Source organism: Methylomonas subterranea (assembly GCF_024505185.1).
GTDB lineage: Bacteria > Pseudomonadota > Gammaproteobacteria > Methylococcales > Methylomonadaceae > Methylomonas > Methylomonas subterranea.
Map to the genome: position 1 here is coordinate 57,672 of NZ_JANIBJ010000015.1, position 47,972 is coordinate 105,643.

General features: G+C 55.3%; 48 protein-coding genes (1 of these 48 only partly in view). 31 read left to right on the forward strand and 17 right to left on the reverse strand.

What is annotated here, in order from left to right; all coding sequences use genetic code 11:
- The 4 genes from NP590_RS09655 to NP590_RS09670 all read right to left on the reverse strand — a co-directional run.
- On the reverse strand, window positions 1-1,135 hold the 5' portion of the coding sequence (locus NP590_RS09655; RefSeq protein ID WP_256602169.1) for a HupE/UreJ family protein. It extends 158 nt beyond the left edge of the window; 1,135 of the gene's 1,293 nt are visible here — the first part of the coding sequence; it begins with the start codon at window positions 1,133-1,135; the stop codon falls past the left edge of the window.
- Between the two features lie 212 nt (window positions 1,136-1,347).
- The gene (gene tadA / locus NP590_RS09660) at window positions 1,348-1,794 is read right to left on the reverse strand and encodes a tRNA adenosine(34) deaminase TadA (RefSeq protein ID WP_256602170.1); all 447 of its coding nucleotides are present in this window, start codon (window positions 1,792-1,794) and stop codon (window positions 1,348-1,350) included.
- Complete coding sequence (locus tag NP590_RS09665; RefSeq protein WP_256602171.1) at window positions 1,791-2,759, reverse strand: L-threonylcarbamoyladenylate synthase; 969 nt, start codon at window positions 2,757-2,759, stop codon at window positions 1,791-1,793. Before NP590_RS09665 ends, tadA begins: the two co-directional genes overlap by 4 nt.
- A 282-nt stretch (window positions 2,760-3,041) precedes the next feature.
- Window positions 3,042-4,532: a hypothetical protein gene (locus NP590_RS09670; protein WP_256602172.1), complete on the reverse strand. Its 1,491-nt coding sequence runs from the start codon at window positions 4,530-4,532 to the stop codon at window positions 3,042-3,044.
- A 152-nt stretch (window positions 4,533-4,684) separates the two neighbouring features.
- Here NP590_RS09670 and NP590_RS09675 point away from each other — a divergent pair, with 152 nt between their 5' ends.
- The 6 genes from NP590_RS09675 to NP590_RS09700 all read left to right on the forward strand — a co-directional run bounded on the left by NP590_RS09675 (window position 4,685) and on the right by NP590_RS09700 (window position 13,472).
- Window positions 4,685-5,134: a ribosomal protein L7/L12 gene (locus tag NP590_RS09675; protein WP_256602173.1), complete on the forward strand. Its 450-nt coding sequence runs from the start codon at window positions 4,685-4,687 to the stop codon at window positions 5,132-5,134.
- A 41-nt stretch (window positions 5,135-5,175) separates the two neighbouring features.
- Window positions 5,176-8,295 carry a bifunctional proline dehydrogenase/L-glutamate gamma-semialdehyde dehydrogenase PutA gene (gene putA / locus NP590_RS09680; RefSeq protein WP_256602174.1) on the forward strand — a complete coding sequence of 1,040 codons (3,120 nt, stop codon included), beginning with the start codon at window positions 5,176-5,178 and terminating at the stop codon, window positions 8,293-8,295.
- Between the two features lie 282 nt (window positions 8,296-8,577).
- Window positions 8,578-9,402 (forward strand): DNA adenine methylase, encoded by an 825-nt coding sequence (locus tag NP590_RS09685; protein ID WP_256602175.1) that lies wholly within the window; start codon window positions 8,578-8,580, stop codon window positions 9,400-9,402.
- Between the two features lie 4 nt (window positions 9,403-9,406).
- Complete coding sequence (locus NP590_RS09690; protein WP_256602176.1) at window positions 9,407-10,618, forward strand: metallophosphoesterase family protein; 1,212 nt, start codon at window positions 9,407-9,409, stop codon at window positions 10,616-10,618.
- Complete coding sequence (locus NP590_RS09695; protein WP_256602177.1) at window positions 10,615-12,525, forward strand: ORC-CDC6 family AAA ATPase; 1,911 nt, start codon at window positions 10,615-10,617, stop codon at window positions 12,523-12,525. Before NP590_RS09690 ends, NP590_RS09695 begins: the two co-directional genes overlap by 4 nt.
- A 17-nt stretch (window positions 12,526-12,542) precedes the next feature.
- Window positions 12,543-13,472, forward strand: a complete 930-nt coding sequence (locus NP590_RS09700; RefSeq protein WP_256602178.1) for a hypothetical protein — start codon at window positions 12,543-12,545, stop codon at window positions 13,470-13,472.
- Window positions 13,473-13,744: 272 nt separating this feature from the next.
- Here NP590_RS09700 and NP590_RS09705 read toward each other — a convergent pair whose 3' ends face one another.
- Genes NP590_RS09705 through NP590_RS09715 form a run of 4 tightly spaced genes read right to left on the reverse strand, consistent with a single transcriptional unit; the run spans window position 13,745 to window position 15,053 of the window.
- On the reverse strand, window positions 13,745-14,167 hold the full coding sequence (locus NP590_RS09705) for a hypothetical protein (protein ID WP_256602179.1): 423 nt from the start codon (window positions 14,165-14,167) through the stop codon (window positions 13,745-13,747).
- A complete protein-coding gene (locus NP590_RS20590) occupies window positions 14,152-14,436 on the reverse strand; it encodes an N-acetylmuramoyl-L-alanine amidase (RefSeq protein WP_371927288.1) in 285 nt (94 codons plus the stop codon). The genes NP590_RS09705 and NP590_RS20590 overlap by 16 nt, the downstream gene beginning before the upstream one ends.
- Window positions 14,412-14,777, reverse strand: a complete 366-nt coding sequence (locus NP590_RS09710; RefSeq protein WP_256602180.1) for a peptidoglycan recognition protein family protein — start codon at window positions 14,775-14,777, stop codon at window positions 14,412-14,414. Before NP590_RS09710 ends, NP590_RS20590 begins: the two co-directional genes overlap by 25 nt.
- Window positions 14,778-14,795: 18 nt before the next feature.
- Window positions 14,796-15,053, reverse strand: a complete 258-nt coding sequence (locus NP590_RS09715; RefSeq protein WP_256602181.1) for a hypothetical protein — start codon at window positions 15,051-15,053, stop codon at window positions 14,796-14,798.
- Between the two features lie 104 nt (window positions 15,054-15,157).
- On the opposite strand from NP590_RS09715, the gene NP590_RS09720 reads away from it, so the two are divergent.
- From NP590_RS09720 to NP590_RS09745, 6 genes are all read left to right on the forward strand, one after another.
- Entirely contained in the window at window positions 15,158-16,426 is a 1,269-nt protein-coding gene (locus NP590_RS09720) for an amidohydrolase family protein (protein WP_256602182.1), read from the forward strand.
- Between the two features lie 119 nt (window positions 16,427-16,545).
- Entirely contained in the window at window positions 16,546-17,154 is a 609-nt protein-coding gene (locus tag NP590_RS09725) for a VPLPA-CTERM sorting domain-containing protein (protein ID WP_256602183.1), read from the forward strand.
- Window positions 17,155-17,424: 270 nt separating this feature from the next.
- Window positions 17,425-18,897: a TrkH family potassium uptake protein gene (locus NP590_RS09730; RefSeq protein ID WP_256602184.1), complete on the forward strand. Its 1,473-nt coding sequence runs from the start codon at window positions 17,425-17,427 to the stop codon at window positions 18,895-18,897.
- Entirely contained in the window at window positions 18,894-19,553 is a 660-nt protein-coding gene (locus tag NP590_RS09735; protein ID WP_256602185.1) for a potassium channel family protein, read from the forward strand. The genes NP590_RS09730 and NP590_RS09735 overlap by 4 nt, the downstream gene beginning before the upstream one ends.
- Before the next feature lie 126 nt (window positions 19,554-19,679).
- Window positions 19,680-20,207, forward strand: coding sequence for an SRPBCC family protein (locus NP590_RS09740; protein ID WP_256602186.1), 528 nt, complete (start codon window positions 19,680-19,682; stop codon window positions 20,205-20,207).
- 43 nt (window positions 20,208-20,250) lie between these two features.
- Window positions 20,251-20,835: a hypothetical protein gene (locus tag NP590_RS09745; RefSeq protein ID WP_256602187.1), complete on the forward strand. Its 585-nt coding sequence runs from the start codon at window positions 20,251-20,253 to the stop codon at window positions 20,833-20,835.
- Window positions 20,836-20,903: 68 nt separating this feature from the next.
- Here the strand turns inward: NP590_RS09745 and NP590_RS09750 are convergent, their stop codons facing one another.
- Complete coding sequence (locus tag NP590_RS09750; protein WP_256602188.1) at window positions 20,904-21,554, reverse strand: response regulator; 651 nt, start codon at window positions 21,552-21,554, stop codon at window positions 20,904-20,906.
- A 399-nt stretch (window positions 21,555-21,953) separates the two neighbouring features.
- Here NP590_RS09750 and NP590_RS09755 point away from each other — a divergent pair, with 399 nt between their 5' ends.
- From NP590_RS09755 to NP590_RS09835, 17 genes are all read left to right on the forward strand, one after another.
- Window positions 21,954-23,717 (forward strand): methanol/ethanol family PQQ-dependent dehydrogenase, encoded by a 1,764-nt coding sequence (locus NP590_RS09755; protein ID WP_371927289.1) that lies wholly within the window; start codon window positions 21,954-21,956, stop codon window positions 23,715-23,717.
- A 182-nt stretch (window positions 23,718-23,899) separates the two neighbouring features.
- Entirely contained in the window at window positions 23,900-24,742 is an 843-nt protein-coding gene (gene moxJ / locus NP590_RS09760) for a methanol oxidation system protein MoxJ (RefSeq protein ID WP_256602190.1), read from the forward strand.
- A gap of 13 nt (window positions 24,743-24,755) precedes the next feature.
- Window positions 24,756-25,232, forward strand: coding sequence for a cytochrome c(L), periplasmic (gene moxG, locus NP590_RS09765; RefSeq protein WP_256602191.1), 477 nt, complete (start codon window positions 24,756-24,758; stop codon window positions 25,230-25,232).
- 100 nt (window positions 25,233-25,332) lie between these two features.
- Window positions 25,333-25,614, forward strand: coding sequence for a methanol dehydrogenase [cytochrome c] subunit (locus NP590_RS09770; RefSeq protein WP_256602192.1), 282 nt, complete (start codon window positions 25,333-25,335; stop codon window positions 25,612-25,614).
- Window positions 25,615-25,762: 148 nt separating this feature from the next.
- Window positions 25,763-26,782, forward strand: coding sequence for an AAA family ATPase (locus tag NP590_RS09775; RefSeq protein ID WP_256602193.1), 1,020 nt, complete (start codon window positions 25,763-25,765; stop codon window positions 26,780-26,782).
- A gap of 723 nt (window positions 26,783-27,505) precedes the next feature.
- Window positions 27,506-28,132 carry an MxaP protein gene (locus NP590_RS09780; protein ID WP_256602194.1) on the forward strand — a complete coding sequence of 209 codons (627 nt, stop codon included), beginning with the start codon at window positions 27,506-27,508 and terminating at the stop codon, window positions 28,130-28,132.
- Between the two features lie 4 nt (window positions 28,133-28,136).
- A complete protein-coding gene (locus NP590_RS09785; protein ID WP_256602195.1) occupies window positions 28,137-28,976 on the forward strand; it encodes a DUF58 domain-containing protein in 840 nt (279 codons plus the stop codon).
- Entirely contained in the window at window positions 28,973-29,932 is a 960-nt protein-coding gene (locus tag NP590_RS09790; protein ID WP_256602196.1) for a nonribosomal peptide synthetase MxaA, read from the forward strand. The genes NP590_RS09785 and NP590_RS09790 overlap by 4 nt, the downstream gene beginning before the upstream one ends.
- Entirely contained in the window at window positions 29,929-30,981 is a 1,053-nt protein-coding gene (locus NP590_RS09795; RefSeq protein WP_256602197.1) for a vWA domain-containing protein, read from the forward strand. Before NP590_RS09790 ends, NP590_RS09795 begins: the two co-directional genes overlap by 4 nt.
- Window positions 30,978-31,580, forward strand: a complete 603-nt coding sequence (locus NP590_RS09800; RefSeq protein WP_256602198.1) for an MxaK protein — start codon at window positions 30,978-30,980, stop codon at window positions 31,578-31,580. The genes NP590_RS09795 and NP590_RS09800 overlap by 4 nt, the downstream gene beginning before the upstream one ends.
- On the forward strand, window positions 31,577-32,500 hold the full coding sequence (locus tag NP590_RS09805; protein ID WP_256602199.1) for a vWA domain-containing protein: 924 nt from the start codon (window positions 31,577-31,579) through the stop codon (window positions 32,498-32,500). The genes NP590_RS09800 and NP590_RS09805 overlap by 4 nt, the downstream gene beginning before the upstream one ends.
- A gap of 127 nt (window positions 32,501-32,627) precedes the next feature.
- Entirely contained in the window at window positions 32,628-34,823 is a 2,196-nt protein-coding gene (rlmKL, locus tag NP590_RS09810; RefSeq protein ID WP_256602200.1) for a bifunctional 23S rRNA (guanine(2069)-N(7))-methyltransferase RlmK/23S rRNA (guanine(2445)-N(2))-methyltransferase RlmL, read from the forward strand.
- Complete coding sequence (locus tag NP590_RS09815; RefSeq protein WP_256602201.1) at window positions 34,820-35,092, forward strand: acylphosphatase; 273 nt, start codon at window positions 34,820-34,822, stop codon at window positions 35,090-35,092. Before rlmKL ends, NP590_RS09815 begins: the two co-directional genes overlap by 4 nt.
- Before the next feature lie 130 nt (window positions 35,093-35,222).
- On the forward strand, window positions 35,223-36,149 hold the full coding sequence (hemC, locus tag NP590_RS09820; protein WP_256602202.1) for a hydroxymethylbilane synthase: 927 nt from the start codon (window positions 35,223-35,225) through the stop codon (window positions 36,147-36,149).
- Window positions 36,146-36,928 (forward strand): uroporphyrinogen-III synthase, encoded by a 783-nt coding sequence (locus NP590_RS09825; RefSeq protein ID WP_256602203.1) that lies wholly within the window; start codon window positions 36,146-36,148, stop codon window positions 36,926-36,928. Before hemC ends, NP590_RS09825 begins: the two co-directional genes overlap by 4 nt.
- On the forward strand, window positions 36,912-38,090 hold the full coding sequence (locus tag NP590_RS09830; protein WP_256602204.1) for a uroporphyrinogen-III C-methyltransferase: 1,179 nt from the start codon (window positions 36,912-36,914) through the stop codon (window positions 38,088-38,090). The genes NP590_RS09825 and NP590_RS09830 overlap by 17 nt, the downstream gene beginning before the upstream one ends.
- A 12-nt stretch (window positions 38,091-38,102) precedes the next feature.
- Window positions 38,103-39,353 (forward strand): heme biosynthesis HemY N-terminal domain-containing protein, encoded by a 1,251-nt coding sequence (locus NP590_RS09835; RefSeq protein ID WP_256602205.1) that lies wholly within the window; start codon window positions 38,103-38,105, stop codon window positions 39,351-39,353.
- A gap of 103 nt (window positions 39,354-39,456) precedes the next feature.
- On the opposite strand, the gene NP590_RS09840 is transcribed toward NP590_RS09835, so the two are convergent.
- The 8 genes from NP590_RS09840 to NP590_RS09875 form a co-directional block, all read right to left on the reverse strand.
- Window positions 39,457-40,113: a hypothetical protein gene (locus tag NP590_RS09840; protein WP_256602206.1), complete on the reverse strand. Its 657-nt coding sequence runs from the start codon at window positions 40,111-40,113 to the stop codon at window positions 39,457-39,459.
- A gap of 86 nt (window positions 40,114-40,199) precedes the next feature.
- Window positions 40,200-41,663, reverse strand: a complete 1,464-nt coding sequence (gene ubiD, locus NP590_RS09845; RefSeq protein WP_256602207.1) for a 4-hydroxy-3-polyprenylbenzoate decarboxylase — start codon at window positions 41,661-41,663, stop codon at window positions 40,200-40,202.
- Window positions 41,664-41,789: 126 nt separating this feature from the next.
- Window positions 41,790-42,035, reverse strand: a complete 246-nt coding sequence (locus tag NP590_RS09850; protein ID WP_256602208.1) for a hypothetical protein — start codon at window positions 42,033-42,035, stop codon at window positions 41,790-41,792.
- 123 nt (window positions 42,036-42,158) lie between these two features.
- Window positions 42,159-42,404 (reverse strand): YfhL family 4Fe-4S dicluster ferredoxin, encoded by a 246-nt coding sequence (locus tag NP590_RS09855; RefSeq protein ID WP_256602209.1) that lies wholly within the window; start codon window positions 42,402-42,404, stop codon window positions 42,159-42,161.
- A 3-nt stretch (window positions 42,405-42,407) separates the two neighbouring features.
- Window positions 42,408-42,893, reverse strand: coding sequence for a pantetheine-phosphate adenylyltransferase (gene coaD, locus NP590_RS09860; protein ID WP_256602210.1), 486 nt, complete (start codon window positions 42,891-42,893; stop codon window positions 42,408-42,410).
- Window positions 42,894-42,980: 87 nt separating this feature from the next.
- Window positions 42,981-43,532, reverse strand: coding sequence for a 16S rRNA (guanine(966)-N(2))-methyltransferase RsmD (gene rsmD / locus NP590_RS09865; RefSeq protein WP_256602211.1), 552 nt, complete (start codon window positions 43,530-43,532; stop codon window positions 42,981-42,983).
- A gap of 2 nt (window positions 43,533-43,534) precedes the next feature.
- Complete coding sequence (locus tag NP590_RS09870; RefSeq protein ID WP_256602212.1) at window positions 43,535-44,893, reverse strand: M16 family metallopeptidase; 1,359 nt, start codon at window positions 44,891-44,893, stop codon at window positions 43,535-43,537.
- Window positions 44,883-46,268 carry a M16 family metallopeptidase gene (locus NP590_RS09875; protein ID WP_256602213.1) on the reverse strand — a complete coding sequence of 462 codons (1,386 nt, stop codon included), beginning with the start codon at window positions 46,266-46,268 and terminating at the stop codon, window positions 44,883-44,885. The genes NP590_RS09870 and NP590_RS09875 overlap by 11 nt, the downstream gene beginning before the upstream one ends.
- A gap of 104 nt (window positions 46,269-46,372) precedes the next feature.
- Here NP590_RS09875 and cyoE point away from each other — a divergent pair, with 104 nt between their 5' ends.
- Window positions 46,373-47,263, forward strand: a complete 891-nt coding sequence (gene cyoE / locus NP590_RS09880; RefSeq protein ID WP_256602214.1) for a heme o synthase — start codon at window positions 46,373-46,375, stop codon at window positions 47,261-47,263.
- Window positions 47,260-47,972: glycosyl transferase family protein (locus NP590_RS09885; protein ID WP_256602215.1), on the forward strand; the 713-nt coding region annotated here is incomplete at its 3' end. The genes cyoE and NP590_RS09885, both read left to right, overlap by 4 nt.

Consider the following 47,972-nt stretch of genomic DNA (forward strand, 5'->3'; position numbering starts at 1 on the left):
CTGGAGTCGGCTCATGCGTAAGGTTTAGCCGACCGGATTTGCAGTGGCTATGGACTTTAATGGAAACGGGGAGCGCCGGAAGAACAGGCTCTTCGATGCGGGAATGCGGAAAATGGCCGAGCGGGAAAATTTCGTGCGAGAGATGCATAATGGCAAGCGGCGGCGAAGTCAGACCGACACCGTTGCTGAGCGAACGCTTTCCGGGGGTCTGGTTAATGTCCGGAAAATGGCGTTTGAAGCCCAGGCTTAGCGGCGGATTACAGTCATGTCTCGATATGGCTGCGTCGCGCCGGAAGCAGACGGATGCGGGTTTTTCCATGGCCCAGACCGCCGCCCCGGCAAACATTTGGCTTTTCGCGGTTTGCTTTAATGGCGCGACCTGCGCAAACTCCGGCGAGACAAATCGGCCGGCCGTTGTCTCGATGAAGCCCAAAATACCGCCCGCGGGATCGGAGCGACTTTCCGCCGGCAATGCGTTATAAACTTTCACCAATCCCACTTGCGCGGCATCTCTAGTCTCTTCGCCATCGACGGCCTGGGCGATGGCCGCGCTGGAAAAGCAAACGGTCAACAAGCAGGTAAGGCTGAAAACCGCCAATTTTGCCACCAGGATACCGGCACCGTGCAACAACAAAGTGGACAGCACAAAACCGGCGGTATAAGACATTAAGCTGGCGGAAGTGGAAATTTCCTGTCCATGGGCGAATCCATGAAAAAAGGCGAAAAATGCCACAATCAAGACATTGATCTTGGCGCTGAAACGCACTTTATGGGCAATCAACAGGCTGAATACCGCGCAAGACAACAGAATGATGCCTTCCAGACTGGGAATGGACCAGCCGGCCGCCCCGGCCAAGCCGCCCAGGCTCATCACGCCGACAAAGGCCAACGGCAACACCCAGATCGCCTTGCCGCGCAACTGGGCCGCCCAGATTCCGACCGCCAGCATGGTCAACAAATGGTCCCAACCCATCAACGGATGGCTAAAGCCGTGACTCAAGCCGATGAAGTCGAAATTGAAGAATTGCTTGCTCAAAAAAGCCAGCAACAGCAGGGGCTGAATGCAAAAAGACAGCAGCAGCCTGCTCGGGCCAAAGCCTGAGTCGGGTGATATGCCGGTATGCTTCGCTTGCATGACTGATTAAAAAACTGGATTAAGCCGCGTTGAAATAAACATAGGTGTATTCGAAAAACGCCCATACAGATCGGCTTTAGGGTTCCGCTTATCGCTGGTCGATAAGCGGTCGCTAAAACGGGGGCAGATGATAACGCAAAATATCCACCGATAATAATTTTGTTGCCGCAAACCGTCCCCAGACGGCCGCGCGCGAAAGCCAAACCGCCCGTCTAGCGCCGCGCCTTGAAGAAATCCGTCAACAACTCGGCGCAGTTGCCTTGCAACACGCCACCCAGCCAGTCGATTTTATGATTCAAAAACGCCGCGTCACTAAGTTGCAAGGCATGGCATACCGCGCCGCGCTTGGGATCGTAAGCGCCGAACACCAGACGTTTGACCCTTGCGTGGGCGATGGCGCCCATGCACATCACACAGGGCTCCAGGGTCACATATAACGTGGTATCGACTAGCCGGTAGTTTTGCAGAGCCAACCCGGCTTTGCGCAAGGCTTGGAGTTCCGCGTGAGCACTGGGATCGTGCAGTTGTATCGGCTGGTTCCAGCCTTCCGCGATACTACGCCCGTCCCGCACCAGCACCGCGCCCACCGGCACTTCGCCCTGCTGTTCCGCCCGCTGCGCCAACCGTAGCGCATGCCACATCCAATCCTCGTCCGTCATAACGTGGCTTTGCCCAACCTGTCGTTCACCGCCGCCCATGCTTCCAGCGCCGGCGGCTGTTCCACCAAAATGCTGTCCAAACCAAAACTGTCCAGTTTGCGCAAGGCGCTATACAGTGCGGTTTCGTATTCTTCCGCCTTGTCGGGCAAATGCAGCAAATGTTCGCAAGGCAATGTCGACAATTCCGGGCTGAACGCCAACACCCCCACCTGCTTGCCCTGGCCGCATAGCCGGTCGAACTCACTCAACAACGCGCCTGACTCGCACAAATAAGCCGGCGTAACAGGCGCGTAATGCGCCGCCAGCATGCCGGGGGCGCGGATTTTGTGCTGGGATTTCAGCGAAACCGGTATTTGCAATATCTCTTCCAGCTGGCCGCGGGTAATCCGGCCGGGCCGCAAGATGGTCGGCCGGCTGTCGGTCAAATCGATAATGGTCGACTCCAGACCCACGCTGCACGGCCCGCCATCCAGGATGCAATCGACCGCGTCGCCCAACTCGTCCGCCACATGCCGCGCCAGCGTCGGGCTGATACGGCCGAAGCGATTGGCGGACGGCGCGGCAATACCGCCGCCGAACACTCGCAACAACCACAAGGCCACCGGATTGTTCGGTACCCGCAACGCCACGGTGTCCTGCCCACCGGTAACAGCCGACGGCACCGCGGCTTTTTTGCGTAGCACCATGGTCAACGGCCCGGGCCAAAATTCGCTGGCCAGTTTCCAGGCACTCTCCGGTATATCGATGGCCCAATCTTTTATCTGCGGCGCATACGCCAAATGCACGATCAAGGGATGATCCGCCGGCCGGCCCTTGGCGGCAAAGATTTTCGCCACCGCCTCCGGGTTTGAGGCATCCGCGCCGAGGCCGTAAACGGTTTCGGTGGGTATCGCCACCAATTTGCCTTGCCGCAGCAAAGCGGCAGCCTGTTCGATGGATTGCGGGTTAACGGACGTGGGGGTCAAAATGCGGGACTCGATGTAAAAGTAAAACCGTATTTTAACCGTTCGCTTTGATTCGAAGGGGGAATATTCAAACCGCGACGGGGATACACGGCCCCACAAATCGACACGAACTTCTTTACTCCTTCCGATTCCCACAGCCATGTAGGCCGGAATAAGCGATAGCAGTTACCAACGCTTGTAAATTCCCGGCGGCAGCCATTTTTACCGTGACTGCTTACCGCCACCAACCGATTTTTACCAAGAAGCAACGCCTCATTTCGTTTAGCCCGGCATATCGCCCGCTTATTCCCACAGCGGCCTCAGCAGGTTTTCCAACAACCGGGGATCGTCGAAATGGCGTTTACCGAGAAAGGCGACCGCATGCCTGCCCCATTGCCGCATGGCCCCGGCGCTGGGCACACCCATCGGCCACAACAAAAAGCGTTCGGGACGTTCGCTGCCGGGCAGCAAACCGTCTTGGTCGAATACACTTTTGTACCCGGTGCCGGATATGGGCAACGAGCGCAGCATATGGTAATCCAGCCAGTGGTATTGCTCCGCCCGCGTCAACGACTCCACTGATATGCCGTCGATAAAATGCTTGCCCGCCGAGACTTTCACCAACAAACGTTCGCCGGGCTGACGAGCCAAGATGGGCATCGGCGTCAAAACCGCTTCCGAACCGTCTTGCGCTTGCACCACTCTCAAACCCTCGCCCGGAAATAGCTGATAGTAACAGCCGCAGGCATGAATGCTGTCATAGGCCAGCGGCCGACCATCCATGCTTAAAGTAACCCGCCAGATCAAACCGTCGAAGCGTCCGGCGTAAATATCCAGCATGCCGCTGGAGGTGCGGGCCGGAAACCAGATCAGGTAATTCAATTGCAATAAAACCTGATTGCCGAATCGGGTGTGAGAAACCAGCCGATAAACGCTGGGCTTTCGCGGATCGAGGTAGGCTTTCCCATCGGCGTCGAGACCAAGCGTACCGATACGATCATCGTCGCTCAGGGTCTCGACGGCCCAGGCGGGCGCGTAGGCGGAGAACAGTCGTTCGAGCTGATCCGCCGGCGGCTCCGGAATAGCCAAGGGATTGGCCGCCGACCGGGCCAGGATAGCGGCAACTTGCTCCGCCCCGATGGCCGGGGCGGCGGGTGGGGCGTAGAAAATCCGCTTACCCCGGCCCGACTGCTCTGGCGATACATCAAGGAAGGGCGCGCGCATTTCCGCGTGCAATTGCCGGACGCCGTCGACGATGGCCCAGCGGCTCAGCGCATACAAACCCAACAGCCGCCGCCAAGTCGAATACTCGTCCGGCGCCCGCAATTCCCCCAACAAACGCCGGCGCCGACCGGGTGAATCCAACATTTGCCGGACCAACAAGCGCCCACAATCGCGGATTAGCGCATCGGCGTCGCCAGCCGCCGGCACCGGCGACTTGGCCTGATAGGGCAGATTACGCCATTCGATCCGCCGCCCGGTTTCGTCCAGTAGGCGCAAGCGCTCCAACCATGCGGCGTAGGCATCCGCCGTTAACTCCGCGCCGGCAAAAGAAGCCAGAAAACGATCGACGCGCAGGCCGGCAAAACCCGCTATGCGCGCCGCGGCGGCGTCCGTCGCATCATGTTCAGCCACCCGGACATCCATGTCGGCAAAAAACCGCTCGCAGGCAGCCGCATCGGGCTGGGCAGGCAAAATCAACGGCGGCGTGGCGCAAGCTTGCAAGCCCAGCGCCACCGCGATACTCAGCATAAACAATTTCAAATCACAACCGCAAAACCAGCGCATACTCATGACCCAGCTCCTTGACAGAATTTGCCGAGGCTTAACGATGAAGGCTCTATTGCAGACCATATCCCTAGCGTAGCGGCTAGCGCCATCATTATCCAGCCGATATACTCGGCACGCCAGCGGCGCTTTCATCCGCTACACACGAGGTAAACCGCATGCAACCATCCGAATTTTCCATCTCCAACCAAGCCGCGGCGGCGGCCGACGCCGGCAATTTGATTGAAGCCATTAAACTGGTGCGGGAAGACACCGGCTTGGGTCTCAAGGAGGCCAAGGACTGCGTGGATGCTTACCTGCGGCACGGCCGCGCGCCGGCGCCTTCCGGCGCATCCCAAACAGAAATGCCGCTGGCGGCCGTGCTGGCCTTGAGGAACGGCCTGTTGCCGGACGCCGTCAAACATTACCGCGCCCATACGCGTTGCGACCTAAAGGATGCCAAGGCGGCGGTGGAACGCTATCTTGCCGACAATCCGCTAGCCAAGCAACAATTCCAGGCCGCCGACAAGACTGACGGCCGCCCCTTCGTCAAGGCCTTGCTGGTGCTGGCTATACTGAGCTTAATCGCGCTCGGCTTTTGGCATGCCGCCGGCGCTGGGATACGCTAAGGATTCCGCCCTAAGTTGCCTGACCAGCTCACGGAGCAGCCATGAAGCAAGCCGATTTACCGACACTTCGCGAGCGGATAAACCGGGCATTTTTGCAGCCCGAAGCGCTGTTGATTCCCGAGCTGACTCGGCTGCTTGACGATTACGGCCAGCCGGCGGTCGAAGAGTTTGCCGCCGGCCTGCTTACCGCCATGCGCGGCCGGCAAACCGCGGATTCGGCTTTCGAGGCTTTTCTGCGGGAATACAGCCTCGACAGCGCCGAAGGTATCGTATTGATGCGCATGGCGGAAGCCTTGCTGCGTATCCCGGACCCAGCCACGCAAAACCGCTTCCTGAGGGAAAAACTGGCCGACGCAGACTGGCTCGGCCACGTGCTGCACAGCGATTCCTTGATGGTCAAACTGGCCAGCAGCGCGCTGCTGTTGAGCGGCAAACTTGAACAACAAATTCACCGGCATGCGGACGACAAGCAACAAACGCTATGGAGCGACCTGCTTAGCCGGCTGGGCGAGCCCGTGATACGCAATACCCTCATACAGGCCATGCACCAGCTGGCTCGGCATTTCGTGCTGGCCGAACGGATAGACGCCGCGCTGCGGCAAGCCGCCGGCCAACCCGGCTACCGTTATTCCTTCGACATGCTGGGCGAAGCCGCACTGAGCACGGCGGATGCGGAACGCTATTTTCAGGCCTATTCGCAAGCCATAGCCACGCTGGCCGGCGTGGCCGGGGCGGATATATGGGCCAACCCCGGCATATCCATCAAATTGTCCGCGCTGTATCCGCGCTACGAGGCCTTGCAAGCCGGCCGCGCCATTCCCGCCATAAGCGAAAAACTATTGCCGCTGGTCAAGCAGGCCCGAGCCGCCAACATCAGCGTTACCCTCGATGCCGAGGAAGCTGAACGGCTGGAGATGAGTCTGACCATTTTCGCCGAACTTGGCGAACACCCGGATCTGGCCGGTTGGCGGGGCTTTGGATTGGCCGTGCAGGCCTATCAAAAACGCGCGCTTGCGCTTATAAACTGGCTGGCGGAGCTGGCGAACCGGCAGCAACGCATGATTCCGCTACGGCTGGTAAAAGGCGCCTATTGGGACAGCGAGATCAAGCGCGCCCAGGAAAACGGCTGGGAGGATTATCCGCTGTTTACCCGCAAGGCGGCCACCGATGTGTCATATCTGGCTTGCGCGAAATTAATCTTGTCCAGACCGGAGGCTTTTTACCCGCAATTCGCTACCCACAACGCCCACACGGTGGCGGCGATTTGCCGGCTGGGCCAAGATCATCCCGGCTTCGAGTTTCAACGTTTGCACGGCATGGGACAGGCTTTATACGATCAGCTGCTGGAGCAGCAGCCTAGCCTGAACTGCCGGGTATACGCGCCGGTCGGCGGCTACCGGGATTTACTGCCCTATCTGGTACGTCGCCTGCTGGAAAACGGCGCCAACACCTCGTTCATCCATCAAGCGGAGAATCCGGCCGTCAGCCCGCAAAGCCTGTGCCGGGACCCGCTGCTGGTATTACAAAATACCGAACCGGCGCCGCTTGCCCCACCGAAGGATTTATTCGCTCCGCAACGCCAAAGTTCCCAAGGCTTGAATTTGAGCGACCTGGAATTGCTGCGGCAATGGCAAGCCGATCTGGCCAAGCATGGCGATAAAACTTGGCGCGCCGCGCCGCTGGTGGACGGCCAAATTTGTAGCGGCGAGACGTTTACCGTCTACAGCCCGTTCGACCGCACAACCATGGTCGGCCAAGTAAGCCGCAGTTCGCCCCAGACAGTCGAACAGGCTTTACAACAGGCCACTCACGCTTTTACCGCCTGGCGGCTCTGCCCGGTGCAAACCCGGGCGGCTTATTTAAACCAAGCCGCCGACTTGCTGGAGCAACAGCGCCTGGAGCTGGCCGGTCTGTGCATCCGCGAAGCCGGCCGCACCTTCGCCGACGCCTTGGCGGAAATTCGGGAAGCGGTGGATTTGTGCCGTTATTACGCCGCCGGCGCCGTCGAATTATTTGGGCGGCCGCAAGCGTTACCCGGCCCCACCGGCGAGGAAAACAAGCTCTACCAATACGGCCGCGGCGTCTTCGTCTGCATCAGCCCTTGGAATTTTCCGCTTGCCATTTTCATCGGCCAAATCGCCGCCGCGCTGGCGGCCGGCAACACAGTCATCGCCAAACCGGCCTTGCAAACCTCGCTGACCGGCATGGCCTGCGTGCGTCTGCTGCATCAAGCGGGTATTCCCGGCGATGTGTTGCATTTTTTGCCCGGGGAGGGAGCTATCCTGGGCAAGCAGTTGCTGAGCGACCAGCGGGTAGCCGGGGTGGCCTTTACCGGTTCCGGCGCCACCGCGCGCGGCATCAATTTACAACTGGCTCGGCGAGACGGCGCCATCGCAACGCTGATCGCCGAAACCGGCGGCCAAAACGCCATGCTGGCCGACAGTTCCGCACACGCCGAGCAACTGGTTATGGATGTGTTGAAATCGGCCTTTAACAGCGCCGGCCAGCGTTGCTCGGCCTGCCGGGTACTGTTTTTACCGGAAGAAACCGCCGACATCGTCATTGAACGACTGATCGGCGCCATGCAATGGTTGCGGCTGGGGTCGCCGCTGGATTTGAGCACGGATGTCGGCCCGGTCATCGATCAAACCGCCTTGGCTAAATTGCATACGCATATCGCTTATCTAAAACAACATGCCAAACTGCTGTATCAATTGCCCATGCCCGCCGGACTGGAAAAAGGCTGGTATTTTCCGCCCACCCTGGCCGAAATCGCCGAACTTTCGCTACTGAAACAGGAAGTCTTCGGACCAATCTTGCATATCGTCCGCTATGCCGGTTCGGACTTATCCGGGCCAATCGAAGCCATCAACGCCAGCGCTTACGGCCTGACGCTGGGCCTGCATAGCCGTATCGAAACGACCCTGCAAAGCGCGCGGCAACAAGCACGGATCGGTAATGTGTATTGCAACCGCAACATGATAGGCGCGGTAGTCGGTTCGCAACCCTTCGGCGGCATGGGCCTGTCCGGCACCGGCCCCAAGGCGGGCGGTCCAAATTATTTATTACGGTTTGCGGTTGAGCAGACGGTCACCAATAACTTGACAGCCATAGGCGGCAATCCGTGGTTGCTGGCGAAACAACGCTTTCGAGCTGAATAAACGATTTGCGACGTTTATTTATAAAACTTGGATTTGGTCTGATAGCGCATTCAACACTGACTAAGTCTGATCGTGATAGGCTCGGTTCGACCCTTCACCGTCGGTCGAACTCGGGATTCGAACGTCGGTTCTCCGCCCGATTTCAGCTATTCAATCTCTACAGCGTCATAGCAGTCAATACATCGCTAATTACAGCAGAACAGACCTTCGGAATCCTATAGGTTATAATCGGTTGACAGTATGAGAATGTTGAACAGGATTTGAGCGAATTACGGAAAAAGAATGAACCAACAATTAGCCAATCAAACTTCTCCAATTCTCCGCTGGGCAGGAAGCAAACGTAAACTATTGCCTCACATCCTCCCGTGCATACCAAAAAATATTGTTCGTTATATAGAACCGTTTGCCGGATCATGTTGTGTATTCTTGGCATTAAAACCCCGTCGTGCAATTCTTAGCGACTTAAATTCATCGTTAATTGACACTTACAAAACCATTCGCAAAAATCCTGACGAGGTTTTTGATGCGGTGTCTACAATGCCAGATACTGATTCGTTTTATTACCAACTTAGAGCCAACCCTGTAGAGCAATTGGATGATGTATCAAAAGCGGCTCGGTTTGTTTACTTGAATCGTCACTGCTTCAACGGAGTCTATCGGACAAATAAAAGCGGCGTATTTAATGTGCCTCGAGGAACTAAAGCAGGCGTTATTCCTACGAAAGAACATTTTCAAGAATTTGCAACAATTATGCGCAAGGCCAGTTTAAGGTCGGTTGATTTTGAAAAGACATTAAAACAGGCAGGTGTTGACGACTTTGTATACTTAGATCCACCCTACTCTAATCCTAATACCCGTTTTAGAGGTGAGTACGGTTATGGGAGCTTCTGTGACCAAGATCTACAACGATTAGTTACTGCCCTACAGGTCGCCGATAGTAGAGGAGCATTAATCTTACTGTCTTATAATCCATTCATCCAAGCGATGCTTCCAAACTGGTATAGCAAATGTTTATCAGTAAGGCGTAGCGTTGCTGGATTCAACCATCAACGATCAACGGTCACTGAAATGCTATTTTCTAATCGACCTTTTCCTGAAAAGAAATAGCCGCATGTGTAATTTGCATGACTCTTGCGTTCTTAAAATTGCTGTTGCTAGTGATTTACATGCATACCAGCACATTGATGGTAAGCCACTTGAATCATATTTAAATGTACTCGGCACAACTGACTCTGCGAGTAATGATCCGCTACAACACTTGAGTAATCTGATTACCCATGAACAACTTAAAGCTGATTTGTTTCTTTCGCCAGGCGATTTGGGCAATAAAGCTTCTGTCGAGGGTATTAGATATGCATGGAAATCGCTACATGAAATTGGAGACAAATTACAGGCCCATCTGGTTACTGCGGCGTCAGGTAATCATGACTTAGATTCACGATTTCAAAATTACAAATATGATCCAACAGAGATACTTCAACGATTGATTCCGCCTTACCCTCTTCCTAACCAGGTAAATAACGATCAATATTGGGCTAGAAAATTTGCTCTAATTCAGACAGAACATTACAGATTAATAGTTTTAAATAGTGCAGCCTACCATGGTGGTCAAGAAGATGAGATAAATCATGGCCGGATATCTAACTTAACAATTGAACGTATAGCTGAAGAGCTATCTAAATCAGATATTGCTCCAGTTAATATTATATTATGCCATCACCATCCACAGCAATTCCCAGAAATATTTGAAGACGATGACACTTACGACATCATGAAGAATGGTCAGCAATTGCTCAATCTTATTGGCAATGGCGAGCATGGTAACTGGATTGTTATTCATGGTCATAAACACCATGCTAGAGTCGCTTATTCTCAAGGGTATAACTCAGCTCCGCTTGTGATAGCGGCAGGAAGCTTTTCTGCTGTCATTCATCCTAAGCTTCAAACGCAAGCCCGCAATCAATTTTATTTATTGGAATTACCATTAGATCATCAAAATGGATTTGTAGGAACCATAAGGGCCTGGGATTGGAGTCCTGCTGGATGGTCGCCTGCAATGCCCAGTGGCTCTGGGTTGCCAGCAGTCTGCAAGTTCGGCTGCCGAGATGCCGCACAAAATTTAGCGGGAAAAATTAATAAAATATTAGGTAACGATCAGGTTGCAAATTGGAGCAGCATTCTTCAAGAAATTCCAGAATTGGACTTTTTACTACCTAGCGACTTTAAAGCATTAGTACACGCACTAAATAATAAGAAATTCAATATAAATGTAGAATTCGACAATGGGATTCCCAAAGAGATAGGGAGGCGTCAAACGATATGAATGAGAGGGAATCCATCTATAGTTTTGAGGCATATAACGCACGCTGGCTTACCTCTTCTCAAGTTGCGGCGACATTTGTTCCTCCTTCACAATTTTTTGATCTTGCCAAACATAGACATAGTGTATTAGTTGGTCCAAGAGGAAGTGGCAAGACAACACTATTGAAAATGCTCCAACCAGCTGCGCTTGAAAAATGGCATGGTGTCGATGCTGACTGGCATCGAAATAATATTGACTATACGGGGGTTTTTATACCGGCGGACATAAGTTGGCGTCAGCAATTGGATTCAACTAATTCTCGTATTCAAGACAAAGATCAGCGATTACTCCTCTCAAATGCAGCTTTTGCTACGCACATACTTCAAGCTATAGTAGAAACGATGTATTATCGGCTTTCGAAGGCCCCTGATGGAATTGTAGCTCCCTTTAAGAGATGCAATGTTGATAAAAATAATGAAGCAATAATTGTTAATGAGATATCGAAAGTATTTAAAACAACGCCATCCATACCTACATTGTTATCGCTCAAACACACAATCACCACACGCCTGTCTGATATAAAAACAATAATAAATAAAATATCCATTACCAAAGGTGAATTAGAGCTAAATAATTTATCTGAATATCAATTTCTATTTATAGATCCTTTATCAGCAGCTGGCTCAGCAGTTGAGATTTTCGATGATATTTGCGGCGAGCAAGATAGCAAATGGGCGCTTATGTTTGATGAGCTAGAAATTGCACCGGAAAGTATCCAAAGCGAACTGATTCAAGCTCTCAGGTCAACAAATCCGAAGTTCTTGTTTAAGTTGGCGCAAGCGCCATCAACCAGCTGCTCCAAGATAACATCCCCGGATAAATCACCATCGCCTGGTAATGATTATGATGCAATTCAACTCTGGTATGCTCACAAAGAACAAAATGAAGCTAGCCGGAAAAAAAAGACTTTCTGCATAAATTTATGGAATTCCATTCTTCAGAATCGGGGGCATTCTGCAATTTCAAGTCCGGATGATGTGTTTGGGAAAAGCTACTTTGAGCAAGATGGCGACCGGAAAGACAAGGTAAATCCTTACGGACCAACTGGTCATTGGGGGCGGCGCTTTATTCGTCTTTACCAAATTGACCAGACATTTAAAGAATTCTTAGACAAAAGAAATATAGAGCCAGAAAAGATACTAGAGCTTTCTCCCGAAATACGAGCCAGTGTAATTCGAAAGGTCCGCCCAATAGTTGCAGTTCGTGAATTCTATATTCGCCCAAATGAATCAGAAAACAAAACCATAAATCTAAGAAGCAGAAAAAGCATTGAGCTTTATGCTGGAGCAGACTCGATTTTCGACATTTCTGAAGGACATCCAAGATGGCTAAAAGTCGTGTTAGGGCGACTCCTTGATAAAGGAGTTATTACGGGTAATTCATTGAGGGTAAAATCTTCTGTACAAGGTGAAGAGCTTCTTGCATCTGCGAAGCGTTTTGCAGCATTACTACAAACTTATCCTGTTGAAGAAACAAGCCTTACTCAAAGGCATCAAGGATTATTTTCTATAATTGATTTGATTGCAAATTATTTTAAAAATCAAGTTGTCAAAGCTCCTTTTACGCCAGAGCCATATTTGTCTTTTGTCGTTGATTCACAGATTAGCAATGCCTTGCACAACTCATTAGCACAGGCATTGAATCTTGGGGCTATAGTTTATGCTCCTGATCGCGATGGTGAAGTATTACTCACCTCATTGCGTGGAAAGCGTTTCCGAATTTCATATTGGCTGGCTCCGCTATACGGCTTGCCTCTGATTCTTGGTAAGTCAATTTCACTAAGCACAATTTTATCTGAAAAACATTCGTTAAAAATTGAGCCCGATGCTCCAAGGACGTTGGATTTACCATTTGATATGGGGGACTAATAGTGTCGGATACTAGAGTGAAAACTATTCCTTCATATTTGGATGTAAATAATTTAGCAGAAGACTATTCATTTTTTATAGCTTCTCTTGGATTTGAGCGGAGAGCTAGATACATTGCAGAAACTCTTCGCCCAAAAGCAACGCATCATATCGCTTGGAATTTTAAAGATCGACAAACCTATAGTTATCTTGAAAATAAACACTGGTTTTCCTCGAATGAGTATTCGATCATAGACACCGATGAAAGTGATTGCATTCCTGAAGAATTGAAAGCGATACTGGAAAATGCATCAAACCATTCAAACGTTATTGGGTGCATAGACATTTCCAGCATGACGCGAAAAAGAATGGCCGCAATTGTAGAATTGCTTTGCGATGGTTGTATCAAAAGTGGATCGTCGATCGATTTCTTATATTCCTTAGGGGCATATTCACCACCGTCGACAGAAATAGCACCCAATACACATTTTGGCCCCATTTCCCCTTTTTTTGCGGGTTGGACAACAAATCCTAACAAGCCCCCAATTGCTATCGTTGGATTAGGCTATGAAGAGAGCAAGGCATTGGGTGCAACTGAATATATACAAGCAGATGAAGCTTGGGCTTTCATACCAGAATCTCCGATAGAAGCTTATTTGCCAGCTGTGTTGGAAGCTAATGCCACTTTCCTAAGCTTTTTGTCAACTAGACAAAAAATAAACTATAGACCTGACGACCCTGTTGGTTGCTACAGTTTATTAGAGTCACTTTTGTATGGAGTTGCACCATTTGGTCGCCCAATTATTTTGCCATTTGGTCCAAAGATTTTCACTTTAATGGCTCTGCTAGCCTGCACAAAATATAGTGAAGCTTCGGTTTGGCGTGTTAGCGCACAAGAGAACGAAATACCAGCTGATCGCTTGCCAAGCGATTACATAATTGGTGTGCGGGTTACTTTTCATAACTGAATTTTGTCCAGATAGATTCTGCGTGGCAGGGTGCGATAATCTGGGCGTATCGCATCAATTGCGATTGGCGCAATTCGCGACTCGCCACAATCGGCGTCTGCTTGTGGCTGGACATTTGCCATTGGCACTTTTGTTTCGTCTGGCAGCTTTTGGCCGGAGCTTGCCCGTCACGGTAGTGATTAAGCAAAAATCAGTATCAAAATGTCGGATTTGATCTCGATTTTTACAGTTTATTGGATAGTCTGAACGACGCTTAAAGGCTGCTATTACTATCATTGCGCAGAATTACCCGCGCCTGTCAGCACAGCATCACACTCGTCGCAACCAAACAATTCGGCCTTTCCTTCCGGAGAAACGACGCGAGCGGTTCCTCCCGCCCGAATCTCCCATTGCCATATGCCCCTATTTGAACGAGCCGCACCTCGCACCCAACAAGGCAGGTGGTCGAAACGCTCATACAGTTGCCGCGCGTCCATTAATTTCGCGCGCGAAAAAAACCACTCGGCCTGTTCCGAGGTCAGATTGAAGTCTCTGCAGAATTCGCCGCCCTCTTCATGGCCACTGGATAAGGTTTGAAAATTGGCTAAGTGGATCGAATCGGGATAGGCCAACTGTTCGCCACATCCGGTGACGCCCATGCATGCAACGGCAACCAAGTATGTTGGCAAGCGGCGTGGACTCATGGTTTCTTCCATTGCGCGCTACTGCCTTCGCTCGGCTGCTTATAGCCAATGATACCGTGGGCATACACGTCGTCATCCCCAATCGAAAGCTTGGCTTCCAACACTTCCACCAGCCAACTCAGTGAATTGTTCTGTTCCTTATTGACGTTGTCATAGGCTTGCGCCTTTGCATCGAACGCACCAACGATTTCAATGCCTATCGAATCCTCATTGGTGGGATACCGCTCGGGATAACTTTTACCTGCCTCCCGTTGGCTTACGTTGCAAATCGGGCACTGTATGACTCCCCCTTTTTAAACAGCAGCGCATTCAGTTCTTTTAACTCATCAGCCGTGCAAGACTTCATTTCCTGGCAACGGGAACGAATATTACCGACATGCCAACATTTTTGATCTATCCGCGCCGTTTGATAGATAGTGCCATCCTTGTCGATCAGAAAATGCGCACCGTTGTTACCTGAGTCGTAACTGCTGAAAGACGAACCCGCCGTAGCCGCCCCAGTCTGATGTACGACGATCGCATGCACTACGCTCAGCGCGCCTTTTTCAATCGCGCTGTTTACTTTGTCGGTAACATTCTTGTGCACCAACTTACCCCCAGACCAAATCACTTCTTCAGCCACTGTTAACCTCCATCCGACTCATGTTTCCACAATGACAAAGTGGTTATTAAACTCGATACCAGTCCGTTTGACTAGTAAACAAACCGGTGAAATCGCGCCTTTACCCCAGGGAATAATGGCTTGCCAAGAGCACTCTTGCTTATGCGCGGAAAAAACCCGTTTGAGGCAAAAAATACCTTTGGCATACAAAAGACTCCGTTTTGCATAAACCGTCGCCAGCGGATAAAACTTATGATAGCCGCCGGTTATCAAGAAAGATCTGCCTTTCCAGCCCATTGATTTAACTCGGCACGCTGTACGAATCGGATTCGATCGCTGCTTTTCATAACAAAAACAAAATCCATACCTATCGAGGAATGTTTATGCGACGTAGTAACGCAATGTTCAACTTAAAAACCCTGGCCGTTGCCGTGCTGGCATGCACTGGCTCCACTTACGACGTGGCGGCCGCGCCGCCGGCCTCCTGCAAATTGATAACGGCCGACAGGGTATTTGACGGCAACGACGTCCAATTCAATAAAAGCGTATTAGTGGTCGGTGACAAGGTGCGGGCGGTCGGCGACTTTGCGGCGCTGCGCTCGCGGTGCGCCACCCGCTATAACCTAGGCGATGCCACCATCATGCCCGGTTTTATTGAATCCCACGCCCATGTCACTTTTCAAAATGTCGGCAAGGACAAGGTGCTCGAGCATGGCATCACCACGGTACAGGATACCGGCGGGCCCTTGCTGCCGCCGCAAGGCGGCAACGGCACGCTGCGCCTGCTGAGTACCGGCCCGATTCTGCAAGCCCAGGGCGGTTATCCGCTGAATGTTTTTTCCCCCGATGATACGGTCGGCGGCCTGGACAAAGTGGGTCTGGCCATAGCACCCGGCGCCACGGAAAGCGAAGTCAGAGCCATTGTCCGGCAGCTGATTGCCAACGGCGCCTCCGCGATCAAAATTGCCTTGGAATCGGGCGGCGAAGCCGGCGCACCCTGGATGATGCCGCACGGTCACGGCGAAGTGCCGGCCGCGCCGTGGAATCTGCTATCGCAAAACCAAGTCAACTGGATAGTCAGCGAAACCCATATCCATGGCAAAAAAGTGCTCGCGCATGTGGGCGAAAGCGTCGGTTTTCAAATGGCTAAAAATGCCAATGTGGATGTCATGGCGCACATACCCTGCGCGGCGATTGACCACGAGTTGCTGCACGAAGCCGTGCGTGACGGCATGAAATTCATCACCACCATAGACACGCTGGCGTCTTGCGGCGAAGGTCTTTACGCAAATGCCCACGTACCCGGACATGTGTATCAGGAGCATGCCGCCGACGGCCTGGAGTTTCCCTACATTTATGGCTCTGAAATCGCCCACGATAATGTACCGTGGGGCATTAACGGCGAGGAATTACACCTGATGCTGCATCTGGGCAGCGGCGATGCCGTCGATTTCAGCGACGTGCTGAATGTACTGAGAGCAGCCACCTCGGCGGCGGCCGCGAATCTCGCCACGGGCATACCGGGGCTTGGCAGCTTGACGCCCAACGCGCCGGCCGATCTGATCGCCATGAAGGGCAATGCGCTGGCACGCTTCAAGATTATCGAATACCCCGATCTGGTCATGTCCGGCGGCAAGCTGGTGGTGAATAAATTCTCGCCCACGCGCTAACCTTGGCCCTAAATAGTTTGGACGCGGGGCGGCAGACGGCACGCAACGCCGTAGCGTTTGCCGCCCTTTGCTCCCCGACGCCAACCAACCCTTTTTGCCCGCGCCGACGCGCCAATGCCATGAAAATAATACACCTGCCCTTACTGTTGCTTGGGTTGTCGATGTTCAACATCGATGCCAGCCATGCCGCCGTGTTGAGCTTCGATGATGTCACGGACGAAGCGGAAACCGCCATAGCCGACGGTTACGCCGGCTTGAATTGGTCGAACTTTTGGGTGCAGAACCCGGAATTGAGCCAGGTGGCGGATTTCGACTCCGGCTTTTACAACGGCGTGGTCTCCGGGGCTTACAGCGCGTTTAACGGCGCCGGAGCCGGCGCCGCGATAGCGTCCGCCACGCCCTTCGATTTTGCAAGCGCCTACTTTGCCAGCGCGTCGCGCTGGGGATTGGAAATCACCCTGACCGGTTTCAGAAACGGCGTGCAACAGGGCGGGTCGCAACTGATCGTCGTCAACACCGATGCCGCCCGGTTTTTCAGCTTCGACTTTTCCGGCATCGACAGTCTGCAATTTGTCGCCGACGGCGGCGAGGAATATCTCGGCTCCAGTTACCATTTCACCATGGACAATGCCGCGATCAATACCAGCGCGGTGCCGCTACCGGCGACGGCATCGCTGTTCGGTTCGTTCCTGGCCGGTTTTATCGCCGCGAGACGGCGGAAAGGCTGACCGGATTCTCGCGCCGAGCCAAACACGGCAACCAAGACAGTCGCTTGACTGGACCTGCCCGGCTGGCGGTTAAACGCTTACCCGCATTTAACCGCCCGCGCGCAGGAGCGCATCGCTAAATCAGCAGCAATCCTCCCGACAACTCGCACCGACCCGCCGAGCGCCGTTTAGCCCGACTCATCCAGCAAGCGCCAATCGATGCTCCCGGCGGGTCGCGGCGAGAAATTAATGCTACATTAATCGCCATCATTGACCCCGCCAAGCACCCGCATGAGTTCTTCCGATGTTTCCAGAGCCTTGGCCCAACCGGTGCGTTACCGGGTTTTGGCGCGTTATCTGGCCAGCATCGGCCTGGTGGTGGCCGCGTTGCGGCTGCCGCCGATTGTGCTGTCCTGGGCCTGCGGCGATTGGCATTTCATGCTTGGGCAAATTCTGGTTTCGGCGGGATTGCTACTGATTTGCCTGCCGGTGACGCGCATTTGGGTACCGGAGGGCATACGCGACAATGAAGTGATGGTGATCACCAGCCTGTCCTTTGCCTTGACTGCCCTGCTGGAAGCGCTGCCATTTATCGGCGAGGGCTTGAGCGGTATCGACGCCCTCTTCGAAACGGTGTCCGGAGTTACCACCACCGGCTTGAGCACCCTGACGGGTCTGCAACACTATTCCGCCGCGCTGTTATTCAGCCGGGCCTGGATGCAGTGGTACGGCGGCCTGGGCGTGGTGGCATTTTCCATTGCCTTGTTGTTTCTGGACAGGGGCATGGCGGCGCGCCGGCTAGCCATGGGCGACATCACCGACAGCCGGGACATATTGGGTAATGCCCGCGGCCATGTGTTGAAATTATTGCTTATCTACGGCAGCTTGACCATCGTCTCGATTGCCGCCTTGTGGCTGGCCGGACTCGGCCCGTTAAGCGCCGTCACCCATGCCTTGAGCGGCATATCCACCGGCGGCTTTTCCATTTACGACAACAGTTTGGCCGCTATCGACGGCGGCTGGACCCGGGTTTTGGTGTGCATTATCGGCATGTTGGGCGCCGTATCGCTACCCTTGTACTATCATCTGAGCAAACGCGGGATCAAGGAATTGGTGACGGATTCCGAAGCGCTGGCGCTGCCTCTGATTGCCGCGTGCGTGATCGGCGTGCTGTTTCTGTGCCTGGATAGCGGGACGGGCGACGTCATTACCCGTCTGAATCAAGCAACGGTGATGGGGATTTCGGCCCAAACCACCACCGGCTTCGCCAATGTCGACGTCAGCGGCTTGAGCGCCGGCGCCAAGCTGACCTTGATTACCGCAATGACCATGGGCGGTTCGCTGGGCTCCACCGCCGGCGGCATCAAAATTCTGCGTTTTTTGATCGTCTTGCGCCTGATACAGCTGTTCATCGTCCGCACGGCCCTGCCGACGCACGCGGTATTGGAACGCCGCCTGAGGGGCGGCAGACTGGACGCGGAAGAAGTCGAACGGGTACTCATACTGATCATGATATTCATCGGTACGGTACTGCTGTCCTGGTTCGCCTTTTTAGCGATGGGCTACGACCCGCTAAACGCCCTGCTGGAAGTGGTATCGGCCTGTTCGACCACCGGTTTGTCGTCCGGCATCACCCGCACCGCGCTGGAACCCTTGCTAAAAGCGGTCTTGATCCTCGACATGCTGTTGGGGCGGGTGGAGTTTTTGGCCATGCTGGTTTTTTTATATCCGCGCACCTGGATCAAATTAGGGAGTAAATCGTGAAAATAGTCTTTATCGGCGCCTCTTCGCTGGCCATCGCCACCGCGCAACAATTATTGCGGGCGGACCACGAAGTCATCATCATCGAAAACGACAAAACCGTCATCGATAGACTGATGCCGGAAATCGACTGCGTGTTTCTGCACGGCAACGGCAGCAAGCCGGCGATTTTGAAGGAAACAGACCCCGAATCCATAGCCGTGCTGTTTTGCCTGACCAAGAGCGACGAAGCCAACATCATCGCCAGCCTGGTGGCGCGTTCGCTGGGCGTGAAACGGGTGATTACCCGGATCGAAGATCCCGAATTCGAGCATATTTGCGTCGGCCTGGGCCTGACCGACACGATAGTTCCCACGCTGACCAATGCCCGTTATCTGGCCAATATCGCCGCCGGGCATAACATCCTGGAGTTGTCCGCCATTTTTCGCGGCAATATCAAACTGTTTAACTTTATCGCCAGCGCAAGCGAAGCTGGCCCGGTGAACGAACTGGACCTACCCAAGCATACCCGGGTCATCTTCGCTTATCGAAACGATCAGTTTCTACCGCTGGACAGCGACAGCAAAATCGAACCCGCCGACGAATTGGTTCTGGTCTCCACCGCCGACGATTATGAGAAACTGCAAGGCAAATGGGGTAACGGCAAAGCTCAAAATTAAAGCCAAGCAAATGCCGCCGGACAAGCCGCGTAAAAAGTGAACAATCCCTTCCTCGCGTCGTGACTTTGTCCCGATGCCATAAGCAACAAGCCGCCGATAATGCTGTTTTTTGTAAGCGGAAACGATATGCGAAATCTCATTCTATCCATGCTGGTGTTTTGTTCGAGCCTGTCTGCGCATGCCCATGGGCCCACGCCGCAAAAAGCCAAGGAATCCATCGTCATCAACGCCCCCGTGGCTAAAGTCTGGGGAATTGCCAAACAGTTCGGCGCGATAGCCGATTGGCAGACCGATTTGCGGCACAGCAGCGGCGACGGCCAGTTGCAATCGGGCGGCCAACGCACCCTAACCTTTCAGAACGGCCAGAGCCTGGTGGAGGAACTGGACTATTTCAACGAGCAGGAACACGAATACAGTTACCGGCTGAAAACCGAAAATCCCCAGGCATTCCCGACCAGTTCGCACACGGTAGAACTGAAAGTCAGCGCGGGCGATACGCCGGACAGCAGCGTGGTGACCTTAAAAAGCCGCTTTTATCGCGGCGACACCGGCAACACCCCGCCCGCCGAGTTAAACGATGAAGCCGCGGTCAAGGCCATGAACCAATTCTTCACCCATGCGCTGAACGGCTTAAAAAGCAAAGCCGAACATTAACTTTGTCTCGAGCCGTTGACTATTTGAATTCAGAGGAAGCGATATGACAACACATCAAGCAACAATCATTATCCTGATAACCCTGTTGCAAACGCATGTCGCGGCGTTTGCCGAAGAGCAGGCCTATCAGCCGGCGGAATACCAACCCCAAACCGTCTATGCGGAAAGCGAGGCAAGCGCTATCCCCTCGGAGGCCGCGCCGAAAAGTATTGCCGAACCGCCGGCCGCGATTCCGGAAGCTGTCTCGGCCACGGCGGACGCGCTCGAAACAAACAGCTCTACGCCAGAGCCCCCCGCCGACGAGATATCCAAGGCCACGGACAATGCGGAGTTTGCCGGTGCCGAAAACCCACCGCCATCGGATTCGAACTTGGCTCTATTTCTGATGGCCGCTCTGGTCGGCGCGGCCGCTTGGTTTGGGCGACAAAAAACCTCGCGCCAAAATAGCGCGGACGCCGTTACCGGAGAAACAGGGGCAACGGCTACCGGCGTGGAAAGATATCTTGCCAGGCAGCAAGCCAACCGAAAAACCGGCGTGGAAAAATATCTGGCGAGACAAACCGACAGCATGCCTGCCACCGGCGTTAGCAAATATTTGGCAAAACGGGCGGCGAGCGACCAAAACTAAAATTGCCCGGCCGGCCTCGCGATTTGCCCGGAAATCGTCTGGGGCCGGTCTCTCATTCATTCCGTAGTTCAGGCATTTTTGACTATGCCGTGCCGGCTGGCCAACAGCGCCAGTTCGGACAGGGTTTTCACGCCCAGCTTTTCCTTGATCGCGGTACCATGGTTGCCGACGGTTTTATAACTCAGACACAAGTTCTCCGCCGCTTCCCGCGTGCTTACGCCGGTGGCCAGCAAGCAAAAAATATCGAATTCGCGCGGCGACAGCGATTTGATTTTGGCGGTTTCGTCCTGGTCGACGGCCGAGCTGATCGCCAGTTGCTGGGCCAACTCCGGATCGACATAAGTACCGCCCTCGGCAATCGTGCATACGGCGGTGATCAGGGTCTCCGGCGCATTGCTCTTGGTGATGTAGCCCTTGGCCCCGGCCTTGATGGCGCGAGTAACGTAAACCAATTCGTTATGGATGCTGAACACCAGGATTTTACAATTGGCGTGCCGGCCCAGCAGGCGGCGAATGCTTTCCAGCCCGCCCAGGCCGGGCATCGACAAATCCATCACCACCACATCCGGCAACTGCCGGGAATAAAGCTGGCAAGCGGTTTCGCCGCGCTCGGCTTCGTAAATTTGACCGATATGCTCGGATAGCGATAAATAAGCCTTGTAGCCAGCCCTGACGACCGCATGGTCGTCCACCAGTAATACATTGATTTTATCCGGCACGCGATAGCTCCCTTATTCGAAATATACGGCAAACACCCGGCAAATGCCCGGCTCTATTCCCAACATCTTGCCAATTTTTCTCCGCCTAAACCATGGGAGCTTTTCCTGTTTATGACTGGCGGCGGCTGCCTCGCAACCGGGAACATTACCCTGGCATTTTTCGGCTGATTTCCCGCCGATTCGATGGATTCTTCCGTAACGGCCAAACAGACCCTTTCTATACCATTTGCCGCAGCGTGGCCTGCCCGGTTGCTTACCCGTGATGCGGTTTTGATCAAGAACGCTGCTTAGCAAAAACTGATTTCAACCGGCGGCGCCACGCCTCTTTTCAAAGAATAAAAATCTGGAGGAAACATGCAACAACTCGATTTGCGCGTAGTGGGGAAAACCGCCGCATTAATGGCGGGCGGCATCCTGAGCGTGGCGCAACCGGCGCTGGCCAATAAGGAGCTGGAACAGCTCGCCAAGCAGAACACCAACTGGGTCATGCAAACCAAGGATTACGCATCGACCCATTTCAGCGAGATGATCGACATCAACGCCAACAACGTTAAAAACCTGAAAGTGGCGTGGTCGTTCTCGACCGGCGTGCTGAACGGCCACGAAGGCGGTCCGCTGGTGGTTGACGGCATCATGTACGTGCACACCCCATATCCGAACAACGTCTTCGCGATCGATTTGAACGAGCCGGACAAGATTTTATGGCAGTTCAAGCCCAAGCAGAACCCGGCGGCCCGCGCGGTGGCCTGCTGCGACGTGGTTAACCGCGGCTTGGCCTATGCGCCGGCCGGCAAGGATTATCCGGCCACGATCTTTTTGAACCAGTTGGACGGCCATGTCGTGGCGTTGAACGCCAAGACCGGCGAACTGCGCTGGAAAATGGAAAACTCCGACATCGCCATGGGCTCCACCTTGACCGTGGCGCCGTTCGTGGCCAAGGATAAAGTCATCGTCGGTTCCTCCGGCGCCGAGCTGGGCGTGCGCGGTTACGCGACCGCTTACAACGTTAAGGACGGCAAGCAAGAGTGGCGGGTGTATGCCACCGGTCCCGACGAAGACATCAAACTGTCCAAAGACTTCAACAAAGCCAACCCGCATTACGGCCAGTTCGGTTTGGGCCTGAAAACCTGGGAAGGCGACGCCTGGAAAATCGGCGGCGGCACCAACTGGGGTTGGTACGCCTACGACAGCGACCTGGAGATGCTGTACTACGGCTCCGGTAACCCAGCACCTTGGAACGAAACCATGCGCCCCGGCGACAACAAATGGACCATGACCATCTGGGGCCGCGACATTAACAGCGGCGAAGCCAAATTCGGCTACCAAAAAACCCCGCACGACGAGTGGGACTACGCCGGCGTCAACTACATGGGCCTGTCCGAGCAAGTGGTGGACGGCAAGAAACGCAAGCTGCTGACCCATCCCGACCGTAACGGTCTGGTCTACACCCTGGACCGCGAGAACGGCGATCTGATCAACGCCTTCAAGATCGACGACACCGTCAACTGGGTCAAGAAAGTCGATCTGAAAACCGGCCTGCCGGTGCGCGACCCGGAATATTCCACACACATGGACCACCAAGCTACCGGCATCTGCCCGTCGGCCATGGGTTACCACAACCAGGGCATCGAATCCTACGACCCGAACAAGCAACTGTTCTTCATGGGCATCAACCACATCTGCATGGATTGGGAACCGTTCATGCTGCCTTACCGGGCCGGCCAATTCTTCGTCGGCGCGACTTTGAACATGTATCCGGGTCCGAAAGGCACCCTGGGCCAGGTCAAAGCCATGAACGCGGTCACCGGCAAAATGGAATGGGAAGTTCAGGAGAAATTCGCGGTTTGGGGCGGCACCATGGCCACCGCCGGCGACTTGGTGTTCTACGGCACCCTGGACGGTTACATCAAGGCTCGCCATTCCAAAACCGGCGAAGAACTGTGGAAGTTCAAACTGCCTTCCGGCGTCATCGGCCATCCGATTACCTATAAACACAACAACAAACAGTATGTGGCGATTTATTACGGTGTCGGCGGCTGGCCCGGCGTTGGCCTGGTATTCGACCTGGCCGATCCGACCGCCGGTCTGGGCGCGGTGGGTGCGTTTAAAGAATTGGCGCACTACACCCAAATGGGCGGCGGCGTGATGGTGTTCTCGCTGTAAAACACCCTCACCCCAACCCCTCTCCCAGTGGGAGAGGGGCGTTTTCTTGATGTCGGCTGTATTCGATTTAACGATGGCGTCGGGAAAGCGAGGGTAAAGCTCCGTCTCCCATTGGGAGAAGGCGGGGGGTGAGGCGGGCGAATGCCCTCCGAGTCCCGTGAATTAACAAGCAACGAATAACCATGAAAAATACAAAACGCATTTTTACCGCTTTGGTTTTGGGTATCGGCTTTGCCAATGTTCAAGCCGAGCAACAGGCGTTGAAAGTCTGCACCGCCGAAAACGAAATGCCTTATTCCAACCAAGCCGGCGAGGGCTTCGAGAACAAGCTGGCGCAATACGTCGCCGAGCGCATGGGTCGGAAACTGGAAATCGTGACCTGGACCGATCCGCGCTACTTCATCCGCGATTATCTGGATAAAGGCTTGTGCGACGTGGTGATGGGCGTCGATGCCGGCGATCCGCGCGTGCTGACCACGGCGCCGTACTACCGTTCGGGCTACGTGTTCATCAGCCGCGAGCAGGACGGTTTGGATTTGAAAAATTGGGATAGTCCTGCGTTGAAGACCGCCAAGCGCATTGCCTTCGCGCCCGGCACGCCGGCCGAGACCATGTTGCGCGTGATTGGGCGTTACAACGACATGTTCAACTATCAACAGGAATTGGTGGGTTTCAAGTCCAGGCGTAATCAGTACGTCAAGTACGACAACGACAAACTGGTCAACGAAGTGGCGTCCGGCAAGGCCGAAATCGCCATTCTGTGGGGACCGGCGGCCGCGCGTTACGTAAAAGCGTCGCCCACGCCGCTGACCATGACCGTGATTCCGGACAACGCCAAGCGCGCGGATGGCGAGAAAGTCGGCTTCCAGTACAGCACGGCGATCGGTGTGCGTAAGGGTGACACCGCCTTGTTGGCGCAGTTGAACAACATCGTCAAAGAACAGCAAGACGAGATCGCGGAACTCCTGGAAGCGGAAGGCATTCCGTTGCTGGAGGAACCCGAAACCGCCTTGTCCATGAACTAACAGGAAACATTGAATGAAATTGAAGACATTACTAAACGGCACCGTGTTGACTCTGGCGTTAGCCGGGGTGACCAGCGCCCAGGCCGACATCACCTTGCGCCACGCCCTGACCGGCGAAACGCTAGATTTGAGTTTTGCCAAGAAGGGCGGCAACACCGACAAGTTCAAGCAATTCCTGCAGACCGGCAAGAACCCGTACAACGGCGATGCCGAAGCCGCCAAGAAGGGCGAGAGCCTGTACATGACTGGTTGCTCCGGCTGCCACGGCCACGAGGCGGAGGGCAAGCTCGGACCCGGTCTGGCCGACGACTACTGGACCTATCCGCGCGGCCTGACCGACCAGGGTTTGTTCGAAATTCTGTTCGGCGGCGCCAACGGCATGATGGGCCCGCAATACGTCAATTTCAGCACCGACGACATGCTGCACATCATGTCCTTCATCCGCCATATCTACAAAGGCGATCCGAAGAAGGCGGAATGGTTGAAGTAAATCCCGCACCCTGGATCTTTGCCGGTTGTAGGGTATGCACTGCGTACCCTACTGACTTCGGAAAAGGCGTGCTTATCCAAAAAATCATCAGGAGATCAACATGAAGACATTATTGATATTGAGCGCAACACTTTTGGTTCTGGGCCTGTCCGGCGCAGCAAACGCCTACGACGGCACCAAATGCAAGGAAGCCGGCAACTGCTGGGAACCGAAACCGGGTTATCCCGCGCAAGTGGCCGGCAGCAAGTACGATCCGAAACACGATCCCAACGAGCTCAACAAGCAGGCGCAATCGATCAAGGAAATGGAAGCCCGTAACGCCAAGCGCACGGAAATTTTGGCCAAGACCGGCAAGTTCGTTTACGACGTCGAAGGCCAGTGATGACTCGGCGCGAATTATCGTCAATTCCCCTGATGATTCGCCTTTCATCACCCTCGGCGTGGGCTGCAACGGACAACTAGCCCGCGCCACCCCTTAAAGATAAGACCACTTTGCGCCGGCAAAGCAATGCGCCGGCGTTTTTTTGACCATGAATACAGAACATCAACTCGGCGACTGGCGCGACCAGGCCCTGAATTTCGAACGCCAAATCAATCACACCGTGATCGGCCAAAAACCCGCCGTGCGCAACCTGCTGCTGGCGGTCTTCGCCAGAGGTCACGTGCTGCTGGAGGGCCAGGTCGGCGTCGGCAAAACCACCTTGCTGCGCGCCGTGGCGCAAGGCCTGGGCGGCCAATACCAGCGCATCGAAGGCACCATCGACCTGATGCCGGCCGATTTGATTTATTACACTTATTTGAACAGCGACGGCCGGCCGTGCGTCGATCCGGGGCCGTTGTTGAAACAGGGCGAAGAATTGGCGATTTTTTTCTTCAACGAAATCAACCGTGCTCGGCCACAGGTGCATTCCTTGTTGCTGAGGGTGATGGCTGAACGTAGCGTCAGCGCCTTCAACCGCGATTATCAAATGCCGCATGTGCAGGTGTTCGCCGACCGAAACCGGGTTGAGCGTGAGGAAACCTTCGAACTGCCGGCGGCCGCCCGCGACCGCTTTATGATGGAAATCAGCATCGACACCCCGGACCAGGACGCAGTGCTGGATGCCTTGATGTTCGATCCGCGTTTTCATGACGTAGACACCTTGGTGGCCGGCATCGATAAAAACATTCTTTCCTACTACCAGCTCAACGAGATCGCGGCCCAAATTCAAGCCAGCGTCAAAACCAGTCCGACCTTGCATCACTATGCGCTGGATTTATGGAAGGCCAGCAGCCGGCCCGGCGCTTATGGCATCCGCCTCAGCGACGTCGAAATGGAGCAATTGATCCAGGCCGGCGCCAGCCCCAGAGGCATGAGTTACTTCATCCGCGCCGCCAAGGTCAGGGCTTGGTTGGAGGGAAGGGATATGCTGTTGCCGGAGGACATGCAGGCGGTGTTTCAAGTGACCATGGCACACAGGATATTTTTAAACCCGATGTACGGTTACCGAAAAGAGGAATTAATGCCGGCGTTGATAGAAGGGATTTTGAATGGGATTGCCGCGCCGTGACTTTTTTGTTGCTTGGTAGGGTGGGCACTGCTTTTTGTGCCCACGCGGGAGATGGCTTTGGTGGATTGTGGGTTTGCGGTTTGGTGTCGCTATCGCGACGGTTTTTATGTCGGGTCTCGGCCCGACAGCCGAGGTACTTTCTTTTGCTTGCCCAAAAGAAAGTACCCAAAGAAAACGGCACCCCATGCCGCTTGAGCCCTGCGCTCCGAAGGCTTTGAACGGGGCTAGCGGGCTGATCCGTTCAAACCCTCCGGTGCTCGGCGCGGCATCAGGGGATAAAACCTCGGCCGGTGATCTGATGGTTTGTTAGCAAGAACAGGGGATATGTTTTGATCTGGTTTTCTCGTTACCAAACTCCAGTTTGGTAACGCCATCTTGGAAGCTCCAGCTTCCTATGTTCAGAAAGCTGGAGCTTTGTTACCAGAGGGAACACATAAATTTGCGATGGTTTTTCTTCCCCCCTTATGCCGCACCGAGCACCGAAATGTTTGGCGGGATTTGCCCGCTAGGGGCGCGGCAAGGATGCCGCACGTTGCTTGCAGGGGCTGGGATGCCCCTTCAAGCAACCCCCGCTAAACATTTCGGAGCGCAGGATCAAAGCGGCATCGGGGCCGCCTTTCTTTTGGATACTTTTCTTTGGCGGAGCAAAGAAAAGTATCGCGCCCGCCGGTGCGCGAACCGGCATTAAAAAAACGTCGCAACAGCGACACATAAAAAAAGCCTATGAACATCAAAGAACTAACCAAACAAATCATCCCCAAATCCGGCCTAAACCACTACGCCGAAACCTATTTGACTTGGGCCGGCGTCGGCCTGATCGGCTCCTTCGTGGCGACGACGCTGGACGGCCAGGCCGAACTGGCTTACGCCGCCTATTACACCAACGCCGTCAATGACGCCGTGGGTTACAACTTCTGGATCTTGCTGGCGGTGATCGGCCTGTTGCTGTTCGGCCTCAGTTTGCCGTTGATTTATCTGTCGTTGCATGTGCCGCAAGCCAAAATCGTCGCCGACCAGTTCAGGCGCTTCAGTTACACCTTTTTTCTGGTGGCCTTCGACGAGGGCGGCTTGATGATAGGCATCCTGATCGCCAATTGGCTGCACACCAGCGACAAGATGGCGCTGTTGGCCGATAAGTCGTTCTTGTTCAGCGATGTCGGGCTGCTGCCGATACTGGCGCTGGCCTTCGTCAATTCCTTTTTGTGGCTACTCGGGGAAGCGATTTACAACCGCGACGACAAAAGTTACTCCGGCGTGGTCGGCCTGATCATGGCGGCGCCGATCAAATATCTGGCGCCGGGTTATTTGAGCGTCGGCGGCATCGTGCTGTATCTGGTCGTCAGTCAATAGCGCCATGAGCAAGGCCGTCCCATCCTTTCATTACCGGCTGGCCCATCCCGGCTACAGAGTGTTTCCCGGCGCCCATCCGGGGCAAACGGTCGGCGGCGGCCAGTTGTTCAAGCGCCACGAGCCTTTGCTGGCCAGCCCCGATCCGCGCCGCATCGATCTGCGCGCCAGCGTGCTCGATCCGTTCAGGCATTACCGGGTCAGGGTGTTCCAGCAACATAGCAAATTGGCGGTCTATGTGATCGCCGATTTGTCGGCGTCGATGCGCGGCAAGTTGCCGCTGCTGGCCGATTTCGTGCTGTCGGCGGCGCAATCGGCGCTGGAATGCGGCGACAGTTTCGGCTTCATTGGTTGCGGTCCCAGCCTGGACCGGCGCTGGTTGCTGCCGGCCAGTCAAACGCTGCAGCCGGTACGGGAACTGGCGATACGCTTGGCGGATTTTCAGGCCCACGGCAAGGCCGACAGCTTGCAGCGCGCGGCCACACTGTTGCCGGCGCGCCGCTCGTTGGTGTTTTTAGTGTCCGATTGCCACTTCGACCCGGCGAGCTTGCGAAAACTTTTGCGGCCGTTGACGCCGCATGCCGTGGTGCCGATGGTGGCCTGGGACGAGGCCGAATATCGCGGATTGCCGGAGTGGGGCTTGGCGCGCTTCAAAGATGCCGAGAACGGCCGCGAACGAACCTTGCTGATGCGGCCGGACTTGAAACGCCGCATCGTGCAGGCTTTCGAAGACCGCCGCGAACATTTGCGCCGCATCTTCCGCGCCTTCGGCATGGAGCCTTTATTCTTCAGCGGAGCCTATCGCGCCGAGGCGATGGAACGCTATTTTCTCCGGCATGCGTTATGAGTAGGTGTATTTTTGGTTTGCGTAGGGTGGATAAACGCAGTGCATCCACCTTGAACTTAACGGTGGATGCGCGTTGCTTATCCGCCCTATTATTGACTTTATTGTTGGGCGGCTGCGGCAGCCTGTTGCCACCCGCCATCAGCCGTTTCGAGCTGCAAACCCCCAGGCCGTTCGGCTATCTGATCGGCGATGAAATCCGCCACCGCCTCATCGTGCAGACCCGCAACGACGTCCGCTTGAGCCTCAATAGCGTGCCGGCCAAGGGCGAATTAAGCCGCTGGCTGAATCTGAACAAAGTGAGTCTTAACCATGACCCGGACAGCGGCGAGACGGTCATAGACCTGACCTATCAGGTGTTTTACGCGCCCAACGAAGTCAAGATGCTGAGCATTCCGGGGTTTAATCTGCAATTCACCCAGGCCGGCAAGACCGTCGAACAAGCCGTGCCGGCCTGGCCGTTCACGCTGTCGCCGGTCAAGGAACTGGCGGTCAGTAAGGATGAACAAGGCCGACAATACATGCGTCCCGATGCCTTGCCGGAACCCTTGCCGGCGACCAGCCAGTGGCTGGGGTTTTATGCCGGCCTTATAGCGGCGGCCTTGCTCGGCGGCTATTTGAGCGTGTTATACGGGCTGTGGCCGGTTTGGCCGAAGCGGCGTATTTTCAAACGCTTGTCGGCGAAACTCGACCGTTTGCCTGAGCCACAGCGGCAAGCCGGCTTGACCGCAATGCACCACGCTTTCAATGCCTTGTACGGCAAGCCGCTGTTCGCCAGCGGTTTGCAGGCTTTTTTCCAAGATCATCCGCAATACCGCGCCGCCGCAGATGCCATAGTCTGGTTTTTCGGTTGGTCGAATCGGGTATTGTTCGGCGGGCAAGCGATAGCCGCAGGCGATTGGGAGAAGTTGCAAGGGTTGTGCCGGTTGTGCCGCGACATCGAGTGCGGCAAACGATGAGCGCGCTGGCATTCGAAACGCCGTGGGCCTTGGCCGGCCTGCTGTTGGCGCTGCTGCCGCTGTGGCGCAGCGGCATGCAAACCGCCGCCTATCCTTGGCTGGCGATGCTGCCGCCCGACCCCTTGTCGCAAGCCGTGATGCTGTTGATTCGCCTGGTCGCCATGGCGGCGATTGCCGCGCTGGTGTTGGGTTTGTCCGGCATGCATTTGCGGGAGCAAAGCGTCGAGCGCATCGGCCACGGCGCCCATATCGTCATGCTGTTGGATAGAAGCAGCAGCATGGACAACAGCTTTGCCGGCAAGGCGCCGAGCGGTTCCGACGACGGCAGGGATGCCGGAGGTATACCCAAACGGGCACAAGGATCAACGCAGGGAGCGGTTGCCGAGGAATCGAAAGCCGCCGCCGCCCGTCGCTTGTTGACCGAATTCGTCGATCACCGCGATCACGATCTGATCGGCATCGCCGAATACAGCACCTCGCCGTTGTTCGTGATGCCGTTGACCGGAAACCGCGCGGCCATCCACGCCGCCATAGCCGCCACCGCAACGCCGGCCCTGGCTTACACCAATATCAGCAAGGGCTTGGCGATGGCGCTGTCGTTCTTCGATCGGCAAGCGGTGCAAGGTTCGCGGATCCTGTTGCTGGTCTCCGACGGCGCGGCGGCCATCGATCCGGATAGCGAAGCCGCCTTGCGCATTCTGTTCAAGCAACAACAAGTGCGTTTGTATTGGTTGTTTCTGCGCACCGACAACAGCCCCGGTATTTTCGCCCAGCCCGACGATCCCCGCGACGACAACGCCCAAGCCATGCCGGAACTGTATCTGCACCGTTTTTTCAGCAGCCTGCGGATTCCGTATCAGGCTTACGAAGCGGAAAACCCCGGCGCGATGCAGAAAGCCATCGCCGACATCGACCGATTGGAGCAACTGCCGCTGCATTACCGGGAGGCGATCCCCAAACAGGACTTGTCCGGCCTGTGTTATGGCTTGGCGGCCGTGTTGATGGCGCTGCTGTTGGGCGCGAAACTCTGCGAAGCGAGGATGGCATGAGAGCATTGAGGCATAAACTGATTTGGGCGGCTTTGGTGGCAAGCCTGTTGTTGGCGGCCACGCAATTGTGGAGTCTGTATCGCATTCATCGCGAAAACGCCCTAATAGCGGAGTGGGTAGCATGGGCCGGGCAAAGCGCAGCCCATCAAGCGGGTAAAGGTGGCGATGGGCTTCCCGAGGTCAGCCCCTCCTACGGTAATTCACCACAAGCCCGTCTGGCGCGGGCCATCTATCTGCGCAACAAACGGCGCTATGCCGAGGCCCTGGATATTCTGAGTCTGGTGGTGGGCCAGGGCGACAGTCGTTTGCAAGCGCAAAGCCGTTACAGCTTGGGCAACCTCTATCTGAGCCAAGCTCGGGACGAAGTCGAAGCCGGCCGCATCAATCAAGCCATGCCCTTGCTGACCTTGGCGAAACAAGCCTACCGTCAGGCTTTGACGCTGGACAGCGGCTTTTGGGATGCCAAATACAACCTGGAACTGGCGATGAAGTTGCTACCGGAATTCGACCGCATCAGTCCGACCGAACCCGACGACGATGCGGCTAAACCCTCGCAATTGTGGACCACCGTGCCAGGCTTTCCGAGGGGCTTGCCTTGAACTGGAAGTTAAAAGATTACCGCTTCTGGTGTCTGAGCCTCGCATTGTTGGCCAACCTCGCCTTGTTTGCCTTCCCAACCCGGCGGCAGGCTGGCGAGGTCTACAATCTGACCTTCGTCATCGACATCACCCGCAGCATGAATGCCGAGGACTATCGGCTCGACGACCAGCCGGTCAGCCGGCTGGCCTTTGTCAAACACAGCCTGCGCGAATTGCTCGGCAAATTGCCTTGCCAGTCCAAAATCGGACTGGGCGTATTCACCGAGCGGCGGTCGACGCTATTGTTCGAACCGGTCGAAGTTTGCTCCGCTTACACCGAATTGGCCAGCAGCATAGACCATCTGGATTGGCGCATGGCCTGGGCGGCGGACAGCCGCATCGCCGGCGGCTTGTTGGACGCGATGCAGTTGCTGCAAGAGCGGGATTCGGCGTTGATATTCGTGTCTGACGGCCAGGAAGCGCCGCCGCTCAACCCGCGCTACCGCACCGATTTCTCGGCGATCAAGGGCAAACTGAAGGGCATGATAATCGGTGCCGGCGGCTTGCGGGCGGTGGCGATTCCTAAGTTCGACCGGAACGGGAAGCGCGTCGGCGTGTATGGCCCCGACGACGTACCGCACCGCTCCAGTTTCGGCGAATCCGACCTCAACCCTGAAAAAATCGAGGGTTACGATGCCCGCAACGCGCCGTTCGGCAAACAGGCGGCCGTTGGGAGCGAACATCTGAGTGCCTTGCGGGAAGGCTATTTGCAACAGTTGGCGCTGGAGACCGGCTTGCAGTATCGGCGCTTAAGCGACGCCGCCGTATTGGCCGAGGCAGTGCGGATGCCGGAATTCGCCCTGCCGGCGGCCGTGGAAACGGATGTGCGCCGCTATTACGCCGTGCTGGTTTTATTGCTGTTGCTGGCGATTTTTATCTGATATTCGTTAAATCGCCGGCCCGGATTGTTAATAGGTAAATCCGGCAACACCACTCGGGCTGTAAAAATTCCGCGCAAACCGGTTGATATTGTTATCCTTACCGGCCGCTTTATTTTCAGCCGCCCTCATGACCCAATATCAACTGTTCGCCACCACTCCCAAAGCCATGGAAGGGATACTCGCCGCCGAAATCGAAGCCCTGGGCGGCCTTAACGTGCAGCAAAAAATGGCCGGCGTGGCGTTCCGGGGCGATTTGGCCATGGCCTATAAAGCTTGTTTATGGTCACGCACCGCCAACCGGATATTGCTGCTGTTGGGCTGCTTCGAGGTCAAGTCCCAGCAGGATTTATATGACGGCGTCAAAAAAATCAACTGGCTGGAGCATCTAAAACCGGACGACAGCTTGGCGGTTTCCTTCAGCAGCAAGAACAATCCTGCCATCAACAACACCCATTTCGGCGCCCTGAAAGTCAAGGATGCCATCGTCGACCAGATGCGGGAAAAATTCGACCAACGCCCCAACATCGACACCGAACGGCCCAGTATCCGGGTCAATGTCTATCTGCACAACGACACCGCGCAACTGAGCCTGGATTTGTCCGGCGAGAGCCTGCACAAACGCGGCTACCGCGACGTCAGCATCGCCGCGCCGATCAAGGAAAATCTGGCGGCGGCCATTCTGCTGCGCGTGGGCTGGCCGAAAATCGCCGCCGGCGGCGGCACCTTATTGGATCCGATGTGCGGCTCCGGCACCCTGCTGCTGGAAGGTGCCATGATGGCGGCCGATTATGCTCCCGGTTTGCTGCGGGATTACTACGGCTTTTTAGGCTGGAAAAAGCACGACGCCGCGTTGTGGCAAAGCTTGCTAGACGACGCCAAGCAACGCCGTGATGTTGGCTTGAGCCAACTACCGGTGATAGTCGGTTTCGATCAGGATCGGCGCACCGTGGCCACCGCGTTGCAACACGTTGAAAACGCAGGTTTCCCGGGCAGGATTCATATCGAAAAACGCGACATAGTGGACGCTTCGGCGGCGGAAAGCTGGCCCAAAGGCTTGATTGCCTGCAATCCGCCGTATGGCGAACGGCTGGGCGACGAAGCCGAAACGGCCGAGCTGTACCGACGCTTCGGCGAGGTGCTGAAAAGTCGTTTCGGCGGCTGGCAGGCGGCGATGATCATCAGCAACCCGGAACTGGGCTTTAGATTGGGCCTGCGTTCGCAAAAACCCATCACCCTGTTTAACGGTGCGCTGGAGTGCAAATTGCTGCGTTTCAATATCGAGGAAAACCGCTTTTTCGAGCCCAAGGCTAAATCCCAGCAGGAACGCATCGAACAAATCAGCCGCCGCACCGAGGCCGAGCAGCCCGATAATCAGGCGGAAATGTTCGGCAACCGCTTGCGCAAGAATCTGAAAAAAATCGGTAAATGGGCCAAGCAACATCAAGTGAATTGCTACCGCTTGTACGACGCCGATTTGCCGGAATACGCGGTAGCGGTGGACATTTACCAGGGAGAGCAAATCTGGGTCAACGTGCAGGAATACGAATCGCCCAAGACCATAGACCCGGCCAAGGCCAATCAGCGGCTGGCCGGGGCGATGCTGGAAATTCCCAAAGTGCTAGGCATCCCCAAGGAGCAGGTGTTTCTAAAAATCCGCCGCAAGCAGAAAAGTACCGACCAATACGAAAAGCAGGGCGATTCCGGCCGCTTTCATGCGGTCGAGGAAGGCGGCTGCAAGTTCTGGGTCAATTTCGAGGATTATCTGGATACCGGTTTGTTTTTGGATCACCGGCCGATCCGCCTGCTGATTCAACAACAGGCCAAGGGCAAGCGGTTTTTGAACCTGTTTGCCTATACCGGCAGCGCCAGCGTGCATGCGGCCATGGGCGGCGCGGCGTCCAGCGTCACGGTGGATATGTCCAATACTTATCTGGATTGGGCCAAATGCAATTTCGATTTAAACGGCATTCGCGGCGACCACAAACTCATTCGCGCCGATTGTCTGGTCTGGCTGGCCAAACAGGCGGCCGCCAAGCCGGCGCCTCGGTTCGATTTGATTTTCCTGGATCCGCCGACCTTTTCCAATTCCAAGAAAATGGACGATGCCTTCGATGTACAAAACGACCATGTAACATTATTAAAAAACGCCGCCGCCTTGTTGGCACCGGGCGGCGTCTTATATTTTTCCACCAATTTCCGCCGCTTTAAAATGGATACCGCAGCCTTGGCCGGCCTGAATATCGAGGATATCAGCGCCTCCACCATCCCCGAGGACTTCGCCCGCGACCGGAAAATTCATTTTTGCTGGAGAATCAGCCGATGAGCGAATGCATGCATATCATCGTCAAGGGCCGGGTACAGGGCGTGTATTTTCGGGCCTTTACCCAAAAACAAGCCGTGAAGTTGAATCTAAAAGGCTTTGTCAGAAATCTGCCGGATGGCAGTGTCGAAATTGTCGCCAGCGGCCACCCGGACGACCTGCAAAAGCTGGCGGCTTGGTGTCACAAGGGACCGATCTTGGCCAAGGTTAGCGAAGTGGTCGTCAATGGTTGCAGTCATCCCGAAGCCTTCGCGAATTTTGAAATTCGCTGACAAAATACCCGCGCCGACAAGTTATACAGAATTTACCCGCCGAATCGGATTACAATAGAAACATTTTTATAATTATAAAGACTGGCGCGGCTAAACCGTAAAAGCGCCGGCGCTATCGGCGGGAACTATTTTGGCAGACAAAACAATTCGCATCGCCACCCGACAAAGTCCATTGGCTTTGTGGCAGGCGGAACATGTCGCGGCAAGGCTGACACAAGCCTTTCCCGGCTTAAAAACCGAACTGGTGAAAATGGTCACCCGCGGCGACAAGATTCTGGACGCCCCGCTGGCCAAGGTCGGCGGCAAGGGCCTGTTCGTCAAGGAACTGGAACAAGGCATGCTGGACGGCTCGGCGGATATTGCGGTGCATTCCATGAAAGACGTGCCGGTGGAGTTTCCGGCGGGCTTGCACTTGGCCGTCATCATGGAGCGCGAAGATCCGACCGACGCCTTTGTCTCCAATAAGTACCGCGGTCTGGCCGAATTGCCGGCCGATGCGCGCATCGGCACATCCAGCCTGCGCCGCCAATGCCAGATTAAAGCCAGGTTTCCGCACGCGGAAATCCTCAGCCTGCGCGGCAACGTCAATACCCGGCTGGCCAAATTGGATGCCGGCGAGTACGACGCCATCATTTTGGCCTCCGCCGGCCTGAAGCGGCTGGGCATGGGCCAGCGTATCACCGCCCGGCTCGCTCCGGAGGAAAGCCTGCCGGCCATGGGCCAGGGCGCCATCGGCATAGAATGCCGTATCGACGATGCCGAAATTCATACTTATTTAAAAGTGCTGCATGACGAAAGCACCAGCATTCGGGTCGGCGCCGAGCGAGCCATGAACGCCCGCCTGAACGGCGGCTGCCAAGTGCCGATTGCCGGTTTCGCCGAAATTCGGGGCGACAGCCTGTTGTTGCGCGGTTTGGTCGGCAGCCCGGACGGCAGCCTGTTATACCGCGCCGAAGCCAGTTATGCCCTGGATAGGGCCGAAGCATTGGGTAAGGCGGTTGCCGACGACCTGCTGGCTCAAGGCGCCGATAAAATTTTGCGCGAGCTTTATCAATGAACCCAAGCCTGAACGGTGCGATGGTGTTGGTGACGCGCCCAGCCGCTCAGGCCGAAATGCTGTGCCAACTGATACAACAAGGCGGCGGCGAGGCATTTCGCTTTCCGACCCTGGAAATTCATGCCATTGCCGCACCGGACGCCGCACTGGCAAAAGCATTTGGCTGCGACTGGCTGGTTTTTACCAGCAGCAACGCGGTGGATTTTGCGCTGAAGGCGTTCGATGGCAAAATGGCGCATTTGCAAAGCGTCAAGCTGGCCGCCGTGGGCCAAGCTACCGCCAATGCTCTGCAAGCCGCCGGCTTATCGGTCGCCTGCGTGCCGGAAACCGAATTTAACAGCGAAGGTCTGTTGGCTCAACCGGCCATGCAACAAGTCGAGGGCCAACGCATCGTGATAGTGCGTGGGGTCGGCGGCCGGGAAAAACTGGCCGGGACCTTGCGCGAACGGGGAGCCCGGGTGGATTACCTGGAAGTCTATCGCCGCGACCGGCCCAAGGTCGGCAACGAACAATTGGTACAAGCCTTGCGCAAGGACCGCTTGCGTGCCATCACGATTACCAGTGGCGAAGCATTGGAAAATTTGCTGGCCATGCTTGATAAAACATCAGCGGATATAGCGCGCAAACAACCCTTGGTTGTGGTGAGCGACAGAATCGGACAATTGGCGCTGGACCTGGGGTTTGAACAGGTTGCAGTCAGTCCGCAACCATCCGATGCAGCCATTTTAGAGACATTGACGACGTTATTGAACGGGGAAAACAGTGGCCGAAGTAATTGAAGCAGAACAACCGGAAAAGCAAGTCCAGGCCGTGGTGATAAAAAAATCTCACGCCGGTTTATGGATAGGCATCATTGCCATTATTTTAGTTATAGGCTTGGCGGTGGCCGGCTTTTACTTTATGCAGCAGTTAAGGGCCACGCAGGACACCGAAAGCAGCCAGGACAACCTTAAACTGATTGAGATCGACAAGGAACTGAACGGCCTGCAGCAGCAATTATCCGGCCTGCAATCGCAAATCGCCAACCTGAACGCCGAAATGACCGGCAAGGACAATCACTTTACCCAGACACTGGCCGACTTCTCCAAACTGCATGAAGAACATCTGAGCACTGCCCGCAAGGAACTGGAAAACTCGATTCTGGTCTTGCAGCGCCAGCTGGGCAAAACCCGCGGCGACTGGCTGCTGGCGGACGCCGAATATTTGCTCAGCGTGGCCAATCAACGGCTGCATCTGGTGGGCGATGTCGCCACCACCCGCGAGGCGCTGGAAGCCGCCGATCAACGCCTGAGGGAAAGCGGCGACGCCTCGGTGTACAAGGTGCGCGAACAAATTGCCAAGGAAATCGCCCTGCTGAATAACGTGCAAGTACCGGATATCGTCGGTATTTACGCCGGCATTCAACATCTGCAATCGGCCGTGGAAGATTTGGCGGTATTTTTGCCACATGCCGGCAAGGAACCTGAAAAAGCCGCCGCCCCGCAGGACCTGTCCGAACATGGTCATGAAATTCTGGACAAGGTGGCCAAGCAATTGGAAGGTTATGTGGTGTTGCGGCATACGGAGCAACCGGTCAACGCCGTACTGTCGCCCGAGGAAGCCCATTTCATCAAGCAGCAATTGAAAGTGCGGCTGGAGATGATAGAAATTGCCTTGGTACAGCAAAACGACACCCTGTTCGCCAGCAGCATAGAAAACGCCAAGGAATGGCTGGTGAAAAACTTCGCCGAAAACCTGCAAACCGAACAATTCATCGCCGAGCTAAACAAGCTGTCCGGCGTCCGCCTGCGCAGCCAATATCCCGACGTCAGCGGTTCGCTGAAACTGCTCAAGGACATCAGCAAGCTCAGACTGGAAACGGACAAAGCAGTGCTGACCGACCCGCCCGCAACAGCCGCGCCCGCTCCGAGCGCTCCCGAGCTGCCGGCCGGCAACTATTAAGCAGGCCGCGCCATGAGAAATCTAGTCTATTTCCTTGCTTCCCTGCTTTGCGCGGTTGCCGTCGCCTTTAGCTTGCACGGTTGGCTGACGCAACATAACGATCCGGGCTATGTATTGATCGGTTTCGGCCACTGGTCCCTGGAAACCTCGCTGACGGTATTCACCGTCGCCTTGGTGATCGGTTTTTTCGCGCTGTACAGTTTTTTTCGCCTGATGGGTGTTTTATTGCGCCTACCCGGCCAGCTTGCCAAGCGCCGCAGCAGCATCAAGTTCAATCGCTCGCAGGAAGCTCTGATCGCCGGTCTGTTTGACGCCGCGGACGGCAATTGGGAAAGCGCGGAAAAAGTCCTGATCAAACACGCCGCCAACAGCGGCGCGCCGTTGCTGCACTATCTGACCGCTGCCCGCGCCGCCCAATCCCGAGGGGCGCTGGACAAGCGCGACGAATATTTGCAAAAGGCCGCCGAACAGTCGTCCGACCACAATTTGACCGTCGGCCTGACCCAGGCCGAACTGCACATGTCCGAGCAACAATTCGGGCAAGCCCTGGAGACCTTGAGCAAGCTGCATTCCATCAACCCCGGCCATGCCCGGGTGTTAAAAATGATGCATCAGGCCTACCATCATATCGGCGACTGGGAAGGCTTGAGCAAACTGCTACCCTCGCTGCAGCAAAACAAAGTCCTGATGGAAACCGAAGTCAAACTGCTGCAAACCAAGGCCTACAGCAGTCAACTGAAAAAAGCCGCCGAACAAAACGACGCGGAGGAAATCCAGGCCTGCTGGGACGAGATACCCGACCACATCAAGTCACTGCCCGGCATCGCCAATATCTATTTTGCCGCCATGATCAACGCCGGCGCGGGCAAAAGCATCGAAGACGGCATCATCAAACAACTGGCCAAGCATTGGGACGCCACCTTGCTGGAACTCTACGCCAACCTGGAAACCGACAACCTGAGCCGCCAGTTGCAAACCGCCGAACAATGGCTGGCTGTATACCCCAACGATCCAACCCTGCTGAAAACATTGGGCAAACTGGCGCAAAAAACCGGTCAAATGGAAAAAGCCGAACAGTATTTATTGAAAAGCCTGAACATCGAAGCCAGCGTAGGCGTTTGCCAGCTATTGGGCGAAGTAATGCTGCGGAAAGACGACAAAGACAAAGCCTGCGAATATTTCAAACGCGGACTGGAATTGGCGTCTAAAGAAGTGCTATCTCAACTGGAAGAGCAAACCCAGCCGGGGGCCGCGCAAGCGTAACGCCAAATATTGAGAAATCCCGAAGCCCTCCGGAAGCGGAGGCCTACAGGTTAGCGAAAATCGCAGACCGGAATAAGCCGATAGGCGTTGCCGGCGATTCAATTCAGGGGAAAAATGGCTTAACCGTACCGTTGGGAGCGAATGCCCAAACCTTACCCTCCCAGCGCCCCGGATCGAGGCATTTTTCGGTTTTCTCCACCGGCACGCCCCTCTCGCGCTTTAAGTAAGTGACCTCATTGACGTCTATATCCTGAAAGCTGGTAGACGCAACCACCAAAGCTCCGCTCGCCTTGGCGATCGCGATGCACATCTTGCGTCCGAAGCTGCTTGCCTTCTCCTTCCCGCTCGGTACGACATTGAAAGTCTCCTCGACGGCGGCACCGCATCCGACAATCATGATGGCGGCCTTTTCCGGCTCGAAAGCCCCCTTGAGCTCGGTAAACAGGTGCGCATTAGCAAGCGTAACGCCTTCCTTGCAAAACTCGAGTCCGAAGCCCCCGCGAATCTTCGGACTCTTCTTTCTCTCCTCGTCCGGGTATTGATATCTTCCAAATCCGTGGCACAAGATAGTCAGCGTTCCGATCTTGTTGTCGTCTCCCAGCCGCTTCTTCAGGTCGGTAAAAAATTTGTCCAGCAAGGTAGACTCATTCACGACGATACGAAATTCCGAGGTTCCCGAATTGCGTATCCATTCGCATCTCTTGTTTATTCTCGATTGATCAGTCCGGTCGTCCAGCACGCTCACGTTCACCACAGCCATCGGTCACCACCTCTCCCGCGCCCATCAATAAGGGCATAGTTATTTTGTCGTTTAGCCAAAGCCTGAATTATCCGGCAAACCCCTGGTTAATTGAACAGCGTATCCCACATGGCATCGACTTTTTTCAGCACGTCGTCGCGCATCACGATGGGCCGCCCCCATTCGCGCGTGGTTTCGCCAGGCCATTTGTTGGTGGCGTCGAAACCGACCTTGGAGCCCAGCCCGGACACCGGCGAGGCAAAGTCCAGGTAATCGATCGGAGTGTTTTCCAGTATGGTCAAATCGCGGGCCGGATCCATGCGGGTGGTGATGGCCCAGATCACGTCTTGCCAATTACGCACATCCACGTCGTCATCGACCACGATGACGAATTTGGTGTACATGAACTGGCGCAAATACGACCAGGTGCCCAGCATCACCCGCTTGGCGTGGCCGGCGTACTGCTTCTTCATGCTGATCACCGCCATCCGGTAAGAACAGCCTTCCGGCGGCAGATAAAAGTCGACGATCTCCGGAAACTGCTTCTGCAGGATAGGCACGAACACCTCGTTCAAGGCTACGCCCAAAATAGCCGGCTCATCGGGCGGCCGGCCGGTGTAGGTACTGTGGTAAATCGGTACCTGCCGCTGGGTAATGCGTTCGACGGTAAACACCGGAAATTCGTCGACTTCGTTGTAATAGCCGGTATGGTCGCCGTAGGGGCCTTCCGGGGCGGTTTCGTTTGGGTAGATAAAACCTTCCAGCACGATTTCGGCGCTGGCCGGCACTTGCAGGTCGTTGCTCAGGCATTTGGTCACTTCGGTCTTGCTGCCACGCAGCAAACCGGCGAAAGCGTATTCGGACAAGGCATCCGGAACGGGTGTCACGGCGGCCAGTATGGTGGCCGGGTCGGCGCCCAGGGCCACCGCCACTGGAAACGGCTTGCCGGGATATTTTTCCCGCCATTCCTTGAAATCCAGCGCGCCGCCGCGATGCGCCAGCCAGCGCATGATGAGTTTGTTTTTGCCTATCAGCTGCTGGCGGTAAATGCCCAGGTTTTGCCTGTCCTTGTTAGGCCCCTTGGTAATCACCAGCGGCCAGGTAATCAACGGCGCGGCATCTTCCGGCCAGCAGGTCTGAATCGGATACACCGACAAATCGACCTCATCGCCGACCCTAATCACTTCCTGACAAGGCGGCGAATTGACCATTTTAGGCGCCATGTTCAAAACCTGCTTGAAAGCCGGCAGTTTGTCCATGGCATCCTTGATGCCCTTGGGCGGTTCCGGCTCTTTTAAATAGGCCAGTAATTCGCCGATGCCGCGTAATTCCGATACATCCTTGGCGCCCATACCCATCGCCACCCGCTTGGGCGTACCGAATAAATTGCCTAATACGGCAATATTGGAGCCCTTGGGGTTTTCAAACAACAGAGCTGGGCCGCCTTGCTTCAATACCCGGTCGCAAATTACGGTCATTTCCAGATAGGGATCGACTTCCGCGCGGATACGCTTTAGTTCCCCTTGTTTTTCCAGTTGCTGGATGAAGTCTCTTAAATCTTTGTATTTCATATATATGGGTCGGCATGAAGCCGCTCAAAAATAAAGCCGACTTGCGCCGGCTTAACTGTCTTGCCCGCCTCCGCGCGCAATCCCATCAGTCCCGGTACCCCGGATTTCGGGGACGGACGTTGAAGTTTATTCTTCCTCGCCGGCCAACAATTCCTCCAGGCTGGGTAAAGACTGGTCGTTGCGGGCACGGGCCTTGTAAACATCCACGAATTCCATGAAGGCTTGCTCAAGGTCTTCCAACACCTCCTGCTCGTTTTCGACCTCTTCCTCCGGAATTTCCCCGGACTCCAGGTAATCGTTCTGAATGGCAATTTCGCCGTTTAGGGACAGCAGGGCGAGGATTAGGGCATTATTGGAAATATTCTCGGGCATGTCGAACTCGCTGGTTGGTGTTGAAGAAGAAGGAGAACAGCTTGCCGCGCGGAAAGCGCGGCCATTGTATCGTATTGCCGGCCGGCGGATAACGCGGAAGCAATCCCGCGACCGCCCGCCCGCTTAAGCTATCAGGCGTAAATATTTTTGGTACAGGGCCGCCTGATCTTCCGCATGCACGGGGTCCTTGCCGATGCAGTCGACCGGACACACTTCCATGCATTGCGGCTTGTCGTGGTGCCCGACGCACTCTGTGCACAACGCGGGGTTGATCACATAGATGTCTTCGCCTTGGGAAATGGCGCCATTGGGGCATTCCGGCTCGCAGACATCGCAATTGATGCATTCATCGCTAATAATCAAGGCCATAAATTACTCCGCTTTAAATTTGTTGATTAACCGTTCTTTGACCGAATCCGCCACAAAACTCGATACATCGCCGTTCAGACGGGCGATTTCCCGGATCATGCTGGAGGAAATAAATTCGTATTGCTCGGCGGGAGTTAAAAACACCGTTTCGATATCCGGCGCCAAACGTCGGTTCATGCCCGCCATTTGAAATTCGTATTCGAAATCCGATACCGCCCGCAAGCCGCGCAGGATCACACTGGCGCCGTGCTGCTTGGCGCATTCCACCAACAGATTGTCGAAACCGATCACCCGCACATTGGGAAACTCGCCCACCACGCCTTCTATCAGCGCCACCCGCTCGTCCAACTCGAACAAGGGCTGTTTGCCGCGGCTTTCCGCCACCGCCACGATGACGGCTCTATACAGCCTGGAGGCCCTGTGAATCAGGTCGAGATGGCCGTTGGTGACGGGGTCGAATGTCCCCGGATAGATTGCGGTAATTTGCATGGCAATAGTTTTCTTTTGGGAGGGCGGATTCTAAAGCATCCCGGCGATAAAAGCAGGCAAAATCCGCGCAGCCCGGATTTTTGGCCCTTATTGGCCTTGATACAAGCTATAAGCCACTTCGCCGGCCCGCTTGTGTTTCAATTGCCGCCAATGACCGGGTAAATCCGGCAAGGCCAATTTAGGCTCGGTTTCGATATAAATTTTTCCGTGCGCGGCCAACAGGCCCGCTTCGGCCAATTGCCGGCAAATCGGTTCGACCAAACCCCGCCCAAAGGGCGGATCCAGAAAAATCAAATCGAAGGCCGGATCGCCCCTTTCCATGAATTGCCGGACATCGGCTTGCACCACTTCGATACGCCCGGCCGCCAACAGCGCGCAATTTTCCCGCAGTTTGCCGCAGGTTTGCGGATTGTTATCCACCATCACCACCTGTTTGGCGCCGCGCGAAGCCGCTTCGAAGCCCAGGGCACCGCTGCCGGCAAACAAATCCAGACAACGGCTGTTGGCCACATCGGCTTGCAACCAGTTAAACAAGGTTTCCCGTACCCGCGCCGGCGTCGGCCGCAGTCCCGGCGCATCGTCGAAGGCGATGAAGCGGCTGCGCCATTCGCCGCCTATGATGCGCAGCCTGCCGCTCATGGCTATTGGCTATCCGCCGAAGCGCCGATCGCCATGGAGGGTGGGAGCGCGGCGGCGGGTCTGGAATCCGCGCCGCCCACCGTGACGGTTTGCAGCCATTCCGGCCTAATCCGGCGCCGGAAGGCATCCTGGATATCCGCCACGCTGACGGCATCCACCTTAGCCGGGAATTGGTCCAGATAATCCAGGGGCTGTTGATAAAAACCGATCATGCTGACGTAATCGGTCAATTTGGCGTTGTTGTCGGTACGCAAGGCAAAACCGCCGGTGATGTTTTTCTTGGCCGCTTGCAGTTCGGCTTCGGTGGGACCCTTTTCGATAAAGTCGCTCAAGGTTTCGTTCATGACTTTGATCGCTTGGCCGGTCTGGTCGTTGCGGGTTTGCAGACTCATGACGAAGGGCCCTTCCCGATACAAGGGCATGAACTGGCTGGAGGCGCTGTAGGCCAGACCGCGTTTCTCCCGCACTTCGTCGAACAGACGGGAAACCAGGCTGCCGCCGCCCAGAATATGGTTACCCACATACAGGGCAAAATAGTCCGGATCCTTGCGGTGCGTGCCCGGCATGCCTGCCAGCACGTGGGTTTGACTGGAAGGAAAATCGATACGTTGAACGGCGGCCTGGGTCGGCATGGTTACCGGCGGAATCTCGGCCGGTTTTTCGCCGACCGGCAGGCCGGCCATCAATTTTTCCGCCAGTTGTTCGGCCCGCGACTTTTGCAAATCGCCCACGATCACCACGATGGCGTTGGCCGAAACGTAATATTTTTTATAAAAGGCCTTCAAATCCTCCGCCTCGAATCCGGCCACGGTTTCCACCATGCCTTCCTCGGGATGGGCATAGGGATGCTCGCGGTACAAGGCCTTGCTGAAAGCGATGCCGGCCAGGGCGCCAGGGGATTCTTCCCTGTGCTTCAAGCCCGCCAAGGTGCGGCTTTTTTCGCGCTGAAAGTCCTCGTCGTTGAATAGCGGCCGGCTCAATATGCTGGCAAAGGTGTCGAAAGCCTGATCGAAAAACACCTTCTCGGTCAGACTGCGCAAGGACAGCCAGGCCATGTCTTCGGAAACGCCGACGGAAAAAGCCGCGCCCACCGCATCGAAACGGTTGGCAATCTGGTCGGCGTTCCAGTCGCCGGCACCGGTATCCAGCATCGCCGATGTCAAGGCCGCCAGACCGAATTGGGCATCGTCCCTGGCGCTGCCGGCATCGAAGACCACTCGGATATCGACCATGGGCAAACTGGGCGTTTGCACGAAATATACCCGGGTGCCCTGGCTGGTTTGCCAATGCTGAATCGCCACGTTGGCCCAACTTGTTTGGCTCAGTACCAGCAAAAACAAACCGATCAGATTAAAACGCATGGCGACCTCCAGTCAGTTTTGCGGGTTTGGGTGCTTCGGTGATGGGTTGCGGTTCCAGATAGGCCACGGTCAAGGTGTCCTCGATCAGGTATTTACGCGCCACGGCTCGCACTTGCTCGGCGGTGACGCGATTGATATTTTCCACGTATCGGTCGGCTTTTTGCCAACCTATGCCTACGGTCTCCAGCAAGCCCAGTTGCATGGCTTGATAGAAATTGGAATCCTTTTGGTAAACATCGTTGGCCAGCACTTGTGCCTTGATGCGTTGCAATTCCTCCGCGCTGACCAGTTCGCTTTGCAATTGATATACCTCGTTCTTCAAGGCATATTCCAGGTCGTATACGCTCTTGCCTTCTGCCGGGGTGGCTTCCAGCAAAAACATTTCCGGCAGGCGGGAGGTCATGTCGTAACCGGCGCCGGCGGTAACAGCGATCTGCTGACCACGAATCAAGCGGGTCGCCAAGCGGGCACCGTTGCCGCCGTCCAGAATTCCGGCCAACACTTCCAGCGCGTAGGCTTCCCATTCCGGATCGGCGGTATTCAATACCGGCACTTTATAGCCCATCATCAGATAGGGTAATTTGGCCGGAGCCTTGACGGTCAGCTTGCGTACGCCTTTTTGCTCGCTTTCCGCCTGAGGCTTGAGCGGTTTGATCTCGCTAGGCTGCAAGCCGGCGAAATACTGTTCGGCCAATTTGATGGTTTGCCCGGTGTCCACATCTCCCACCACCACCAGGGTGGCGTTATTGGGGGCATACCATTGTTGATACCAAGCCTTGAGGTCTTCGACTTTGTAATTAGCGATATCGGACGGCCAGCCTATCACCGGATTTTGATAGGGGCTGTTGGTGAAGGCGACTGCATTGAATTGTTCCTGGGTTTTGGCGCGCGGCTTGTCGTCCGTGCGCATGCGGCGCTCTTCGGTAACCACCTGCAGTTCTTTTTCCAGCTCCTCGGCCTTCAGATCCAGATTGCGCATCCGGTCGGCTTCCAGTTTGAAACTGATTTCCAGGCGCGACTTTTCCAGGGTTTGAAAATAAGCCGTGTAATCGCTGCCTGTAAAAGCATTTTCCTGGCCGCCGTTCTCGGCGATGATGCGGGAAAATTCGCCGGCCGGATATTGTTGCGTCCCCTTGAACATCATGTGTTCCAACATGTGCGAGATACCGGTGATGCCGCCGGGCTCGTAACTGCCGCCGACCTTATACCAGACTTGCGACACCACCACGGGCGCCCTACGGTCTTCCTTTACCAGGATTTTCAGACCGTTTTCGAATACATGTTCATGCACTTTGCCGTCGTCCGCAAATGCCGACCAAGCCGGGCACAGCAGCATCACTGCCGCCAAACCGGATTTCAACCATTCCAATTTCATAACTCCCTCATTGATAGAAAAGATGAGCGCCTGTGACGATTTCAATAATCAAAGGTTCACTGTTATTCTATAGCTTTCATGACCTATAAACTATTCGAACCCGAATGACAGACAAAAGCAGCGCGTTATCCTGGCGACATTATCTGCAACTTTGCAAACCCAGGGTAGTTGCGTTAATCGTGTTTACCGCCATTGTCGGCATGCTGCTGGCCGTACCGGGCTGGCCGCCGCTTCAGCCATTTTTTTTCGGCACTTTGGGCATCGGTCTGGCGGCGTCGTCCGCCGCCGCCATCAATCACTTCATCGACCAAAAGGCCGATGCGGAAATGGCCCGCACCAAAAATCGTCCGCTACCCATGGGCGACTTGAATTCGCAAAACGTGCTGGTTTTCGCCGGCGTGATAGGCCTGTTGGCCATGGCGCTGCTGGTGCTAAAAGTCAACGCGCTGACCGCGTTTTTGACCTTTTTATCGCTGATCGGTTACGCAGTGGTTTACACCGTTTATCTGAAAAAATTGACTCCGCAAAATATCGTCATAGGCGGCATTGCCGGCGCCGCTCCGCCGCTGCTGGGTTGGGCGGCCATGACCGGCGAAATCCATCATCATGCCTTGCTACTGGTGTTGATCATTTTCGTCTGGACTCCGCCGCACTTCTGGGCGTTGGCCATTGCCCGCCGCGAGGAATACGCCAAGGTCGCCATTCCGATGCTGCCCGTCACGCACGGCGTGGAGTTCACCCGCCTGCAAATCCTGCTCTATACCATTTTGCTGCTGGTCACCACCCTGCTGCCCTATCTGACCGGCATGAGCGGGCTGATTTATCTTTTGTCGGCCTTGCTATTGGGCTTGGGTTTTCTGTATTACGCCGTGCAGATGATGCGTAAAAAAGACAATAAAACCGCCATGCGCACCTTCGGCTATTCGATTGTGTATCTGATGCTGATTTTCGCCGCCTTGTTGATCGACCACTACTTCCCCTTGTCATTATCATGAGCCTGACCGAACAAGAACATCCATTTGCGGAATTCATCAAAATTTTGGGCAAGGGTAAAAAGGGCTCGCGGCCCTTGAGCCAGGATGAAGCCTATCGGGCCATGAAAATGATATTGGCCGATGAGGTGCTGCCGATTCAACTGGGTGCGTTTTTGATGCTGATGCGCATCAAGGAAGAAACCTGCGAGGAATTGGCCGGCTTTGTGGCGGCGGCCAAGGAAAGCTTCGCCCACGAGCCGTCGCTCCAAGTGGATTTGGACTGGTCGTCATACGCCGGCAAGCGCCGCCATCTGCCGTGGTTTTTGCTGTCCACGCAATTGCTGGCCGAAAACGGCGTCAAAGTCTTCATGCATGGCGCCGGCGGCCATACCCAAGGCAGAATCTACACCGAAAAGGTGCTGGGCAGTTTAGGTATACCACCGGCGAGTTCGCTGACCGAAGCCGAAGCGCAACTGCGGGCACGCAATTTCAGTTACCTGTCGCTGCAACATATCTGTTCGCCGCTGTACGACATGATTAACTTGCGTCCGGTGATGGGCTTGCGTTCGCCGGTGCATACGCTGGTAAGGTTGCTGAATCCGCTGCGGGCCAGCCACAGTATTCAAGGCATTTTCCACCCCAGCTACCGGCAGGTGCATCAAAAAGCGGCCTTGTTGTTGGGCGAGCGCAATATGGCCGTGCTGAAGGGCGAGGGCGGCGAAACCGAGCG

Excerpts from the sequence above, each read along its gene's own strand:
- tadA (WP_256602170.1), bottom strand. The coding sequence starts at position 1,794 with ATGACGGACGAGGATTGGATGTGGCATGCGCTACGGTTGGCGCAGCGG.
- NP590_RS09670 (WP_256602172.1), bottom strand. The coding sequence starts at position 4,532 with ATGAGTATGCGCTGGTTTTGCGGTTGTGATTTGAAATTGTTTATGCTG.
- NP590_RS09675 (WP_256602173.1), top strand. The coding sequence starts at position 4,685 with ATGCAACCATCCGAATTTTCCATCTCCAACCAAGCCGCGGCGGCGGCC.
- putA (WP_256602174.1), top strand. The coding sequence starts at position 5,176 with ATGAAGCAAGCCGATTTACCGACACTTCGCGAGCGGATAAACCGGGCA.
- NP590_RS09685 (WP_256602175.1), top strand. The coding sequence starts at position 8,578 with ATGAACCAACAATTAGCCAATCAAACTTCTCCAATTCTCCGCTGGGCA.
- NP590_RS09690 (WP_256602176.1), top strand. The coding sequence starts at position 9,407 with ATGTGTAATTTGCATGACTCTTGCGTTCTTAAAATTGCTGTTGCTAGT.
- NP590_RS09695 (WP_256602177.1), top strand. The coding sequence starts at position 10,615 with ATGAATGAGAGGGAATCCATCTATAGTTTTGAGGCATATAACGCACGC.
- NP590_RS09705 (WP_256602179.1), bottom strand. The coding sequence starts at position 14,167 with ATGGAAGAAACCATGAGTCCACGCCGCTTGCCAACATACTTGGTTGCC.
- NP590_RS09715 (WP_256602181.1), bottom strand. The coding sequence starts at position 15,053 with ATGGGCTGGAAAGGCAGATCTTTCTTGATAACCGGCGGCTATCATAAG.
- NP590_RS09720 (WP_256602182.1), top strand. The coding sequence starts at position 15,158 with ATGTTCAACTTAAAAACCCTGGCCGTTGCCGTGCTGGCATGCACTGGC.
- NP590_RS09725 (WP_256602183.1), top strand. The coding sequence starts at position 16,546 with ATGAAAATAATACACCTGCCCTTACTGTTGCTTGGGTTGTCGATGTTC.
- NP590_RS09730 (WP_256602184.1), top strand. The coding sequence starts at position 17,425 with ATGAGTTCTTCCGATGTTTCCAGAGCCTTGGCCCAACCGGTGCGTTAC.
- NP590_RS09740 (WP_256602186.1), top strand. The coding sequence starts at position 19,680 with ATGCGAAATCTCATTCTATCCATGCTGGTGTTTTGTTCGAGCCTGTCT.
- NP590_RS09745 (WP_256602187.1), top strand. The coding sequence starts at position 20,251 with ATGACAACACATCAAGCAACAATCATTATCCTGATAACCCTGTTGCAA.
- NP590_RS09755 (WP_371927289.1), top strand. The coding sequence starts at position 21,954 with ATGGCGGGCGGCATCCTGAGCGTGGCGCAACCGGCGCTGGCCAATAAG.
- moxJ (WP_256602190.1), top strand. The coding sequence starts at position 23,900 with ATGAAAAATACAAAACGCATTTTTACCGCTTTGGTTTTGGGTATCGGC.
- moxG (WP_256602191.1), top strand. The coding sequence starts at position 24,756 with ATGAAATTGAAGACATTACTAAACGGCACCGTGTTGACTCTGGCGTTA.
- NP590_RS09770 (WP_256602192.1), top strand. The coding sequence starts at position 25,333 with ATGAAGACATTATTGATATTGAGCGCAACACTTTTGGTTCTGGGCCTG.
- NP590_RS09775 (WP_256602193.1), top strand. The coding sequence starts at position 25,763 with ATGAATACAGAACATCAACTCGGCGACTGGCGCGACCAGGCCCTGAAT.
- NP590_RS09780 (WP_256602194.1), top strand. The coding sequence starts at position 27,506 with ATGAACATCAAAGAACTAACCAAACAAATCATCCCCAAATCCGGCCTA.
- NP590_RS09785 (WP_256602195.1), top strand. The coding sequence starts at position 28,137 with ATGAGCAAGGCCGTCCCATCCTTTCATTACCGGCTGGCCCATCCCGGC.
- NP590_RS09790 (WP_256602196.1), top strand. The coding sequence starts at position 28,973 with ATGAGTAGGTGTATTTTTGGTTTGCGTAGGGTGGATAAACGCAGTGCA.
- NP590_RS09795 (WP_256602197.1), top strand. The coding sequence starts at position 29,929 with ATGAGCGCGCTGGCATTCGAAACGCCGTGGGCCTTGGCCGGCCTGCTG.
- NP590_RS09800 (WP_256602198.1), top strand. The coding sequence starts at position 30,978 with ATGAGAGCATTGAGGCATAAACTGATTTGGGCGGCTTTGGTGGCAAGC.
- rlmKL (WP_256602200.1), top strand. The coding sequence starts at position 32,628 with ATGACCCAATATCAACTGTTCGCCACCACTCCCAAAGCCATGGAAGGG.
- NP590_RS09815 (WP_256602201.1), top strand. The coding sequence starts at position 34,820 with ATGAGCGAATGCATGCATATCATCGTCAAGGGCCGGGTACAGGGCGTG.
- NP590_RS09825 (WP_256602203.1), top strand. The coding sequence starts at position 36,146 with ATGAACCCAAGCCTGAACGGTGCGATGGTGTTGGTGACGCGCCCAGCC.
- NP590_RS09835 (WP_256602205.1), top strand. The coding sequence starts at position 38,103 with ATGAGAAATCTAGTCTATTTCCTTGCTTCCCTGCTTTGCGCGGTTGCC.
- NP590_RS09840 (WP_256602206.1), bottom strand. The coding sequence starts at position 40,113 with ATGGCTGTGGTGAACGTGAGCGTGCTGGACGACCGGACTGATCAATCG.
- ubiD (WP_256602207.1), bottom strand. The coding sequence starts at position 41,663 with ATGAAATACAAAGATTTAAGAGACTTCATCCAGCAACTGGAAAAACAA.
- NP590_RS09850 (WP_256602208.1), bottom strand. The coding sequence starts at position 42,035 with ATGCCCGAGAATATTTCCAATAATGCCCTAATCCTCGCCCTGCTGTCC.
- NP590_RS09855 (WP_256602209.1), bottom strand. The coding sequence starts at position 42,404 with ATGGCCTTGATTATTAGCGATGAATGCATCAATTGCGATGTCTGCGAG.
- coaD (WP_256602210.1), bottom strand. The coding sequence starts at position 42,893 with ATGCAAATTACCGCAATCTATCCGGGGACATTCGACCCCGTCACCAAC.
- rsmD (WP_256602211.1), bottom strand. The coding sequence starts at position 43,532 with ATGAGCGGCAGGCTGCGCATCATAGGCGGCGAATGGCGCAGCCGCTTC.
- NP590_RS09870 (WP_256602212.1), bottom strand. The coding sequence starts at position 44,893 with ATGCGTTTTAATCTGATCGGTTTGTTTTTGCTGGTACTGAGCCAAACA.
- NP590_RS09875 (WP_256602213.1), bottom strand. The coding sequence starts at position 46,268 with ATGAAATTGGAATGGTTGAAATCCGGTTTGGCGGCAGTGATGCTGCTG.
- cyoE (WP_256602214.1), top strand. The coding sequence starts at position 46,373 with ATGACAGACAAAAGCAGCGCGTTATCCTGGCGACATTATCTGCAACTT.